The sequence below is a fragment of the Dongia sp. genome (assembly GCF_041918875.1).
GTDB lineage: Bacteria > Pseudomonadota > Alphaproteobacteria > Dongiales > Dongiaceae > Dongia.
Genome location: NZ_JAYRUV010000002.1, coordinates 227,908 through 283,799 on the forward strand (window position 1 = coordinate 227,908; position 55,892 = coordinate 283,799).

General features: G+C 61.7%; 54 protein-coding genes, 1 tRNA gene, 1 pseudogene and 1 riboswitch (2 of these 57 only partly in view). Of the genes and pseudogenes, 37 read left to right on the plus strand and 19 right to left on the minus strand.

Annotation, left to right across the window (positions count from 1 at the left end; genetic code table 11):
* The 6 genes from ACE3TY_RS02925 to ACE3TY_RS02950 all read left to right on the plus strand — a co-directional run.
* On the plus strand, positions 1–1,226 hold the 3' portion of the coding sequence (locus ACE3TY_RS02925) for a hypothetical protein (protein WP_374650724.1). It extends 187 nt beyond the left edge of the window; 1,226 of the gene's 1,413 nt are visible here — the last part of the coding sequence; its start codon lies beyond the left edge, outside the window; it ends in the stop codon at positions 1,224–1,226.
* A 108-nt stretch (positions 1,227–1,334) separates the two neighbouring features.
* Entirely contained in the window at positions 1,335–1,469 is a 135-nt protein-coding gene (locus ACE3TY_RS02930) for a hypothetical protein (protein ID WP_374650726.1), read from the plus strand.
* A 302-nt stretch (positions 1,470–1,771) separates the two neighbouring features.
* The gene (gene gor, locus ACE3TY_RS02935; RefSeq protein ID WP_374650728.1) at positions 1,772–3,121 is read left to right on the plus strand and encodes a glutathione-disulfide reductase; all 1,350 of its coding nucleotides are present in this window, start codon (positions 1,772–1,774) and stop codon (positions 3,119–3,121) included.
* Positions 3,122–3,194: 73 nt separating this feature from the next.
* The gene (locus tag ACE3TY_RS02940; RefSeq protein WP_374650730.1) at positions 3,195–3,644 is read left to right on the plus strand and encodes a hypothetical protein; all 450 of its coding nucleotides are present in this window, start codon (positions 3,195–3,197) and stop codon (positions 3,642–3,644) included.
* A gap of 146 nt (positions 3,645–3,790) precedes the next feature.
* Positions 3,791–5,170 (plus strand): class II 3-deoxy-7-phosphoheptulonate synthase, encoded by a 1,380-nt coding sequence (locus tag ACE3TY_RS02945; RefSeq protein WP_374650732.1) that lies wholly within the window; start codon positions 3,791–3,793, stop codon positions 5,168–5,170.
* A gap of 10 nt (positions 5,171–5,180) precedes the next feature.
* The gene (locus tag ACE3TY_RS02950) at positions 5,181–6,320 is read left to right on the plus strand and encodes a nicotinate phosphoribosyltransferase (RefSeq protein ID WP_374650977.1); all 1,140 of its coding nucleotides are present in this window, start codon (positions 5,181–5,183) and stop codon (positions 6,318–6,320) included.
* Positions 6,321–6,323: 3 nt separating this feature from the next.
* On the opposite strand, the gene ACE3TY_RS02955 is transcribed toward ACE3TY_RS02950, so the two are convergent.
* A complete protein-coding gene (locus tag ACE3TY_RS02955; RefSeq protein WP_374650733.1) occupies positions 6,324–6,623 on the minus strand; it encodes a hypothetical protein in 300 nt (99 codons plus the stop codon).
* A gap of 129 nt (positions 6,624–6,752) precedes the next feature.
* On the opposite strand from ACE3TY_RS02955, the gene ACE3TY_RS02960 reads away from it, so the two are divergent.
* The 4 genes from ACE3TY_RS02960 to ACE3TY_RS02975 all read left to right on the plus strand — a co-directional run bounded on the left by ACE3TY_RS02960 (position 6,753) and on the right by ACE3TY_RS02975 (position 11,882).
* Complete coding sequence (locus ACE3TY_RS02960; RefSeq protein WP_374650734.1) at positions 6,753–8,411, plus strand: NAD+ synthase; 1,659 nt, start codon at positions 6,753–6,755, stop codon at positions 8,409–8,411.
* A 46-nt stretch (positions 8,412–8,457) separates the two neighbouring features.
* A complete protein-coding gene (locus tag ACE3TY_RS02965) occupies positions 8,458–9,780 on the plus strand; it encodes a glutamate--tRNA ligase (protein WP_374650736.1) in 1,323 nt (440 codons plus the stop codon).
* A gap of 23 nt (positions 9,781–9,803) precedes the next feature.
* Positions 9,804–11,186 carry a cysteine--tRNA ligase gene (gene cysS, locus ACE3TY_RS02970; protein WP_374650738.1) on the plus strand — a complete coding sequence of 461 codons (1,383 nt, stop codon included), beginning with the start codon at positions 9,804–9,806 and terminating at the stop codon, positions 11,184–11,186.
* Positions 11,187–11,333: 147 nt separating this feature from the next.
* Complete coding sequence (locus ACE3TY_RS02975) at positions 11,334–11,882, plus strand: PAS domain-containing protein (RefSeq protein WP_374650740.1); 549 nt, start codon at positions 11,334–11,336, stop codon at positions 11,880–11,882.
* Here the strand turns inward: ACE3TY_RS02975 and ACE3TY_RS02980 are convergent.
* Positions 11,815–12,447, minus strand: coding sequence for a LysE family translocator (locus tag ACE3TY_RS02980; RefSeq protein ID WP_374650742.1), 633 nt, complete (start codon positions 12,445–12,447; stop codon positions 11,815–11,817). The two genes, ACE3TY_RS02975 and ACE3TY_RS02980, sit on opposite strands and share 68 nt — an antisense overlap.
* A gap of 118 nt (positions 12,448–12,565) precedes the next feature.
* Between ACE3TY_RS02980 and cimA the strand changes: the two genes are divergently transcribed.
* The 5 genes from cimA (at position 12,566) to rpsD (ending at position 17,100) form a co-directional block, all read left to right on the plus strand.
* Positions 12,566–14,158 (plus strand): citramalate synthase, encoded by a 1,593-nt coding sequence (gene cimA, locus ACE3TY_RS02985; protein ID WP_374650744.1) that lies wholly within the window; start codon positions 12,566–12,568, stop codon positions 14,156–14,158.
* A 4-nt stretch (positions 14,159–14,162) separates the two neighbouring features.
* On the plus strand, positions 14,163–14,903 hold the full coding sequence (locus tag ACE3TY_RS02990) for an RNA methyltransferase (protein WP_374650745.1): 741 nt from the start codon (positions 14,163–14,165) through the stop codon (positions 14,901–14,903).
* Between the two features lie 45 nt (positions 14,904–14,948).
* Complete coding sequence (locus ACE3TY_RS02995) at positions 14,949–15,218, plus strand: MoaD/ThiS family protein (protein ID WP_374650747.1); 270 nt, start codon at positions 14,949–14,951, stop codon at positions 15,216–15,218.
* 11 nt (positions 15,219–15,229) lie between these two features.
* A complete protein-coding gene (locus ACE3TY_RS03000; protein ID WP_374650749.1) occupies positions 15,230–16,297 on the plus strand; it encodes a WD40/YVTN/BNR-like repeat-containing protein in 1,068 nt (355 codons plus the stop codon).
* 188 nt (positions 16,298–16,485) lie between these two features.
* Complete coding sequence (gene rpsD / locus ACE3TY_RS03005) at positions 16,486–17,100, plus strand: 30S ribosomal protein S4 (protein WP_374312556.1); 615 nt, start codon at positions 16,486–16,488, stop codon at positions 17,098–17,100.
* Positions 17,101–17,271: 171 nt separating this feature from the next.
* On the opposite strand, the gene metC is transcribed toward rpsD, so the two are convergent.
* Positions 17,272–18,438: a cystathionine beta-lyase gene (metC, locus tag ACE3TY_RS03010; RefSeq protein ID WP_374650751.1), complete on the minus strand. Its 1,167-nt coding sequence runs from the start codon at positions 18,436–18,438 to the stop codon at positions 17,272–17,274.
* A gap of 225 nt (positions 18,439–18,663) precedes the next feature.
* Here metC and ACE3TY_RS03015 point away from each other — a divergent pair, with 225 nt between their 5' ends.
* The 4 genes from ACE3TY_RS03015 to ACE3TY_RS03030 all read left to right on the plus strand — a co-directional run bounded on the left by ACE3TY_RS03015 (position 18,664) and on the right by ACE3TY_RS03030 (position 22,982).
* A complete protein-coding gene (locus tag ACE3TY_RS03015) occupies positions 18,664–19,701 on the plus strand; it encodes an amino acid ABC transporter substrate-binding protein (RefSeq protein ID WP_374650753.1) in 1,038 nt (345 codons plus the stop codon).
* A gap of 89 nt (positions 19,702–19,790) precedes the next feature.
* Positions 19,791–21,002, plus strand: a complete 1,212-nt coding sequence (locus ACE3TY_RS03020) for an amino acid ABC transporter permease (RefSeq protein ID WP_374650755.1) — start codon at positions 19,791–19,793, stop codon at positions 21,000–21,002.
* A 7-nt stretch (positions 21,003–21,009) separates the two neighbouring features.
* Positions 21,010–22,182, plus strand: coding sequence for an amino acid ABC transporter permease (locus ACE3TY_RS03025; protein ID WP_374650757.1), 1,173 nt, complete (start codon positions 21,010–21,012; stop codon positions 22,180–22,182).
* Positions 22,183–22,253: 71 nt separating this feature from the next.
* Complete coding sequence (locus tag ACE3TY_RS03030) at positions 22,254–22,982, plus strand: amino acid ABC transporter ATP-binding protein (RefSeq protein WP_374650979.1); 729 nt, start codon at positions 22,254–22,256, stop codon at positions 22,980–22,982.
* A 679-nt stretch (positions 22,983–23,661) separates the two neighbouring features.
* Here the strand turns inward: ACE3TY_RS03030 and cobT are convergent.
* Complete coding sequence (cobT, locus tag ACE3TY_RS03035) at positions 23,662–24,732, minus strand: nicotinate-nucleotide--dimethylbenzimidazole phosphoribosyltransferase (RefSeq protein ID WP_374650759.1); 1,071 nt, start codon at positions 24,730–24,732, stop codon at positions 23,662–23,664.
* A gap of 78 nt (positions 24,733–24,810) precedes the next feature.
* Positions 24,811–25,015: riboswitch (cobalamin riboswitch) on the minus strand.
* Between the two features lie 102 nt (positions 25,016–25,117).
* Between cobT and ACE3TY_RS03040 the strand changes: the two genes are divergently transcribed.
* Both ACE3TY_RS03040 and ACE3TY_RS03045 read left to right on the plus strand, forming a co-directional pair.
* The gene (locus tag ACE3TY_RS03040) at positions 25,118–25,597 is read left to right on the plus strand and encodes a MarR family winged helix-turn-helix transcriptional regulator (RefSeq protein ID WP_374650760.1); all 480 of its coding nucleotides are present in this window, start codon (positions 25,118–25,120) and stop codon (positions 25,595–25,597) included.
* 117 nt (positions 25,598–25,714) lie between these two features.
* Entirely contained in the window at positions 25,715–25,855 is a 141-nt protein-coding gene (locus ACE3TY_RS03045; protein ID WP_374650762.1) for a hypothetical protein, read from the plus strand.
* A 19-nt stretch (positions 25,856–25,874) separates the two neighbouring features.
* On the opposite strand, the gene ACE3TY_RS03050 is transcribed toward ACE3TY_RS03045, so the two are convergent.
* From ACE3TY_RS03050 to ACE3TY_RS03080, 7 genes and pseudogenes are all read right to left on the minus strand, one after another.
* A complete protein-coding gene (locus ACE3TY_RS03050; RefSeq protein WP_374650980.1) occupies positions 25,875–26,426 on the minus strand; it encodes a phospholipid-binding protein MlaC in 552 nt (183 codons plus the stop codon).
* Between the two features lie 242 nt (positions 26,427–26,668).
* Positions 26,669–27,376, minus strand: a pseudogene (locus ACE3TY_RS03055) (VacJ family lipoprotein); the annotation flags it as partial.
* A 393-nt stretch (positions 27,377–27,769) separates the two neighbouring features.
* The gene (locus ACE3TY_RS03060; protein ID WP_374650763.1) at positions 27,770–28,798 is read right to left on the minus strand and encodes a peptide ABC transporter ATP-binding protein; all 1,029 of its coding nucleotides are present in this window, start codon (positions 28,796–28,798) and stop codon (positions 27,770–27,772) included.
* A complete protein-coding gene (locus ACE3TY_RS03065) occupies positions 28,798–29,817 on the minus strand; it encodes an ABC transporter ATP-binding protein (protein ID WP_374650765.1) in 1,020 nt (339 codons plus the stop codon). The genes ACE3TY_RS03060 and ACE3TY_RS03065 overlap by 1 nt, the downstream gene beginning before the upstream one ends.
* Before the next feature lie 13 nt (positions 29,818–29,830).
* Positions 29,831–30,739 carry an ABC transporter permease subunit gene (locus ACE3TY_RS03070; protein ID WP_374650767.1) on the minus strand — a complete coding sequence of 303 codons (909 nt, stop codon included), beginning with the start codon at positions 30,737–30,739 and terminating at the stop codon, positions 29,831–29,833.
* Positions 30,740–30,749: 10 nt separating this feature from the next.
* Positions 30,750–31,760 carry an ABC transporter permease subunit gene (locus ACE3TY_RS03075; RefSeq protein ID WP_374650769.1) on the minus strand — a complete coding sequence of 337 codons (1,011 nt, stop codon included), beginning with the start codon at positions 31,758–31,760 and terminating at the stop codon, positions 30,750–30,752.
* Positions 31,761–31,833: 73 nt separating this feature from the next.
* Positions 31,834–33,429 carry an ABC transporter substrate-binding protein gene (locus tag ACE3TY_RS03080; protein ID WP_374650771.1) on the minus strand — a complete coding sequence of 532 codons (1,596 nt, stop codon included), beginning with the start codon at positions 33,427–33,429 and terminating at the stop codon, positions 31,834–31,836.
* Between the two features lie 283 nt (positions 33,430–33,712).
* Here ACE3TY_RS03080 and ACE3TY_RS03085 point away from each other — a divergent pair, with 283 nt between their 5' ends.
* Entirely contained in the window at positions 33,713–34,219 is a 507-nt protein-coding gene (locus ACE3TY_RS03085; protein ID WP_374650772.1) for a thioesterase family protein, read from the plus strand.
* Positions 34,220–34,226: 7 nt separating this feature from the next.
* Here the strand turns inward: ACE3TY_RS03085 and ACE3TY_RS03090 are convergent, their stop codons facing one another.
* Positions 34,227–34,649, minus strand: coding sequence for a peptidoglycan-binding domain-containing protein (locus ACE3TY_RS03090; protein WP_374650773.1), 423 nt, complete (start codon positions 34,647–34,649; stop codon positions 34,227–34,229).
* A gap of 269 nt (positions 34,650–34,918) precedes the next feature.
* Here ACE3TY_RS03090 and ACE3TY_RS03095 point away from each other — a divergent pair.
* Positions 34,919–34,993, plus strand: a tRNA-Gln gene (locus ACE3TY_RS03095).
* Positions 34,994–35,184: 191 nt separating this feature from the next.
* Here ACE3TY_RS03095 and ACE3TY_RS03100 read toward each other — a convergent pair.
* The 5 genes from ACE3TY_RS03100 to ACE3TY_RS03120 all read right to left on the minus strand — a co-directional run bounded on the left by ACE3TY_RS03100 (position 35,185) and on the right by ACE3TY_RS03120 (position 40,891).
* The gene (locus ACE3TY_RS03100) at positions 35,185–36,228 is read right to left on the minus strand and encodes a GlxA family transcriptional regulator (RefSeq protein ID WP_374650775.1); all 1,044 of its coding nucleotides are present in this window, start codon (positions 36,226–36,228) and stop codon (positions 35,185–35,187) included.
* A gap of 197 nt (positions 36,229–36,425) precedes the next feature.
* Positions 36,426–37,772: an NAD(P)/FAD-dependent oxidoreductase gene (locus ACE3TY_RS03105; RefSeq protein ID WP_374650776.1), complete on the minus strand. Its 1,347-nt coding sequence runs from the start codon at positions 37,770–37,772 to the stop codon at positions 36,426–36,428.
* Complete coding sequence (locus ACE3TY_RS03110) at positions 37,769–39,268, minus strand: aldehyde dehydrogenase (protein WP_374650778.1); 1,500 nt, start codon at positions 39,266–39,268, stop codon at positions 37,769–37,771. Before ACE3TY_RS03110 ends, ACE3TY_RS03105 begins: the two co-directional genes overlap by 4 nt.
* Position 39,269: 1 nt before the next feature.
* Positions 39,270–40,175 carry a dihydrodipicolinate synthase family protein gene (locus ACE3TY_RS03115; RefSeq protein ID WP_374650780.1) on the minus strand — a complete coding sequence of 302 codons (906 nt, stop codon included), beginning with the start codon at positions 40,173–40,175 and terminating at the stop codon, positions 39,270–39,272.
* Positions 40,176–40,183: 8 nt separating this feature from the next.
* Positions 40,184–40,891, minus strand: a complete 708-nt coding sequence (locus ACE3TY_RS03120; RefSeq protein ID WP_374650782.1) for a GntR family transcriptional regulator — start codon at positions 40,889–40,891, stop codon at positions 40,184–40,186.
* Positions 40,892–41,257: 366 nt separating this feature from the next.
* Here ACE3TY_RS03120 and ACE3TY_RS03125 point away from each other — a divergent pair, with 366 nt between their 5' ends.
* The 5 genes from ACE3TY_RS03125 to ACE3TY_RS03145 all read left to right on the plus strand — a co-directional run bounded on the left by ACE3TY_RS03125 (position 41,258) and on the right by ACE3TY_RS03145 (position 46,134).
* Complete coding sequence (locus ACE3TY_RS03125) at positions 41,258–42,277, plus strand: glycine betaine ABC transporter substrate-binding protein (protein WP_374650784.1); 1,020 nt, start codon at positions 41,258–41,260, stop codon at positions 42,275–42,277.
* 225 nt (positions 42,278–42,502) lie between these two features.
* Positions 42,503–43,390: an ABC transporter permease gene (locus tag ACE3TY_RS03130; RefSeq protein ID WP_374650786.1), complete on the plus strand. Its 888-nt coding sequence runs from the start codon at positions 42,503–42,505 to the stop codon at positions 43,388–43,390.
* Positions 43,383–44,426 carry a glycine betaine/L-proline ABC transporter ATP-binding protein gene (locus ACE3TY_RS03135; protein ID WP_374650788.1) on the plus strand — a complete coding sequence of 348 codons (1,044 nt, stop codon included), beginning with the start codon at positions 43,383–43,385 and terminating at the stop codon, positions 44,424–44,426. The genes ACE3TY_RS03130 and ACE3TY_RS03135 overlap by 8 nt, the downstream gene beginning before the upstream one ends.
* A 166-nt stretch (positions 44,427–44,592) precedes the next feature.
* Positions 44,593–45,357: an SDR family NAD(P)-dependent oxidoreductase gene (locus ACE3TY_RS03140; protein ID WP_374650790.1), complete on the plus strand. Its 765-nt coding sequence runs from the start codon at positions 44,593–44,595 to the stop codon at positions 45,355–45,357.
* Between the two features lie 12 nt (positions 45,358–45,369).
* Positions 45,370–46,134: an SDR family NAD(P)-dependent oxidoreductase gene (locus ACE3TY_RS03145; RefSeq protein WP_374650792.1), complete on the plus strand. Its 765-nt coding sequence runs from the start codon at positions 45,370–45,372 to the stop codon at positions 46,132–46,134.
* A gap of 55 nt (positions 46,135–46,189) precedes the next feature.
* On the opposite strand, the gene ACE3TY_RS03150 is transcribed toward ACE3TY_RS03145, so the two are convergent.
* Positions 46,190–47,104 (minus strand): LysR substrate-binding domain-containing protein, encoded by a 915-nt coding sequence (locus ACE3TY_RS03150; protein ID WP_374650794.1) that lies wholly within the window; start codon positions 47,102–47,104, stop codon positions 46,190–46,192.
* Positions 47,105–47,298: 194 nt separating this feature from the next.
* Here ACE3TY_RS03150 and ACE3TY_RS03155 point away from each other — a divergent pair, with 194 nt between their 5' ends.
* Together ACE3TY_RS03155 and ACE3TY_RS03160 are read left to right on the plus strand one after the other, a co-directional pair.
* Positions 47,299–48,840, plus strand: coding sequence for a trimethylamine methyltransferase family protein (locus ACE3TY_RS03155; RefSeq protein WP_374650982.1), 1,542 nt, complete (start codon positions 47,299–47,301; stop codon positions 48,838–48,840).
* A gap of 146 nt (positions 48,841–48,986) precedes the next feature.
* Entirely contained in the window at positions 48,987–49,214 is a 228-nt protein-coding gene (locus ACE3TY_RS03160) for a hypothetical protein (RefSeq protein ID WP_374650796.1), read from the plus strand.
* Positions 49,215–49,582: 368 nt separating this feature from the next.
* On the opposite strand, the gene ACE3TY_RS03165 is transcribed toward ACE3TY_RS03160, so the two are convergent.
* Positions 49,583–50,245: a 4'-phosphopantetheinyl transferase superfamily protein gene (locus ACE3TY_RS03165; protein ID WP_374650798.1), complete on the minus strand. Its 663-nt coding sequence runs from the start codon at positions 50,243–50,245 to the stop codon at positions 49,583–49,585.
* A gap of 227 nt (positions 50,246–50,472) precedes the next feature.
* Between ACE3TY_RS03165 and ACE3TY_RS03170 the strand changes: the two genes are divergently transcribed.
* The 7 genes in view from ACE3TY_RS03170 to ACE3TY_RS03200 are tightly spaced (at most 6 nt apart) and all read left to right on the plus strand, a layout consistent with a single transcriptional unit that may run on beyond the window.
* Entirely contained in the window at positions 50,473–51,090 is a 618-nt protein-coding gene (locus tag ACE3TY_RS03170) for a beta-ketoacyl synthase chain length factor (protein WP_374650799.1), read from the plus strand.
* Positions 51,056–51,856: a lysophospholipid acyltransferase family protein gene (locus ACE3TY_RS03175; protein WP_374650801.1), complete on the plus strand. Its 801-nt coding sequence runs from the start codon at positions 51,056–51,058 to the stop codon at positions 51,854–51,856. Before ACE3TY_RS03170 ends, ACE3TY_RS03175 begins: the two co-directional genes overlap by 35 nt.
* A gap of 6 nt (positions 51,857–51,862) precedes the next feature.
* Positions 51,863–52,147, plus strand: a complete 285-nt coding sequence (locus tag ACE3TY_RS03180; protein WP_374650803.1) for a phosphopantetheine-binding protein — start codon at positions 51,863–51,865, stop codon at positions 52,145–52,147.
* Entirely contained in the window at positions 52,134–52,382 is a 249-nt protein-coding gene (locus ACE3TY_RS03185; RefSeq protein ID WP_374650804.1) for an acyl carrier protein, read from the plus strand. Before ACE3TY_RS03180 ends, ACE3TY_RS03185 begins: the two co-directional genes overlap by 14 nt.
* Complete coding sequence (locus ACE3TY_RS03190) at positions 52,345–52,956, plus strand: hypothetical protein (RefSeq protein ID WP_374650806.1); 612 nt, start codon at positions 52,345–52,347, stop codon at positions 52,954–52,956. The genes ACE3TY_RS03185 and ACE3TY_RS03190 overlap by 38 nt, the downstream gene beginning before the upstream one ends.
* Positions 52,854–54,662 (plus strand): AMP-binding protein, encoded by a 1,809-nt coding sequence (locus tag ACE3TY_RS03195; protein ID WP_374650808.1) that lies wholly within the window; start codon positions 52,854–52,856, stop codon positions 54,660–54,662. The genes ACE3TY_RS03190 and ACE3TY_RS03195 overlap by 103 nt, the downstream gene beginning before the upstream one ends.
* A protein-coding gene (locus ACE3TY_RS03200) for a glycosyltransferase (protein WP_374650984.1) crosses the window boundary here: on the plus strand, positions 54,662–55,892 show its 5' portion. The gene runs 446 nt beyond the window's last position; the window shows 1,231 of its 1,677 coding nt (coding positions 1–1,231); its start codon is at positions 54,662–54,664; its stop codon lies beyond the right edge, outside the window. The genes ACE3TY_RS03195 and ACE3TY_RS03200 overlap by 1 nt, the downstream gene beginning before the upstream one ends.

Sequence of the window (55,892 nt, forward strand, 5' to 3'; positions counted from 1 at the left end):
GCCGCGCCGCCGACTCGTTGGCCGAAGAGGTCGCCAGCGGCACCTGGGAAATGCAGCGCATGTCGGGCCTGTCGGCCTGGTCGATGACCTGGGGCAAGCTCGTCGGCGGGTGCAGCTTTGTCTGGTATTGCGGTTTCCTGTCGCTGATCGCTTATGTCTTCGTCGGCTGGAAGCTGGGCTTTCCGCCTGGCCAGGCCGGGGGCTTCTGGCTCGGCATCTATCTGGTGTTGATCGGCGCCAGCCTCGCGCACGCGGTGGCATTGGGCGTGGCGCTCATCCGGCTGCGCAAGACGGTGCAATATCGCCGCCTCACCATCACCCTGGCGCAAACCTGCGGCTTCGTGGTTTTTCTGGCGGTGAGCGGTGGCGGGACGTTTCCGGTCCTCGATGAATCCGGGTTCAGTCCCGGTGTCGCCTATGTCTATGACAGCGCCTATTCATGGCCGCTGGTGCGCGCGGTGCTGGGGACCGTGTTCGTGCTTTGGGCCGTCGTCGCCGTATTCCGCCTGATGCGCAGCGAATTACAATATCGCGGCTGGCCCTGGTTCTGGTCGCTGTTCCTGTGCTTCTGTGCGGTCCTTGCCGCCGGGGTCGCTCCCTGGCCGGGCGGCGGCGCGGTGGGTGCGGCACTGCCAGTCTTCGCCGTCGTTGCGATCCTCACCTATCTCGCAGCCCTGGCCGACCGCCGCGATCCCATCCGCTACCGTTCCGGGCTGCTGGCGCTGCGCGGGGGCGATATCAGCCGGGCCGTGGCGGAAATCCCCTGGTGGCTTGTCAGCCTTGCCGGGGTCCTTGCCGCCTTGGCATTTGCGCTGACCGCCGTCTCGGATATGTCCTTCGACGAATGGCCGCCAAGTCTTTCGGCGCTGTTGCTGCGGCTTCGCCTGCTGACTTTCGAGCATCTTGCGGAAACGCTGGTGCTGATCGTGCTGTTCATGTTGCGGGATCTGGCTTTCCTGATGTGGCTGAGCTTCGGCACCTGGCGCAGCCGGTCGGATGTCACATGGCTCGTCTATCTGGCGCTGATCTACTGGCCGGTGGGCATCATCATGGTGTTCGCCGGTTACAGCGACTACATCACGCTGGTTCTGCCGGTGGCGAGTGACGATATCGTTTGGAGCTTTGCGCCAATTCTGGTCCAACTGGCCGTCCTTGGCGTTATGCTGCGTCAGCGCTGGCGCCTGGCGACGCGGAGCGAGGCCGCGCGAAGCCGGATAACGGCATAGGCCGGCCGCCGGCTGGGCTTCACAAAGGGCCATGGACACTTACACTTTATCCCTGTCATACTCCTGTCCAATAAGAAGTCGGTAAAATGCACGGGGTGAGGCGAAATCGTGTCGCGACCTTTGGCGCGTGAGAAAAATCCTGCCAATATTGAGTTGATCGAGAAAATGGAGAAGGCCGCCTACCGGTTGGACAACCAGGATGCCTTCAAGAAAGAGTGGGACCGCATCTCCAAGGATGCGTAAGACCCACGCGGCGCCCGGCTGCCCTGGGACGGCGGCGGCCGGGCGCCCAAATTTCGCGGCGATGGACAAGGCAGGCAATGAGTTCGACTGAACTGAAAGCGGTCGGAAAGCATCATTGCCGTCGATGCCATCGATCTTGCCGTACGGGATGGGCCGCCGTGGCACTGCTGGGGCCGTCCGGCTGCGCCAAGACAACGACCCCGCGTGCACTGTTTCGCCACCAGATATACGGTGAACGGCAATTGACCTGACCGGGCCAGGTGGTGCAAAGCTGCCACCGCAATGAGCGCGGAGCAGCCTGAATGTCCCAATTCGATTACGATCTCTTTGTCATCGGCGCCGGCTCGGGCGGCGTGCGTGCGGCGCGCGTGGCGGCCGGCCATGGAGCGCGGGTGGCCATCGCCGAGGAAAGCCGGGTCGGGGGAACCTGCGTGATCCGCGGCTGCGTGCCGAAGAAGCTGCTCTCCTATGCCGCCCATTTTCATGAGGATTTCGAGGATTCGCGCAATTACGGCTGGACGGTCGGCGAGGCGCGCTTCGATTGGTCGACCTTGATCGCCAACAAGGACAAGGAAATCGATCGCCTCAACAGCATCTACAAGAAGCTGCTCAGCGGCTCCAAGGTGGACCTCCTGGAAAGCCGCGCCGCGCTGACCGACCCGCATACGGTCGAGGTGGCCGGCAAGCGCGTGACCGCCAAACAGATCCTGGTGGCTGTCGGCGGCTGGCCTGAACAGCCGCAGATCCCCGGCATCGAACATGCGATCACTTCGAACGAGGCGTTTCACCTGCCGGCCTTGCCGAAGGAGGTTGCCATCGTCGGTGGCGGCTACATCGCCGTGGAATTCGCTGGCATCTTCAACGGTCTCGGCGCCAAGGTGACGCAGCTCTATCGCGGCGAGCAGATCCTGCGCGGCTTCGATGACGATGTGCGCAATTTCCTGGCCGTCGAAATGGGCAAGAAGGGGATCGCCATTCGCACGAAGACAGAGGTGGCGCGGATTGAAAAGAGCGGCGCCAGGCTGACCTTGCATCTGAACGATGGTTCGCGGATGACATGCGATGCCGTCATGTATGCGACCGGGCGGCGTCCGAAATCGGACGGTATCGGCCTTGCCGAGATTGGTGTCGCCGTGAAGCCGGACGGCGCCATCATCGTCGATGCGGGTTCCCGGACCAGCGTGCCTAACATCCATGCCATCGGCGATTGCACCAATCGGGTCAATCTGACACCTGTCGCTATCCGCGAAGGCCACGCCTATGCCGACACGGTGTTCGGCAACAAGCCCTGGCAGGTCGATCACCGCACGATCGCCTCGGCGGTTTTTAGCCATCCGCCGGCCGGCGTCGTCGGTCTTTCCGAAGCTGAAGCACGGAAGGATGGCCACGAACTCGACATCTACAAGGCCGACTTCAAGCCCTTGAAGCACACCATCTCGGGCCGCGATGAACGCACGCTGATGAAGCTTGTGGTCGAGCGCACCTCACAGTTGGTGCTGGGCGCCCATATGGTCGGGATGGACGCGCCGGAAATCATCCAGGCCATCGCCATCGCCGTGAAGATGGGCGCCACCAAGGCGCAGTTCGACGCTGCCGTGGCTGTGCATCCAACAGCTGCGGAAGAGTTTGTGACCATGCGCACACCGGCCTGAGCGACCGCCGGTGGAACTTCATTGCATCCCATGGCATTGAACCGTCTCGACCTCAGTTATCCGGAGAGAAGCAATGCGCAAGGAAATCCGCCTGTCACTCGCGATCGCCGCATCGACCCTGGTCATGGGTTCCGAGCCGGCTTCGGCCCGCGATACGCGCTATGAGTTGAAGATGGCCGACGTGCAGGCCGATCCGCTCTATGCCGAACACGTCCCGGCGGGCGTGAAGTTCTATTTTGCCGATCAGGCGGCACCCGCCGGGCAGAATCTTGGCGAGTTCGTCACCAACCGCAAAACCAATTCCTTCGGCAAACAGGACGAGGAAGCCTGCACCTGGGCCATGATCTCGGCCATGAAGGAACTCGGCGAACGGGCTATCGCCGAGGGCGGCAATGCCGTCATCAACATCGTCAGCTACTACAAGAAGAAACCGTTCGCCAGCGACACGCTCTATGAATGCCATGCTGGCGCCATCGTTGCCGGCGTCGCCCTGAAGGGTGAAGTAGTAAAGGTCGGCCAGTAGTGGCGGCCTATATTATTATTGTTTTACAAAATGTTAGCGTGCATATCGCCATAGTTTGCATGAAGGGGGCATAAATCATATATACAATGCCCCTGTTACCCATAGCGGGACGATCCCGTAGGGGCGCGCGTAAGTCGAGGCAGAAGATGAGCACGAAATGGTCGCCGGAGAGCTGGCGGGAAAAGCCGATCTCCCAGGTTCCGCAATATCCCGATGCCGCCAAGCTGGCGGCGGTCGAGGATCGCCTTCGGACCTATCCGCCGCTCGTTTTTGCCGGTGAGGCGCGCCGCCTGACCGAGGCGCTGGGCCAGGTGGCGGAAGGCAAGGCCTTCCTGCTGCAGGGCGGCGATTGCGCCGAGAGCTTCGCCGAATTCTCGGCCAACAATATCCGCGACACATTCCGCGTGCTGCTGCAGATGGCGGTGGTGCTGACCTATGGCGCGGCCATGCCGATCGTGAAGATCGGCCGCATGGCCGGCCAGTTCGCCAAGCCTCGTTCGGCGCCGACCGAGGTGATCGACGGGGTCGAGCTGCCGAGCTATCGCGGCGACAACATCAACGGCATCGAATTCACGCCGGCCGCGCGCGTGCCGGATCCGGAGCGTCTGCTGCAGGCCTACAACCAGTCGGCGGCGACGCTCAACCTGCTGCGCGCCTTCGCCCAAGGCGGGTTTGCCGACCTTCACAAGGTGCATCGCTGGAACCTCGATTTCGTCGCCGACAGCCCCCTGGGCCATCGCTACAAGGAGCTGGCCGACCGCCTTTCCGAGACGCTCGAATTCATGGCGGCCTGCGGCCTCACGTCCGAGACGGTGCCGCAGATCCGTGAAACCGAGTTCTTCACCAGCCACGAGGCCCTGCTACTCAATTTCGAGCAGACGCTGACGCGAACCGACAGCTTGACCGGCAAATGGTACGGTTGTTCGGCGCATATGCTGTGGATCGGCGACCGCACCCGGCAGCCGGACGGCGCCCATGTCGAATTCATGCGTGGCATCCAGAATCCGATCGGCCTCAAATGTGGTCCGACCATGGATCCGGACGAGCTGTTGCGCCTGATCGACATCCTCAACCCGCAGAACATCCCCGGCCGCCTGACCCTCATCGCCCGCATGGCGCATGACAAGGTCGAAGGCAAGCTGCCGCCTTTGGTCCGTGCCGTGAAGCGCCATGGCGGCAAGGTGGTGTGGTCCTGCGATCCGATGCATGGCAACACGATCAAATCGTCGAACGGCTACAAGACGCGCCCCTTCGACCGCATCCTGGGCGAAGTGCGCGGGTTCTTCGACGTGCATCGGGCCGAAGGCACCCATGCCGGCGGCGTCCATTTCGAGATGACCGGCCAGGATGTCACCGAATGCATCGGTGGCGCCAAGGCCGTGACCGAGGAGGCGCTGGCTGACCGCTACCATACCCATTGCGATCCGCGTCTCAACGCCACCCAGGCGTTGGAACTTGCCTTCCTCATTGCCGAGCAACTGAAAGCGGAGCGCGCCGGTGGACAACGCATCGCCGAAGCCTCGTAACGACAACAAGATCGCGGAAGCCGGGCCTGTAGCAGGGCCGGCTTCGGATCAGATTGCCGCTTGGTCCGACCAGTATTTCCTGAAAACCAAGGCCACCGTCGCGCAGTTCGGCGATGTGCGCGTGACCTATGCGATCTTCATGCGCCGCCCGGTGATTTCGGCGCCGCGCCTAGCGCTCGATTGGCTGCGCCGTGTCGCCGCCGAACGTGGGACGGAATTCCAGATCGATCTGCAGTATGACGAGGGCAGGTGGGTCGGTGCCGGCGAGCCGATCATGTATGTGACCGGCTCCTTTGTGCATCTGGCCGATCTTGAGACCTTGCTCTTGATGAAGCTGGGGCCGGCCTGCGTCGCCGCCTTCAATGCCTTCACCATGTGCGCCGATCTCCCGAATGTCTCGTTCCTCGCCATGGATGCGCGTCATTGCGCCGGGCTCGAAATGGCCGAGATGATGGCCTATGCCGCCTCGGTCGGCTCCGCGCGCGCAAGCCGCAAGGTCAAGGCGGTCGGCTTCATCGGCAATGCGACACAGGCGACGGCGCATTATTTCGGCCGCGAAAAGGCGATGGGCACGATGCCGCATGCCCTCATCGGCTATGCCGGTTCGACCCTGCGGGCCGCCGAGATGTTTCACGAAACCTTCCCGGATGAGCCGATGACGGTGCTGGTCGATTATTTCGGCCGCGAAGTCACCGACGCACTGACGGTCGCGCGCCGTTTTGCCGCCATGGCCTCGCAAGGGCAGCTCTCGGTCCGCATCGACACGCCGGGCAGCCGCTTCATCGAAGGGCTCGACCCGCCGGCCTCCTATGCGGTGCTGGATCGCCATGTACCCAGGGTCATTCGCGGCTATCGCTCGGAAAGCGAGCTGCGCCACCTCGTCGGTGCCGGTGTTTCGGCGGCGGCGATCTGGCACTTGCGCGATGCGTTGAACCGCGAAGGATTTCAAAAGGTCAGGATCGTGGCGTCCTCAGGCTTCGATCCGGCGAAGTGCAAGGTGATGGCGGAGGCACAGGCGCCGATCGACGTGGTGGGCACTGGCTCCTTCCTGCCGCAGCGCTGGACGGAAACCTACGCCACGGCGGACATCGTCGAATATAACGGCGTGAAGCGCGTGAAAGTCGGCCGCGAGTTCCTGTTCCGGAAGTGAGGCCTACTTCGGCACCGTGTTGAACGGCACTTCGGACCAGACGTAACCGTTCTGATTGGTGCCTTTGATCACGCCGAACTCCAGGATCCAGGTCTTGCCCGTCTTGGTGTCGAGCAGCATGTTGACCTTGCTGCGGCCCTTGGTGAGGTCTCGGTCCGGCTGGTCCAGGACCATCAGGATGTAGCGATTGCCAGCCGGCTCGATGACCGGGGTCGGCGTCAGAATCTCGGCGCTTTGGGCAAAGGCCGGGACGGCCGCGGCCGCAAAGCCCAGCGCAGCCAGTGTCGTCAATGATTTGCGCATCCGATACGTCCTTTCTGACTTCACCCGCTCGCAGCCTAGCATAAGCAAAAACCGGGCCCAAAAGGGCTCGCATATCCGCTTTGTGCGCTGCGCAATTGACTTCATCCGGACGACGGTTAAGTTCCCATCATGACTGACAAAATCAAAATCGCCCTGGCCCAGATCAACCCCAAGCTTGGCGACGTGGCCGGCAATGTGGCGCGGATCAATGCTGCCCGTGCGGCGGCCGCTACCGGTGGCGCGGATCTGGTGCTGGCGCCGGAACTGGTTGTTTCCGGCTATCCGCCAGAAGATCTGGTCCTTAAACCGGCCTTCCAGGATGCTTGCCGAAAGGGCGTCGAGCAATTGGCCAGGGAAACGGCCGATGGCGGCCCTGCGGTCATCGTTGGTGCCCCTTGGATGGAAGAGGGAAAGCTGCATAACGCGGCCTTCCTGTTGGGCGAGGGCAAGATCCTCGCCAAGCGATTCAAATACGACCTGCCAAATTATGGCGTGTTCGACGAAAAGCGCGTCTTCGTGCCGGGTCCTTTGCCGGAGCCGGTCGAGTTCAATGGCCTCAAGCTCGGTTTGATGATCTGCGAGGACCTTTGGTTTGCCACCACCAGCGGGCATCTGAAGAAGAAGGGGGCCGAATTGCTGCTCGTCCCCAATGGCAGCCCCTACGACCACGACAAGCCCAATCAGCGTTTCGAGATCGCCGGCGCGCGCCAGGACGAGACAGACCTGCCCATCGTCTATCTGAACCAGATGGGTGGACAGGACGAGCTGGTTTTCGATGGCGATTCCTTCGTCATGGATCGCGGCAAGGCGATCAAGGCGCGCCTGCCGGCGTTCGAGGAAAAGATCGCCATCACCCAATGGCAGCGCGGCAATGAAGGCTGGATGTGCCTGCCGGGCGACGTGGCGCAACCGCTGGCGCCGCTGGAATCGATCTACCGCGCCATGGTGCTGGGCCTCAGCGATTATGTGCGGAAGAACGGCTTTCCCGGTGTGCTGCTGGGTCTTTCCGGCGGCATCGATTCCGCACTTTCGGCAGCGGTCGCCGTCGACGCCCTGGGGCCGGACAAGGTGCATGCGGTGATGATGCCGTCGCCCTACACCAGCCACGACAGCCTGGAAGATGCAGCCGCCTGCGCGAAGCTCCTCGGCATTTCCTACGACATCGTCTCTATCGAGCCGGCCATGAAGGCGTTCGAAGCCATGCTCGCCGGCGTCTTCGCGGGCCGGCAGCAGGACACGACCGAGGAGAATATTCAGAGCCGCGCCCGTGGCGTGACCCTCATGGCCATGTCCAACAAGCTCGGCCACATGCTGCTCACGACCGGAAACAAGTCGGAAATGTCGGTCGGCTATGCGACCCTCTACGGCGATATGTGCGGCGGTTATTCGGTCCTCAAGGACATCTACAAGATGACCGTTTTCGCCCTCTGCCGGTGGCGGAACGCCCATATGCCGGCCGGTCTGGCGGGGCCCGGCGGTCTGGTGATGCCAGAGCGGGTCATCACCAAGCCGCCCTCGGCCGAGTTGAAGCCCGACCAGACCGACCAGGACACTTTGCCGCCCTATGACGTGCTGGACGGAATCCTCACCTGCCTGGTCGAGGAGGAGATGGCCGTGGACCAGATCGTCGCCAAGGGTTATGACAGGGCCACGGTTCTCCGGGTCTGGCGCATGCTGGATCTGGCCGAATACAAGCGCCGCCAGGCCCCTCCAGGGGTGAAGATTTCGCGGCGTGCCTTCGGCAAGGACCGGCGTTATCCGATCACCAATGGCTTTCGGCCCCAATAGGGTCGGGTCCGGGGATAGGCAAAACTGATGGAAATCGAGTGTTGTGATGTCGGTTCGCGTTCGCTTCGCACCCAGCCCCACGGGCCGGCTGCATGTCGGCAATATCTATATCGCCCTGAATAACTGGCTGTTCGCGCGCCAGCGCAATGGCAGCTTCCTGCTACGCCTCGACGACACCGATATCGAACGCTCCACCGCCGAATTCGCCGCCGGGATCGAAGCCGATCTGACCTGGCTGGGGCTCACCTGGGATATCTTTGCGCGCCAGACGGACCGCATTGCGGCCTATGACGCGGCGGCCGCCAGGCTGAAGGCCAGCGGGCATCTCTATCCCTGCTATGAGAGCGCCGAGGAACTGGCGCTGAAGCGCAAGATCCACCGTGTCTATGACCGGGCCGCTCTGAAACTCACCGCTGACGATCGCGCCAAACTGGAAGCCGGTGGCAAGCGTCCGCATTGGCGCTTCAAGCTGGTGCATCGCCGTGTCGACTGGACGGATCTGGTGCGCGGGCCGGAACATATCGACGCCGCCAGTCAGTCGGACCCCGTGCTGATCCGTGAAGATGGCAGCTATCTCTACACCTTGCCGTCGGTGGTCGACGATATCGATCTTCAGGTGACGCATGTCATTCGCGGCAACGATCACGTCACCAATACGGGTACGCAGATCCAGATATTTGAAGCCTTGGGCGCCACCGCGCCCGGCTTTGCCCATTTGCCGTTGCTGGTCGATGCGGCCGGCGAGGGGCTATCAAAGCGCCTGGGCTCGCTTTCGATTTCCGATTTGCGCACACAGGGGTTGGAGCCAATGGCGCTCAACACCTACCTCGCCCATATCGGCACAGGTGTGCCGCTTGCCGTCGTGCCGCATCTGGAAGATTTGGTGAAGTCGCACGATCTGGGCAAATTCGGCAAATCCAGCCCGCGCTTCGACCCGGCGGAACTGCTGCACCTCAACGCCCGGCTGCTCCATCTGCTGCCGTTTGCTGAAGCAAAGGCGCATCTTGCCGGCGTCGGCCTTGGCGATGTGGACGCAGCTCTCTGGGATGTGGCGCGCGCGAACGTGGAAAAGATCGAGGAGATTGGAGAATGGCATCGCATCTGCCGCGGCAGCATCGCGCCCCTTATCGTCGATCCGGCCTTCGCGGCCAGCGCGGCCGATGTTTTGCCGCCCGCACCCTGGGATGAGGGTAGCTGGAAACAATGGACCGAAGCAGTGAAGGCGGCCACGGACCGCAAAGGCAAAGATCTGTTCATGCCCTTGCGCCAGGCTCTTACGGGGCTGGATCACGGCCCGGAAATGCGCCTGCTGCTGCCGCTGATCGGTCGCGACAAGACCCTGCGCCGCTTGCGAGGCGAAACCGCCTGAGCGCGCCAATCGGGAAGAAATAGATGACGATCCATCTCTACAACACTCTCCGCCGCGAAAAGCAGATCTTCGAGCCGATCGATACCGCCAACGTGCGCATGTATGTCTGCGGCCCGACCGTCTACGATTACGCTCATATCGGCAATGCGCGCCCGGTCGTGGCCTTCGACGTGCTCTATCGCCTGCTGCGCCATGTCTATGGCGCCGATCATGTCACCTATGTCCGCAACATCACGGATATCGACGACAAGATCATGGCCGCCGCCGCCGCGACTGGCGAGAGCATCGAAAGCACAACCAATCGGACCGCCGGCTGGTATCATGACGACATGGCGGCCCTGGGCGCCCTGACGCCCAGCCGCGAGCCGCGCGCGACCGAATTCGTGCCGCAGATGGTGGCACTCATCGAACAGCTCATCGCCAAGGGCCATGCCTATGCGGCGGAAGGCCATGTGCTCTTCAATGTGCCTTCCATGGCCGATTACGGTGGCCTGTCCGGGCGCAGCCTCGATGATATGATCGCCGGTGCCCGGGTCGAGGTGGCGCCGTACAAGAAGCACCCGGCCGACTTCGTGCTTTGGAAGCCGTCAGAGGCGAACCAGCCCGGCTGGCCCAGCCCCTGGGGTCGCGGCCGCCCCGGCTGGCATATCGAATGCTCGGCCATGTCCGGCGAGTTGCTGGGCGAGGTTTTTGACATTCATGCCGGCGGCATCGATCTCATCTTTCCGCACCACGAGAACGAGATCGCGCAGAGCCGTTGCGCTCATGGCACCGAAGTGATGGCGAAGTTCTGGCTGCACAACGGGTTTGTGCAGGTGAACGGACAGAAGATGTCAAAGTCGCTCGGCAACTTCTTCACCGTGCATCAGTTGCTGGGCGAAGGCTACCGCGGCGAGGCGATCCGCCTGGCACTCCTGTCGGCGCATTATCGCCAGCCGATCGACATAACGCGCGATGGCATTCTCGAAGCCAAGACGCAACTCGACCGCTTCTACAGTGCCTTGGCGAAGGTCGCCGACATCGAGGTGGAGCCGCAAGCGCCGGAGCTGATCCTGGCGGCGCTGGCCGACGATCTGAATACACCGCTTGCCGTCAGCGAGATGCATGAACTGGTGACGGAACTCAACAAGGCGACGACGCCCGCCAGGAAAGCCACTGCGAAAGCTGCCGTATTGGGAGCAGCCCAGCTCCTCGGAATCTTGTGGCAGGATCCAGTCGCCTGGCTGCAGCAGGACGATGGCGGCGAGGGGCGGAGTGCCGACGCGATCGAGGATCTGATCGCCGCTCGTATCGCGGCGCGCAAATCCAAGAACTTCGCTGAGGCCGACCGTATCCGCGATATGCTGGCTGCCGAGGGAATTCTCCTCGAGGACAGCCCCACCGGAACCAGTTGGAAGCGAAGCTGACACTATTGGGCAGCGTGGCGGATCCAATTCGTTAAGATCCGCCGCTATTTCCCTGGCGCGCTTGCATAAGCACCACTATCGGCGGATGATGTTGACGGGGACGACGTATGCCGGGCGTAAACGCGGCGGAAAACAGGCGAGGCTGGTATGACGTATCAGCGCCTGATGTCGTCGGATTTTCTGAAAGTATGCTCCATTCGCACGGCGGCTCTCTACCGCTATTGGGAAGCGAAGAAGGGCGGTCGCGCATTGCCGAGACGCGCCGACATTGATCCCGCCGATATGAAACCCTGGCTGTCGGGACTGGTCCTGGTTGACGTCACCGACCTCCCCGAGCGACGGATCACCTACCGTGTCGTTGGCACCTCCGTCTGCGCCCATCGCGGCTTCGACCCCACCGGCCGGCCGGTTCAGGAAGGCCTCTATGGCAATGTGCGCAACGAGGTGCTGGAGAATTACCGCATCGCCATCGACGAGAAGACGATCGTATTCGATTACGATCCGACCCCTTCGCGCTCCGGCTTTGCGCGAGAGATCGGCACCTTGTTCCTGCCGCTGTCCAGCGACGGCGTGCGTGTCGACAAGATCCTGATCTATCAGGATATCGAACCGACAATGACCGCGGAGTTCAACGCCGTTCTGCCAGGGCCAGGCGAATGGCAAGGCCAACGAAAACGAGCGCCGATAACCGGTTGAGCCAGCGTCCGATCCCCGCGGATCCGCGCAGGAGGCCCGCCGCGGCGGCCGTCGACAGAGTGACGATGCAATTAACGACCGTGCCGCTGATGTTGAAGAGGGTGCCGAGGAACAGGATCTGCAGCCAGACCGGCCCCGCCTGCGGCTCGACGAATTGCGGCAGGAAAGCCAGGATGAACAGCGCCACCTTGGGATTGAGGATGTTGGTGACCATGCCCTCCGCGAACAGGCGCCACAGCGGCACGGGCGCGAGGTGCTGGGGTGCCGTGGCCCGCACCGCGCCAGCCACCAGCGCCTTCCAGGCCAGATAGAGCAGGTAGGCGGCGCCGGCCGCCTTCACGGTGATAAAGGCCGCCTCCGAATGCGCGAGGATCGCGGAGACGCCGAAAGCTGCGAGCATTGTGTGCACCACGCTGCCGCCGGCGATGCCGAAGCTCGCCGCGATCCCGGCTGCCCGGCCCTGGGTCGCCGTCCGGGCGATGACGTAGGTCATGTCGGCGCCCGGCGTCAGGTTGAGGGCGAGGGCGGCCACGAAGAAGGGCCATAAATTGGCTAGATCCGGCATTTCGGCCTCAATTCAAAGTGTTGGTAATATTGTGTCGTCCCCTCTGCTTGACGGGCAGACTCCCATATGCTGAATACCCGGTCAATCGGGGCAAGGGGTTGGAAAAGCCAACAAAATCATGGCGGATGACAAGCGCGTATATCTTTTTGACAGCACGCTGCGCGATGGCGCGCAGACCCAAGGCGTCGATTTCAGCGTCAATGACAAGCTGGCAATCGCGCAAGCGCTGGATCGCATTGGTGTCGATTATGTCGAAGGTGGCTGGCCGGGTGCCAACCCGACCGACGATGCTTTCTTCGGTGCGCCGCCCAGTTTCAGGCATGCGAAATTCGTTGCCTTCGGCATGACCCGCCGACCCGGCCGCTCGGCCGCCAACGATCCCGGCCTCAACGCGCTTCTCAACGCCAAGACCGCTGCCGTCTGCATGGTGGGGAAGAGCTGGGATTTCCATGTCGACGTGGCGCTCGGCATCGGCCGCAGCGAGAATGTCGACATGATCGCTGAAAGCGTCGAGCATGCCGGCCGGCAATGCGCCGAAATCATGTTCGACGCCGAGCATTTCTTCGACGGCTACAAGGCCAATCCGCGATACGCACTCGACTGCGCCCTGGCCGCTCATAAGGCCGGTGCGCGCTGGGTGGTGCTTTGCGACACCAATGGCGGCACCCTGCCGCACGAGATCGAGCGCATCGTCGGCGAGGTGAGTGCCAGGATTCCCGGCAGCCATCTCGGCATCCATTGCCATAACGACACCGAGAACGCGGTTGCCAACTCGCTGGCCGCAATCCGTGCCGGCGCGCGCCAGGTGCAGGGAACGCTGAACGGGCTTGGCGAGCGTTGCGGCAATGCCAATCTCGTTTCGCTCATTCCCTCCCTGATGCTGAAGACCGATTTCAAGGTAGGACTGGACGCGCAGGATCTGACGCAGCTTACGCATCTGTCGCGCCTGCTCGATGAGCGCCTCAACCGAGCGCCGGCGCGCAGCGCCGCCTATGTGGGCGAAAGCGCCTTTGCGCACAAAGGCGGCCTGCATGTCTCGGCCGTCGAGAAGGATCCGCGTACCTACGAGCATATCGAACCGTCGCTGGTCGGCAACCGCCGCCACATCGTCGTTTCCGATCAGTCCGGCCGCGCCAACATCCTGGCGCGTTTCCGCGAGATCGGCCTCGATGTCGATGCCGATGACGGCAAGGTGGGGGCCCTGGTGGAGACGGTGAAGCTCCGCGAGTACGAGGGCTACGCCTATGACGGCGCCGAGGCCTCGTTCGAGTTGCTGGCGCGGCGCGCCCTGGGATCGGTGCCGACCTTCTTCCGCTTGGCGCGCTTTCGCGTCATGGATGAACGGCGCTGGAACGTGCGCGGCGATCTGGTGACGGAATCCGAGGCGACCGTGACGCTCGAGATCGAGGGCGAGCAACTGATGACGGTGGCCAGCGGCAACGGCCCTGTTAACGCGCTGGACAGTGCCTTGCGCAAGGCGCTGCTGCCGGCCTATCCGGCATTGGCCGACATGCGCCTCGTCGATTTCAAGGTGCGCATCCTGACGCCGCAGGCCGGCACCGAGGCGATCACGCGCGTGATGATCGAGAGTGCCGACGATAAGGGCGAGCGCTGGAACACGGTCGGTGTGTCGCCCAACATCATCGATGCCTCCTTCGAGGCCTTGAACGATGCCATCACCTGGAAGCTGCTGAAGTCCTGCGGCCACTGAACCGATGAGCGCGAACAAGCCGGCCATCATCCTGGTCTCTGCGCAGATGGGCGAGAATATCGGTGCGGCCGCGCGCGCCATGCTCAATTGCGGCCTCACCGATCTGCGCCTGGTGGGCCCCCGCGACGGCTGGCCCAATGTGAAGGCCGATCGCGCCGCCGTCGGTGCCTTCGAGATGATGGAGCCTGTCCGCGTCTTCGAGACGACGCAGGAGGCGCTGGCCGACCTCACCTATGTCTACGCGACCTCCGCCCGCGACAGGAAGATGGTGAAGCCTGTGGTGACGGCGCGTTTTGCCGCGGCCGAGGCACGCGAGAAGATCGCCACGGGAGGCAGGATCGGCTTCATGTTCGGTGCCGAGCGCATGGGTCTCGTCAACGACGATGTCGCTTTGGCGGACGCACTCCTGACCGTGCCGCTCAATCCTGAATTCACCAGCCTCAATCTCGCCCAGGCGGTTCTGCTGGTGGGCTACGAATGGTTCCAGGCCGGCGACAACACACCGCCCTCCCAGGTCGATTTGAACGGTACGGAACTGGCGACCAAGGACCAGGTCTACGCCTTCTTTGAGCATTTCGAGCGTGAACTCGATGCCTGCGGATTTCTGCGCAACGAGGCGGCCCGCCCCAATATGGTGCGGAATCTCCGAAACATGTGGTCGCGCGCGCAACTGACCGAGCAGGAAGTGCGGACCCTGCACGGTGTTGTCAAAGAGTTGACAACTTTGCGCGTCCCTAGAAAATAGTACGCCTTGGTTCCTCGATTTCCGCGTGGCGCGAGCGAGGCCGAATTGGCGAAGATCTCCTTCACGGCGCACCTGCGCAAAGTGGCACCGGCCGGCGCGACCGAGGTCACGGCGGAGACGCTCGGCGATGCGCTCGACGGGATCTTCGCGCGTTCGCCGCGTCTGCGTTCCTATGTGGTTGACGAACAGAACCGTCTGCGCCGTCATGTCGTGATCTTCATCAACGGCGCGAAGCTGCCGCCGGCAAACTGGGCAGCCCAGCGTCTCGCGGCGGATGACGATGTCTATGTGATGCAAGCCCTCTCGGGCGGATAGAGGAGGCGGCGATGGCGCGTAAACTGGCGATCGGATCGCGCAAGGGGCTCATTCTCTATGTGGCCGATGGCGATGGCTGGCGTTATGAAGGCGTCCATTTCCGCGGCACGCCGGTCAGCATGATCATGCAGGACCGGCGCGACGGCTGCCTTTACGCAGCACTCGATTACGGGCATTTCGGGCCCAAGCTGCAGCGTTCGGACGATGACGGTGCGCATTGGCAGGAGGTGGCGCCGCCGGCCTTTCCGAAATCCGACGCGCCGGATGCGCCGGCGGTTCTCAACATCTGGGCGCTCGAAGCCGCCGGGCCAGACATGCCGGGCACCATCTGGGCCGGCACGGTGCCCGCCGGCATGTTCCGCTCGGACGACAAAGGCGCCACTTGGACACTGAATGAGCCATTCATGGCGCTGCCGGAACGCTCGCAATGGGGCGGTGCCGGCAATGACACGCCGGCGCTGAATTCCATTTGCATTCATCCGAACGACAGCCGCCAGATGGCGCTGGCGATCTCGACCGGTGGCGTGTGGCAGACGGCGGATTGCGGTAAGTCCTGGACGAACACGTCGAAGGGTTTGTGGGCGGCCTACATGCCGCCGGACCAGAAGGACAATCCGAACGTCCAGGATGTGCATCGGATGCGCCGGGCGCCCTCGGATCCGGAGCGGCTCTACATCCAGCATCACAATGCCGTCTTCACCTCGACCGATGGCGGGAAGAGCTGGCGGGAGATTTCCAAGGCTTTCGGCTTTGCCGTCGCCATCCACCCCGGTAACCCGCTGACCGCCTGGTTCGTGCCGGCCGAGAAGGACGAGTACCGCCTGCCCAAGGACGAGACCTTCTGCGTCGCCAAGACCGAGGATGGGGGCAGAAGCTTTCGCCACATCACCCACGGCCTCCCGGCCAAGCCGGTGTTCGACCTCGTTCTGCGGCATGCCCTCGACGTCGATGGCAGTGGAAACCGCCTGGCATTCGGCTCGACCACCGGCAATCTGTGGATAAGTTCGGATGGCGGCGAGGGCTGGCACCTGCTCTCTGGCCACCTGCCGCCGGTCTATTGCGTCCGGATACTCGAATAAATTAAGTTATATCAATTGGTTGCATGGCGGTCGCATTGTCTTATCCTTGCTTGACTGCCAGGATTTAGCCGCTATATTCCGCCCGCTCCCGCGCCGGACTGCCTCAAGGCATGCCCAGCCGCCGGTTTTCGAACCGGGCCGGACAGCCGGGACATGAACAACGTCGTGAAAAAACGAGAAGGTAACCTATGTCGAAGCGTATTGAAGCCAAGCACAAGATCGACCGCCGTTTGGGCGTCAACCTCTGGGGCCGCCCCAAGAGCCCGATCAATGACCGCGAATATGGTCCGGGCCAGCACGGCCAGCGCCGCAAGAAGCCGACCGATTACGGTATCCAGTTGATGGCCAAGCAGCGCCTGAAGGGCTATTACGGCTCGATCGGCGAGCGCCAGTTCCGCAAGCTCTATCAGGAAGCCGTGCGCCGCCGTGGCGACACCTCCGAGAACTTGATCGGCCTCCTTGAGCGCCGCCTCGAGACGGTCGTCTATCGCGCCAAGTTCGTGCCCACCGTTTTCGCCGCCCGCCAGTTCGTCAACCATGGCCATGTCCTGGTCAACGGCAAGCGCGTCAACATCGGCTCCTACAAGCTTTCCGATGGCGACGTCGTCGAAGTGCGTGAGCGCGCCAAGCAGATGACTCTCGTCGTCGGCGCCGCGCAGTCGCAGGAGCGCGACACGCCGGATTATCTCGAAGTCGATCACAAGAAGATGACCGCGAAGTTCGTGCGCGTCCCGGCTCTGGGCGACGTGCCGTACCCGGTCAGCATGGAACCGCATCTCGTGGTCGAATACTACTCGCGCTAAGTCTCGCGCGACATTCTCCGGAATGCGAAAGGGCCGGTCCAGTGGACCGGCCCTTTTCCGTTGGTGATTTGTCCTGTTGACAGTGGATGCCCGGGTCTTCGCCCGGCCATGACGCTCTCAAAAAGAACCTCTTCATGCCCGGGCTTGACCCGGGCATCCACTCTAACTGCCTCAGTTCCCCCGCAGCCTGTCCAACCCGCGCGCCAGATCCTCGATAAGATCCTGCGGATCCTCAAGGCCGGCATGAATGCGCACGGTCGGGCCGGCGGTCCATTTTGTCGCCGTGCGCGCGGTGCCGAGCGCCGATGGCACCATCAGGCTTTCATAACCGCCCCAGGAAAAGCCCAGGCCGAACAGTTCCATGCCGTCGATCATGGCATTGACGCGCTCTTCCGCCGCCGGCTTCAGCACCACGCCGAAAAGCCCGCTGGACCCCAGGAAATCACGCTTCCACAGCGCATGGCCGGGATGATCGGGCAAAGCGGGATGCAGCACGCGCTCGACTTCCAGCCGGTCCTTGAGCCACTTCGCCAGAGCAATGCCGCCTTCCTGATGCTGTGCCAATCGCGCCGACAAGGTGCGGATACCACGCAGCGCCAGATAGCAATCGTCGCCGCCCACGGCGAAGCCCATGCCGTGCACCTGCGTCTTCACCTGTTTGTAGAATTCCTCGCGCATGGTGATGATGCCCATCATCACGTCGGAATGGCCGACCAGATATTTCGTCGCGGCATGCACGACCAGGTCGACGCCATGGCGGTAGGGCTTGAAATAAAGCGGGCTCGCCCAGGTGTTGTCCATGATGACGATGCAGCCCTTGGCATGCGCCGCGGCAGCGATCGCCGGCACGTCCTGAATCTCGAACGTGTGCGAGCCCGGGCTCTCCAGATAGACGATCTTGGTGTTGGGTTGAATGAGGTCGGTGATGCCGGCACCGATCAGCGGATCGTAATAGCTCGTCTCGACGCCGAACTTCTTCAGCTGCGTGTCGCAGAAGAAGCGCGTCGGCTCATAGACGGTATCGACCATCAGGACATGATCGCCGGTGCCGACGAAGCTCATCAGTGCGCCGGCGATGGCACCCATGCCGGAGGGAACGGCGACCGCCTTGTCGGCCTCCTCGAGGGCCGCCACCGTCTCCTCCAGGGCGAAGGTCGTCGGCGTGCCGTAGCGGCCGTAATAGACATTGTTGAACTTGTCGCGACCCCGGGCCCGCATGTCGGCGACATTGTCGAAGAGCACGGTGGACGCATGGTAAACGGGAGGGTTAACGATGCCCTTATTGGCCCGCGGGTTGTTGCCTGCATGTGTAATAAGGGTGCGGTCGCGGCGTTTCATAACTGGTTCCCACTTGTTTAGTTGCTTCACCTTTATCACCGCCCGGCACGGGTTCCTAGATGCACCGCAGCGGGTCCAAGGGGCCGGGCCAGAAAGCTTGTGAGGGAAAAGTGCATGTGTTACAGAAAATTCAAGCTTGTTTTGCCTCTGGGAACTGCACCCGTAAATCGGGGCAATGGCGGGACGGGTGAAAGGGAATAAAAACTCCAGGGAAGGACCACAAAAATGAAGCATCTGAAATACGCCGTCGCGAGTGTCGCTTTGCTGGCCGGCATGGCCACGGCCGCTCAAGCCGGTACGCTCGACGATGTCAAAGCGCGCGGCAAGCTGCTGTGCGGCGTGACGACGGGCCTCGCTGGCTTCGGCGCGCCGAACGATAAGGGCGAATGGGCCGGCCTCGATATCGATCTCTGCAAAGGCGTTGCCGCGGCCGTGTTTGGCGATGCGAGCAAGGTCGAGTTCAAGCCGCTTTCGGCCGAACAGCGCTTTACCGCCCTGCAATCGGGCGAAGTCGACATGCTGGCCCGCAACTCCACCTGGACGCTCTCGCGCGACACCCAGCTGGCGCTCGATTTTGTGCAGGTTAACTATTATGACGGCCAGGGCTTCATGGTGCACAAGGATCTCGGCGTGAAGAGCGCGCTCGAGCTCAAGGGCGCCACGGTCTGCGTGCAGGAAGGCACCACGACCGAAAAGAACATGGGCGATTTCGACAAAGCCAACGGCCTTGGCTTCCAGCCAGTGAAGTTCAAGGAAAACGACCAGGCGCGTGCCGCCTATGACGAAGGCCGCTGCGACGCCTACACGACCGACGCTTCCGGCCTTGCCGGCGAGCGCACGGCTCTCAAGGATCCGGCCAACAATATCATCCTGCCGGAAATCATCTCCAAGGAGCCGCTGGGTCCGGTCGTCCGCCATGGCGACAACCAATGGGGCGACATCGTCCGCTGGACGCATAACGCCACCCTGGTGGCCGAAGAAAAGGGCATCACCCAGGCCAATGTGGACGAAGTGAAGGCGGCCAACGCCCCGGACAATGCCGCGGCCGATGCCGAAGTGCAGCGCCTGCTCGGCGTCACCGACAAGATGGGCGAGGGCCTGGGCCTTGGCAACGACTGGGGCTACAACATTATTAAGGCGGTCGGTAACTACGGCGAAATCTTCGATCGTAACATTGGTCCGAAGACGCCGATCGGCCTGGAGCGCGGCTTGAACGCGCTGTGGAACAAAGGCGGCCTGCAATATTCGCCGCCGGTTCGTTAAGCCAGTAAATCGCTGATATTCTACGCCCGGCCCTTAAAAGCCGGGCGTAGATGTCTTATTTGCACGCAACCCGCTGGGGAGGCGTTGACATGGCGTCAGCAAAAACGGTGGCAGCCGCGGGTGCCGCTGCGAGTACCGTTTCACAAAGCAAACCGGCATTTTGGCGCGACGAACGCGTGCGCGGGATTATCGCGCAGGTCGCGGTCATCGTTCTGCTCGTCGCTGGTTTTGCCTTCCTGATCTACAATTTCCTTGAGAAGCAGTCGAAAGCGGCCGGACCCGCCATCAGTTTCGACTTCCTCACCAACATCGCCGGTTTCCAACTCAGTTTCTCGATCATAGACGTCACGCTGGATTCACAGATCGGCCACATGATCCTGGCCGGTATGATCAATACTTTGCTGGCGGCGGCCATCGCAGGGTTCTTCGCTACAATTCTGGGTCTGGTGGTCGGTGTCGCCAGGCTATCCAAGAACTGGCTCGTTTCTCGCATCGCTGCGACCTATATCGAGATCATCCGCAACATCCCGCTTCTTCTGCAGCTCGTCTTCTGGTTCAGCGCCATGATCGCGCTGCTGCCCGCGGTGAAGGAGAGCGTCAACTTTGCGGACGTCATATTCCTCAACAAGAAGGGCCTGTTCCTGCCCAAGCCGGTTTTCGAAGGCAGCATCATCGTCTTCATCCTGGCCATTCTGCTCGCAATCGGCTTGGCTCTGGGTGTCGCGCGTTGGGCGACCAAGCGGCAATTGGAGACCGGCCAGCAGTTTCCGGTGATCATCGTCAATACGGCCTTGGTCATCTTGCTGCCGCTCCTCACTTATATCGCAGTCGACCCCATTGCCTGGGAAATACCGCAGCAAGGCGGTTTCAACTTCAGGGGCGGCCTTACGGTCCAACCGGAAATGACGGCGCTGATCATTGGTCTTTCTATCAGCACTTCGGCCTATATTGCCGAGATCGTTCGCGCTGGCATCATGGCCGTCAGTCATGGGCAGACCGAGGCGTCATTGGCGCTGGGCCTCAAATCAAGTTGGACCTTGCGGCTCGTCATTCTGCCGCAGGCCCTGCGCGTCATCATTCCGCCACTGATCAGCCAATACCTGAATGTCGTGAAGAATTCGACGCTGGCGGGGTTCATCGGTTATGCCGATCTCTTCGCCGTCATCGGCACATCGCAGAACCAGACCGGTCGCGCGATCGAATGCATCATTATCCTGATGGGCTTCTACCTCGCCGTCAGCCTGATCATCTCGTCGATCATGAACATCTACAACAAGCGCGCCGCGCTGGTGGAAAGGTGAGGGCGCCATGACGGATATGACCGACACGCCAGTCGTTCCCGGTAACCGCCCCAACCTGCCGCCGCCGGTAACCGAATCCGGCATCATCGGCTGGCTTCGGCACAATCTATTTGCCAGTTGGTGGGATACGCTGCTCACCCTGGCGGCCATCGTGCTGCTCTATTTGATTATCCCCTCCATCCTGAATTGGGCCTTCTTCGATGCGGACTGGAACTATCTCCCATCCGTGATTGCCGGCGAGAAGGCGCCGCAATTTGCCGACTGCACCACTGGCGGCGCCTGCTGGATCTTCGTCAAGGCACGTTTCAGCCAGTTTATTTACGGTTTCTATCCGGATACGCCGATTGCCGACTGGCTGCCGATCAGCAATCGCTGGCGGGTCGACCTGACCTTCGTGATGCTGGTGGTGTCGGTCTATGGCCTCCTTGCCGACAAGGTGACGAACAAAAAGCCTTTCGCCTGGTTCTTCTTCGCCATCTTCCCCTTCCTGGCCTTCTTTCTGCTGCATGGCGGCCTGGGGTTTGAGACGGTGCCGACCTCGAAGTGGGGCGGCTTGATGCTGACCTTGATCATCGCCGGTATCGGCATCCTGTTCTCACTGCCGATCGGCATCATGCTTGCCCTTGGCCGACGCTCGCAATTGCCGGTCGTGCACCTGCTCAGCGTCATCTTCATCGAGTTCGCGCGCGGCGTGCCGCTGGTGACGATCCTCTTCATGTCGAACATCATGCTGCCGCTGTTCCTGCCGCCCAGCTTCGAGCCGGACATCCTGCTGCGTATCCTGGTGGGTGTGACGCTCTTTGCCTCCGCCTATATGGCCGAAGTGATCCGGGGCGGTCTCCAGGCGCTGCCCAAAGGGCAGTATGAGGGCGCCATGGCCATGGGCCTGGGCTACTGGTCGATGATGCGCCTCATTATCATGCCGCAGGCTCTGCGTATCGCCATTCCAGGCATCGTCAACAACTTCATCAGCCTGACCCAGGACACAACTCTGGTGGCGATCGTCGGCCTCTACGACTTCCTCGGCATCGTCCGGGCCGGTTCGCGCGATTCGAACTGGATTGGTACCGAGATCGAAGGCTACGTTTTCTGCGCGGCAGTTTACTGGATCTTCTGCTTCTCCATGTCGCGCTACTCGATGCGGCTTGAACGCAAACTCCACACCGGTCACCGGCGCTAGGAACAGGGGGCATTCGCATGAGCACTCAGGCACAAACCGCTTCCAATCAAATGATCGTCACGGACGAGGTCATGATCGGCCTCACCGGTGTCAACAAATGGTATGGCCAGTTTCATGTCCTCAAGGACATCGACCTCACCGTGCTAAAGGGCGAGCGCATCGTCATCTGTGGGCCTTCCGGTTCCGGCAAGTCGACGCTTATCCGCTGCATCAACCGCCTCGAGGAACATCAGCGCGGCCGCATCGTCGTGGACGGCATCGAACTCACCCACGATCTCAAGAATATCGAGAAAGTGCGGCGCGAAGTGGGCATGGTGTTCCAGCACTTCAACCTGTTCCCGCACTTGACGGTGCTGGAGAACCTGACCCTGGCCCCAATCTGGGTGAAAAAGGTGCCGAAGAAGGAAGCGGAAGAGGTGGCCATGCACTACCTCAAGCGCGTCAAGATTCCAGAACAGGCGGGAAAGTTCCCGGGCCAGCTCTCGGGCGGCCAGCAGCAGCGCGTGGCGATTGCCCGCTCGCTTTGCATGAATCCCAAGGTCATGCTGTTCGACGAGCCCACGTCGGCCCTCGATCCGGAGATGATCAAGGAGGTGCTCGACGTGATGATCGAGCTGGCGCGTTCAGGCATGACCATGATCTGCGTCACCCACGAAATGGGCTTTGCCCGCACCGTGGCCAACCGCGTCATCTTCATGGACAAGGGCGAGATCATCGAGCAGAACGAGCCCGAGGAATTCTTCAACAATCCGAAGTCGGAACGTACCAAGCTGTTCCTGAGCCAGATCCTGCATCACTAAGCGCGCGCCCCCCTCCCAACTACTACGCACAAATATTCCCTATTTGTTCTTGACAAGATGATAGGAATTAGATACTATTAGAGTTGCATGCACATCACCTCTGGCTCCCCAGCCGGAGCCGCTCGGTTGTCATCGGCGCAAGCTCCCGTGGAGCGCAGGCCGACCCCATCGCTCCTTGATTCGGAGCAACCCCGGGCCGGGGGTCAAACCGGCCTCCCGGATCGGATGGATGAGCGATCCCCCGCGAGTCCCGGGTCACAGGACGCTCCCCTTGGGCCGCAGCGGTTGGCGGCCCCCGCCGGACTCGACGCGGTGACCGGGTTCCCCTTCGGTGCTGCAGGCAGCAGCACCCGTCACGGCCGAAACGAACGGCCGGCATGATCTGCTCGAGCGGTTCCGGATGGGGAGAAGAGAAAGAAATCGGATAGGAGAGAATTTTTCAGTCGCAGCCCCCCTCCCGGCCTCCCTCCTGAAGGTGGGAGGAGGAGAAGAGAGAAAAGCCCTCCCACCTTCAGGGGGGGAGGGTTGGGAGGGGGGCCGCCAAGTGACGGGTGTGGGCCGACCGCCAAGTGACGGGCTCCCTCCGACTTGCCCCGCTCAACCTCGTTTCTCGGGCCCGTCGGCGAATGCCGACATGCGTTGGCCGGGTGAGAGGGGAGGTGGAACCGTGGTGCCGGGCTCAGGCGCCGTCCACGCCGGCTTCGGCGAAGGTTGCCATGCCGTTGTGGCAGGCGACGGCGCTTTTCGCGATCGTGGCGGCAAGGACGCCGCCGGTGCCTTCGCCCAGACGCAGGTTGAGGTCGAGCAGCGGCTTGCGGTCGAGTTCCCGCAGCAGCCGCTGATGGCCCCGTTCGAGCGAGGCGTGGCCCACCATGCAATGCGCCAGGCTGTCGGGATCGACATCATGCAGGGCCGCCGCCGCCGCGCAGCAGATGAAGCCGTCGAGCATCACCGGAATGCGCAGCAGGCGCGCGGCGACGATGGCGCCCGCCATCGCGGCGATCTCCCGGCCGCCCAGGATGCGCAGGACATCGAGCCCGTCGTGAAGAGCGGGGCCATGACGTTCGGCGGCACGCGCGATCAGCGCCGCCTTGCGCTCGACCACGGCGCTCGAAACGCCCGAGCCGCGGCCGCACCAATCGGCCGGATCGCCGCCCCAGAGGCCATGGCAGATCGCCGACGCGGCCGTGGTGTTGCCGATCCCCATCTCGCCGGGGCACAGAAGGCTCGCCGACGGATCGACGGCGGCGGCGCCGGCATTGAATGCCGCCACGCATTCCTCCTCGTCCATCGCGGCACTTTCGGCGAAGTTCCGCACCGGCCGGTCGAGATCGAGCGGCACGACCGTCACCTTGGCCGAAAGTGCGGCGCTCAGCTGGTTGATGGCGGCACCCCCGCGCCGGAAATTCTCCACCATCTGGGCGGTGACGCTGATGGGAAAGGCCGAGACGCCTTCCGCCGCGATCCCGTGATTGCCGGCAAAGACGCAGGTCTGCGGGCGGTCCATCCGGGGCGGATGCTGCCCCTGCCAGCGGCACAGCCAGAGGACAATCTCCTCCAGCCGGCCGAGGCTGCCCGCCGGTTTCGTCAGCTGGCTGTCGCGCGCGGCGGCCAGCGCCTCCGCCTGCAGGTCGGGGCCGGGCAGCCGCTTGAGCAGGTCGCGCAGTTCGTCCAGTGAACGAATTGCCGGCAGGGGTTGAATGGCGGGTGCGGTCTTGTCGCCGGAGCGGCGATCGTTGTTCGATAGCATGCTTGTCCTCCACGAGACATAGCGGGGAGCGTGGCGCGCTTCAAGAAGCCGCCATGCCCTTTGCCATCGGGCAGCGTTCCCAGTTTCGGGCACCTCAACTCGTCTTCTGGCTTCCGGATCATTCGAGCGCAAGAACCTTCCCATCCGGCGGCGCCGGACAGTGGCGGATGAAATCCAGCTTGCGCTCGCATCCGGTTACAGCGGCGGGACCGCCACGGAGTCTAACCGTGTTCCGTTAGTTGAGCGCGCGCACGATAGCCGCATCGCCGGTACCGGACAAGTGGGCGATGGGCGGCGGCCGGCCCGGCCGCCCTGCGTGGCATCGTCGCAGGGGGCGCTCCCGATTCCGCTTGACGGTAATATGTTGATATCAACATGATGCGGCATGTCCAAAGCAGCGCCCGATGACGCCGTTCCCTATGCGACCACGCTTCATGTCCGCGACACGTGCCTGTGCCTCTTCGTGCAGCGGGCGGCGCGCGCGCTGGCGCGGCGCTTCGACCTGGCGCTGAAGCCACTGGAACTCACCAACGGGCAGTTCTCGCTGCTGATGTCGCTCAACCGCCCGCCGGCGGCGGCACCCAGCATTGGGGCGGTGGCGCAGCTCCTCGCCATGGATCGCACCACGCTGACCGCCGCCTTGAAACCGCTGGAGCGGCGCGGGCTCATCGCCATCCACCCGGACCCGGCCGACAAGCGCAGCCGCCTGCTGGCACTCACCAAGGCAGGCAGGCGCCTCCTCGCGCAGGCGCTGCCCATCTGGCAGATGCATCACCGCGCGCTGGAAGACTCGCTGCCCGGGGCGGCGCCGGCGCGGTTGCGGCGGGATCTGTCGATGCTTTCGGATAGTGAAGATACACGATAGTATATTGATTGTGGAAATGTATTGAGATATCCACAGGTCTCGGCCAATTGTCACTAGCCGCGACCGGGTTCCGCCCGCAGCATGGTCCCAACAGCAACTATCGAGGGATCATCTAAAATGCAAACTATCGCGATTGCCCTGGTCGGCCTTGCCGCGGTGAAGGGCGCCATGCTGATGGGAACGCTGTGGTACATCGCCTCGACGGGCCGGCGCCCGGCCTGGGTCGAGAAGCTGGTCGGCGAGGGAAAGAGGGCGTGAAGCGCGCGGCCCTCCCCCGCTAGATCGAGGCGACCTTCTTCTTCAGTATGTCGATGAGCGCCTGGACCTTGCCGCCGTTCGAGCTGATGACGGAGGCGAATTCCTGGCGATGGGTCTCGGCGAGACTGAGACCTTCGACGCGCACGTCGGTGATCTTGTTGCCGGCAGCGGTATTCACGTCCCAATCGACGCGCGGCTCGCCCTCGGCGCCCTTGACGATGGTGAAGACGGTCGAAATCTCGCCCGCCTCGCGCACCTTCTGCACGGCGAGCTGCTGGCCGGAATATTCGGCGAAGCGCTTGCCGTAGACGGCGCTCATATATTCGGTGAAGACCGCGACATAGGCCTGCTGCTCTTCCGGCGTCGCCCGCTTCCAATAGAGGCCCAGCGTGTGCTTGGCGAGCTTGGGCATGTCGAAATATTCGCGCAGGATCGGCAGCAGCCTGGCGGCACGCTCCTTGTCGGTCGAGGCCGCGGAAAGTTCGGTGATCGCCTTCTGCGACAGCGAGGCGATGAAGCTTTCCAGCGCCGCCTGATCGGCCCGCGCGAGGGAAGCGAACGGAGCGGATATGGAAACGGCGGCGGCAAATGCCGCCCCCCCCCAGACGTTTCAACGCGGCAGCCAGGAACACAGGAGGCCGCCCAGAGCTGGTCGCCGCCGGTCGGAACCTGGGTGGCGGCGGAGGGAGCGGTCGGTTGCAGCAGCACGCTGGGCAACTCGGCGCCGTCTTCCGGGATCATCTCTTCGCTGGTGACCTTGCTGACTGCCGCTTCCGGATCCTCGCCATTCTTGATGGCGTCGTTGCGGTGCTGGCGATAGAGGCTGCGGATGGTCGCGTAGAAGTCGACCGAACCCTTCTGCAGCTCGGCGATCGTCTCGAGGTTGCGGGCGCGCGTATCGATGCCCTCGACCATGAAGCGGGTCGTGTTGATCCAGGAGACGTTATAGACATAGCCGACCCAGGTGAGCGGATCGAGCACGTAATCGACCAGCTTGCCGCCGGCATCGCGCGGGTTCGACGGCCCAAGCAGCGGGAGGTGCAGATAGATGCCCTCGCCCGAACCCCAGACAGCCAGGGTCTGGCCGAAATCCTCGTCGTGATAGTTGAGGCCGAACCAGCTCGCGGCATCGAGGATGCCGCCGATGCCCAGCGTGGTGTTGATGGCAAAGCGTGCCGCGGTCGTACCGGCGCGCCCGCCTTCACCCTGGAACAGATCGTTGGCGAAAATCACCGGCGCATGCAGGTTGCGGAGGAAGTTGCGGATGCCATCCTTGGCCGGATCGGGAAGCGCGATGTTGTAGTAGCCGGCGAACGGCTTCACCAACAGTTCGTCCAGGCCATGGTTCACTTCGAAGAAGTAGCGGTTCATCGGCTCCAACGGATCGTTGGCTTCGTTGAACGCCTGAACGGCGGCCTCGTCGCTGGGATCCGGCGGCGTGGCGCAACCCGTGGCCAGCAGTCCGAGCGCCACGGACGTGACGGCCAGTGTCGATTTCGTGAAATTCGTGACCTTGAACATAGAACCCCTAACCCTTTCCGGTAGCCCGGCTTCGAAAAGTTGATCTGCTCTTCTAGCGAACCGTTGCACCGTCCCCCGAAATTGCGGCCTCCATTGTCCCCGGCCGCGGCATCTTGAACGTGCTGGTCCCAAGTCACCGCCCTAACCAAGCGCCTAAATTATGACAGTGCAGCAGCGCCACATGGTCATAGTCGCATTGTCACGGCGAAAACTTAACCGACCGTTATCCAGAGATTTCTGGATTCGGGTCGGCCAACCCGTGGGCTTTGATAACACACGGCTTTTGTGAGTGAAAGACGAGTCCGAGGGGCGTTTTACGTATGCGCAGGAGGGTTGTGACAAAAATGCCGCATTCCGCCGGCGCTTAGGGTTCCTTTTCCTAATATTGCTGCCTCAGGCCAGGCTTTCCGCATGATGGCAGGCAACCATGCGCCCGTGAACCGGCCGCATCTCGGGCCGTTCACTGGTGCACAAGTCGGTCGCATAGGGGCAACGTTTGTGGAACGCGCAGCCCGAGGGCGGATTGAGGGGGGAGGGCAGTTCGCCCTTCACGGTCAGGCGCCGCGAGCGGGCCTTGGGGTCGACCGACGGAGTCGCCGCCAGCAGGGCCACCGTATAGGGGTGACGGGGGCCGGCGAAGATGACCTCCTTGGGCCCTTGTTCCACCGGACGGCCCAGATACATCACCATCACTTCGTCGGCGATGTGGCGCACGACGGAAAGGTCGTGCGAGATGAAGAGATAGGCGAGGTTGAGTTCCTCCTGCAGGTCCATCAGCAGATTGAGAACCTGGGCGCGGATCGAGACGTCGAGTGCCGAGACCGGCTCGTCGGCCACCACGATGCGGGGGCTCAGCATCAGCGCGCGGGCAATGGCGATGCGCTGGCGCTGGCCGCCGGAGAACATGTGCGGATAGCGGCTATATTGTTCTGGGCGGAGGCCCACCTTGGCCATCATGGCGCGGGCGGCCTCGCTCCTCGCCGCGGCATCGAGGCCGGTGTTGATCTCGAGCGGCTCCTCCAATATCTGGCCGACCTGCTTCCTGGGGTTCAAGGAGCCGTAGGGATCCTGGAACACCATCTGCACCTTGGGGCGCATGGCCTTGATCGTCGCCGGGTCGGCGCTCGCCACATCGACGCCGTCGATGGCGAGGCTGCCGGAAGTCGGCTGCTCGATCAGCGTCACCAGGCGCGCCAGGGTCGACTTGCCGCAGCCGCTTTCACCCACCACCGCCAGCGTGCGGCCGGCGGCGAGCGTGAAGCTGGCGCCATTGACGGCGCGCAGCTCGGCATGCGCTTTCCAGAGGCCGCCGCCGACGCGGTAATGACGATGCAGGTCCCTGGCTTCGAGCACCAGCGGATTGGCTGCCGTCATGTCGCGCCGGTCGGTCACGGCCGGGGCCGTCGCGGTCTGGGTGGACATCACGCAACCTCCCGCGACGATGAGGGCCGGTTGGTCGGGACCCCACCCTCAAGCGGATAGTGGCAGCGCACGCGGCCGCCCGTGGCGGTGAGGGAGGTGTGGCCGACGAAGGCCGGCTGCTCGGCTCGGCAGCGCGCATCGGCATAGGCGCAGCGCGGATTGAAGACGCAGCCGGTCGGCCGATCGACGATACCGGGCACGACGCCGGGAATGGTGGAGAGGCGATGCTTGCCGACGCTGCGTTCAGGCAAGGCTTCGAGCAAGGCCGCCGTATAAGGATGGTGCGGGTTGGCGAAGAGGTCGGCGGCTTTCTGTTCCTCGACCTGCTGGCTGGCATACATGACCAGCACGCGTTCGGCGGTTTCGGCGACGACGCCCATATCGTGCGTGATGAGCACCAGCGCCATGCCGCGCTCGCGCTGCAGGTTGACCAGCAGATCGAGGATCTGCGCCTGGATGGTGACGTCGAGCGCCGTCGTCGGTTCGTCGGCGATGAGGAGGCGCGGGTTGCAGGCGATCGCCATGGCGATCATGACGCGCTGGCACATGCCGCCCGACAACTGGTGCGGAAAGCTGTCGAGGCGCGTCGAGGCCGCCGGGATGCCGACCTGCTCCAGCAACTGCACGGTGCGGTCGCGGCGCTCGCGGCGGGAGCCGCCTTCATGCACCTGCAGCGTCTCCATGATCTGGTAGCCGACGGTGAAGCAGGGGTTGAGGCTGGTCATCGGTTCCTGGAAGATCATCGCCACATCCTTGCCGACGATCTTGCGGCGCTGGGCGGGCTTCAGGCTCAAGAGGTCGATACCGTCGAAGGCGAGGCGGTCGGCGGTCACCTTGCCTGGCCAGGGGATGAGGCCCATCACGGCCAGCATGGTGACGCTTTTCCCGGAGCCGGATTCGCCGACGACGCCCAGCAGTTCGCCCTTGTCGAGGTCGAGGTCGATGCCATCGACCGCGCGGAACGGACCGCTATGCGTCTGGAACTGGACCGAGAGATTGCGGATTTCGAGAAGTGCCATGATGCCGCGCCCTTTAGCGCTTCAGCTTCGGATCGAGCGCGTCGCGCAATCCGTCGCCCATGAGATTGAATGCCAGCACCGTCACCAGGATGGCGACGCCGGGGAAGGTCACGACCCAGGGGGCGCGCTGCAGGAATTTCAAGCTGTCGGCAAGCATCGTGCCCCATTCCGGTGTCGGTGCCTGGGCACCCAGCCCCAGGAAGCCCAAAGCCGCCGCGTCGAGGATGGCGGTCGAGAAGCTCAAGGTCGCCTGCACGATCAAGGGCGCCATGCAATTGGGCAGCACGGTGTCGATCATCAGCCGGCGGGTCGAGGCGCCGGCGACGCGTGAGGCGGTAACGTAATCCTTGGAGAGTTCGGTGAGCACCGCGGCGCGCGCAAGGCGCGCATAGTGCGGAACGTAGGTGATGGCGATGGCGATCATTGCCTTGGCGATATCCGGCTTGCCGAGGATGGCCACGATGACGATCGAGAGCAGCAGGCTGGGGATCGACAGGATGATGTCCATGAAGCGCATGATCGCGATATCGACGACACCCTTGAAGAAGCCGGACAGCAGGCCGAAGAAGATGCCCAAGGCCAGCGAGATCGTCACCACGATGCAGCCGATGATGAGCGAGAGCCTGGCGCCGTGAATGATGCGCGAAAGCACATCGCGCCCCACATCGTCGGTGCCGAGCGGGAAGGCCCAGGTGCTGCCCTCGGCCCAGGCCGGCGGCTGCAGGAAGTTCTCGCGGAACTGTTCGACCGGGCTGTGCGGAGCCACGAAGTCGGCGAAGATCGCCGTGAGAATCAATAGGACGATGACGATGAGGCCGGCCATGGCGCCCTTGTTGGCGCGCATGGACAGCCAGATTTCGCGGCGCGGCGAGACGACCTTGGTGGCGGCCGGGGTGGTGGCGGTGGCAGGTGCGGCGGTCATAATCGGGCCTTCAACGCTTGTGCCGGATGCGGGGGTTGAGCAGGCCATAGAGCAGGTCGACGCCCAGATTGATCGCCATGACGAGGCTGGCGATCAGCAGCACGCCACCCTGCAAGGCCGGATAGTCGCGCCGGTTTATGCTTTCCACCAGCCATTTGCCGATGCCTGGCCAGGAGAAGGTGGTTTCGGTGAGGACGGCGCCCGCCATCAGCACGCCGACCTGCAGGCCGATGACGGTGACGACGGGAATGAGCGCGTTGCGCAGGGCATGCACACCGACGACGCGCCAGGTCGAAAGTCCCTTGGCGCGCGCGGTGCGGATATAGTCCTCGCTCAGGACTTCCAGCATGGCCGAGCGCGTCATGCGCGCGATCACGGCCAGCGGAATGGTGCCGAGCACGATGGTGGGCAGGATGAGATGCGAGAGAGCGGAGCCGAGGGCGCCTTCCTCGTCGCTCATGATGGCGTCGTAGATCATGAAGCCGGAGGTGCCTTCGAAAAAGAAGTCGTTGCCGATGCGGCCCGAAACCGGCGTCCAGCCGAGGCCCACCGAGAAGGTGAGGATGAGGAGCAGGCCCCACCAGAAGATCGGCATGGAATAGCCGGTGAGCGAGAGGCCCATGATGGTGTGATCGAAGATAGATCCGCGCTTGACCGCGGCGATAACGCCGGCAGGCAGGCCAACGCTGAGCGCCAGCAGCATGGCGAAGAAGGACAGTTCCAGCGTGGCCGGGAACAGGGCCAGGAATTCGTCCAGCACGGGACGCTGGGTGATGATCGAGGTGCCAAGATCGCCTTGGAGAACACCGCCCACATAGTCGAAGAACTGGACGTAAAGCGGCCGGTCGAGACCCATGTCGTGCAGTAGCTGTGCGTGGCGTTCGGGAGAAATGCCGCGTTCGCCGACGCGCACTTCGACCGGATCGCCGGGCACCAGGCGGATGAGAATGAAGGCCAGGAAAACGATCCCGAGAAAAGTCGGGATGACAAGGCTGGCGCGGGTCAGGAGAAAGCGGACCATGGGCTGACTATATCACAAAAAAAACGAGCGGCGGGGAGGTTGACGCTCCCCGCCGCTCTTCGGTTACGGACCGTTATTCTTCGATGTCGACGCCTTCGAAGATGTGGGTGCCGAGCGGGTGGATCTTGTAACCCTTCACCTTCTTGCTCATCGGCATATGGACGACCGAATGCGCGATCGGAACCCAGGGTGCCTCATTGTGGAAGATCACCTGCGCCTGCTTGTAAAGTTCGGTGCGCTTGGCGACATCGGCGGTCGCGGCCGCTTCGTCGATCAGCTTGGTGAAGTCTTCGTTGCACCATTTGGCGATATTCTGGCCGCCTTCACGCGCCGAGCCGCAGGACAGCAGCACGCCCATGAAGTTGTCGGGATCGCCATTGTCGCCGGTCCAGCCCAGCATGCCGGTCAGATGCTCGCCGGCCTGCAGGCGCTTGCGATATTCGCCCCATTCATAGGTCTTGAGCTCGGCGGTGACGCCGATCTTGGCGAGATCCGCCTGCATCAGTTCCGCCACCTTCTTCGCGTCCGGATTGTAGGGACGCTGCACCGGCATGTACCAGAGGTCGATGGTGAGATCCTTCACGCCGGCTTCGGCGAGCAGGGCCTTGGCCTGTTCCGGGTCGTAGGTGAAGGCCGGAACTTCGTCGTTATAGGACCAGATGGTCGGCGGGATCGGGTTCTTGGCCGGCTGGCCGGCACCCTGATAGACCGCCTTCACGATCGCGTCCTTATCGAAGGCCATGTTGAAGGCTTGGCGGACCTTCACATTGTCGAACGGCGCCTTCTTCACGTTGAGGGCGAGATAGCCGACATTGAGGCCTTCCTGCTCCTGCACCTGCAGGTTCGGATCGGCCTTGAGCTTCTCGACATCGGCCGGGCCCGGATAGGGGGCCACGTCGCATTCGCCGGCGATGAGCTTGGCGGTGCGAACGGCCTGGTCCGGGGTGATGGCGAAGATCAGCTTGTCGATCGGCTGCTTGCCGCGGAAGTAGTTCGCGTTCGCCTTATAAAGAATGCGCGCGTCCTTCTCATAGGCCTGCAGGATGAACGGGCCGGTGCCGATCGGCTCCTGATCGACGCGCTCCGGCGTCCCGGCCTTCAGCATCTGGTCCATGTATTCGGCCGAGTGGATCGAGGCGAAGTCCATCGCGAGGTTGGCGATGAAGGGCGCATTCGGCTTGGTCAGCGTGAACTTCACGGTGAGGTCGTCGACTTTCTCGATCGCGCTCAGCAGGTCCGGCATGCCCATGTCGTTGAAATAGTCATATGCGCCGCCCGAGACCTTGGCGTAGGCGTCGTCCGCCTTCCACATGCGGTTGAAGGTGGTGAGGACATCGTCGGCATTGAAATCGCGCGTCGGCGCGAAATCCTTGCGGGCATGGAACTTGACGCCTTCCTGCAGGTGGAAGGTGTAGGTGAGACCGTCGTCCGAGACTTCCCAGGACTTGGCGAGGCCCGGCTTCACATTGGTCGTGCCGGGTTCGAACTCGACCAGCTTGTTGAAGATCGGGTAGGCGGTGTCGAAGCTGGTGCCGGTGGTGTTGATCTGCGGATTGAAGTTCTCCGGGCTGCCTTCCGAGCAATAGACCAGGGTCTTCGCTTCGGCGGCGGCGGCGAAGCCAACCGCGAGCGCTGCGGCCGCGACGGCCCCAAGCAGACGATGTTTCATCTTGGATTCTCCCAAAAATAAAGCGAGTTGCAGGACAGCCCGCGGTTGAGTGCCCCAGTTATTCGTTAATTGGGGGGCTGCCTTGAGGAAAACCGTAAGCTTGAAGAAAGGGCCAAGTCAACGCCGCCTTTGACCGTCCGGTTACAATTCCGGCGAGCGTCCGGCGCGGCCGCGCGGATCGCAGGGCAATGCAAGCCAATCGACGGCAGCGAAACCCCATTCGCGGCAGGGAAAAGTTAACGCCGGCTTGACCGCGGCGGCCGCGCGAGGGCATCGTCGCGCCATGAAAATCACCGACGATTCTCCGATTCCCGCACCGTTCGTCAGCCTCGGCCAGAAGGTCATCCCCGCCTGGATCGACGGCAACGATCATATGAATGTGGGTTTCTATCTGCGCGCCTTCGATGAAGGTTTCGATACGACCTATGAGGCGCTGGGGCTGGGCTACGGACTCATCAAGGAGCGCGGCTTCTCGACCATGACGGTCGACACGCACGTCTCCTATCACCGCGAGCTGCTGCTGGATGCGCCGCTGAGGATCACCTGCCAGCTGGTCGATTGCGACCGCAAGCGGGCCCATTGGATTCAGGCGATGTACCATGCGGATGAAGGCTATCTGGCGGCGACCGCCGAATGGCTCATCCTCTTCATCGACATGACCAGGCGCAAAGTGGCCAGCATGCCCGACGATATCTTCGCGCGGATGGAGCGGGTGAAGGCGGCGCATGCCGCGCTAGCGCTGCCGGTTCCGCTGGGGCGCACGATTTCGATCGGCAACCGGCGGGCTTGAAGCCCTCCTATTGGGACTTGCCGGCGACGGCGCGCAGTTCGTCGAGAAGTTCGGGCGTCGCCGCCCCATCTTCGGGGAGGCCGGCCACCTGCTGATAGGCGCGGATCGCTTCCGCCGTGGCATCGTCCATGACACCGTCCTGGGGGCCCGGCGTGAAGCCGAGTTCGGCCAACAGCCGCTCGATTTCCTGGACCTGGGGGCTCGCTTCCGGCCTGGGGGCGCCGACATCGTGCCAGATATAGAGCGTGATGCCGATGGCGAGCGCCAGCACGCCGGCCACCACCCCGAAACTGACCATCAGGTGGCGCGTCTCGCCCTGGGGAGCCTCGCGGTTGCGCCCGCGGGAGGCGGAAGCGCCGATCCGGTCTGCGGCGCTTGTCCGAACGCCGAGCTTGGGCACGCCGAGCTTGGGACTGCGCACCTCATCCATGAGCCAACTCTCCCGCCAGATACTGCCCCGCCGCTGCCCAGGCAGCGCACGGTGCGGCGGAGCATAGGTGCGATGTCCGCGCGGGGCAAGATTCGGCACTGCCGCAAACTGTGCCAAAATGTGTGTCGGGAGCATTTTTTTCGGCGGATTTCCGCCCCTTTCAGCCTCGACCCGTGCCGGCCAAGACCCGCCTTGCTCTTGGCCGGTGCTTTCCCTATGTTACCGCCGCCGCGCGACCCGGGCCCCTAAAGCTCCAGTCGCCGTCGGATTGGGGCGTAGCCAAGCGGTAAGGCAGCGGTTTTTGGTACCGCCATTCCCAGGTTCGATCCCTGGCGCCCCAGCCAGCACTCTTAGCGCGTGTGTGTGTCTGGAAAATACAATCAAGGATGTAGTGAATTTCCTGCGGATCAGCAGGGAAGCGATCGGCTTGCCTATCGGAGAGAGTCGAAATTCAGGCCGTAGGCGGGAGCTGTTTTCAATCTCGTTGTGCAGAGCGCCCATCCAAAGGCACGGGGTCGGTTCGACAATGACAGTTCTACGCCGTCAGGATCGTATTCAACGCGCCGCTGACAAAACGCTGAACGGTAGCGCCATCTACCGCCCGTCTCGGGCTCGACCGATCCCTGCGCGGTGTTCTGCCGAAATAAGCGCGATAGCGTTGCGAAAAATGCGAAGGACTGGCAAATCCGCACTCGCGGGCGATCTCCCTGATCGGCTTGTCTGTGAGGCGCAAGAGAGCGCGAGAGCGCTGAAGGTTGATGCTCTGCAATAACTTCGCCGGAGAACAATTGATCTCCTGATGGCAGAGCCTTTCCAGTTGACGCCGGGAGATATTCATCCTCTTGGCGAGGTCGTCGACCTCCGAAATCTGAGTCTCGCCGGCGATGCTGACGAACTGGGCAATGCGGGAATTCAATGACTTCGGTAACGCGTCCGCATGGGTCCGCTGCGCAACCATGGGTTCGCGAAACTCATCGTAGACCATGTAATCCGCTACTTTCCGCGCCAATTCCAATCCGGCGCTGCGGGCAATGACGTGGAGCATGAAATCCAACGTCGCCATTCCTCCGGCGCAGGTCATAATCGGCTGGCCGAGTTCCATCAAGGTGCCGCGAATGTTGACGTTCGGAAACCGTTCTCCAAATGCATCGCGTTGATGCCACGGAACCGCAACGTCGAGCCGGTCGAGAAGTCCATGCCTTGCAAGCCTGAACACCGCATTGCCGATGGCGCAAATTCCGACGCCGCCGCGCCGCATCCGCTCAAGCCAAGCGGGGAAATTCAAGGTCTCGCCCGATAGTGGGCTTTGAGCGACATCGTCCTCGCAAATGATGATGAGGTCCGTCCTGTCGGATTTGACCGCATCAAATGGCGACGTAAATATGTAGCTGGCGCCACTCGATATCCCTTCCCTGGTTCGATCCGAGGCAAATGACAATTTGTACGCCTCATATCCGATAAGGTAGTTCGCGACCCGAGCGGTCTCCGCAATGGCGGATAGGCCGCTGAGATGAAAACCCTCGAACAGAGCTACGCATATTGAGACCGGGCAGCCGATTGATGGTCGTCGAAGGTCCATGGAACAGTCCTGTAGCTAGACGGGATCAGACTCACTCTCGCCATGCCAAGGAAGCAAGAAGGTGAGGAACGGGACACTTGTGGGGGGCGTCGCATGGATAAAATTGGAATCGTTGTACAGCCTGCCACCGAGCCGGCCCGGCAGCCTTCGGCACCGCGGCTTCACACCGGTGGGAAGGGGCCGGGCGGATCGGCGGTTCACTCGCGGCTCGCCCGCAACTCCGCCCAGCGGAGGTAGAGGTTGGCACCGATGGTGGAGATCGGCGGTGGCGGCAGCTTCGTGGGTGCGTCCTCGCATGTGAAATGGCGCGTCAAATCGCTTGTCACGCCGCAGGCCAGTTCAGCAGCGCCCATACCGGTCAAGGTGCCGCGCACCGTGCCCAGGCCGTTTTGCACGCAACCCGAATAGAGGTTCTTGTCAAGTTCCCGCATCACCGCAACGCCATTGCGGCTGAGGCACAGATGGCCCGCCCAGGAAAACTCCATCGGAACGCCGCGAAGCGCGGGGAAACGCGCGTCAAATGCCTTGCGATGAACCCTTCGGGCGCGGTCCAGATCCGCTTGCGTCGCCTCCATGCCGGGCCGGAAGCTGGCGCAGCTGCGCGTGACGACGCGATTGCCACCGAGCGCGCTGTCGATGCGCCGTATTGTCGTTCCCATCGGATCAGATGGCGTGATGCCCCAGCGTGGTTCGCCGCCAAGTTTTGCCAAGTTGTCGTCACGCAAATCAATCGTCATGGACGCGAAAAGAAAAACGTGCATGAGCCGCCGCGCTGCAAAGCCAAAGCTTTCGAGGTGACCATTGTTGGCGAGGATCACCTTCCCGGCCTTGATGCCGTGACGCGCCGTTCTCACGTTCCAGCCGGAACCTTCGCCGTCGATTGCGATCGCCGCAGCATGTTCGAATATGCTCACGCCATCCCGGCGCAATCCGCGAACGAGTCCGCGGATGTAGCCCGCCGGCTGGATCATGACCGTGCCAGGCGTGTAGAGGCCGGATAGATAGTACCTGCTGCCGGTCAACTCCTGCATGGCTTTTTCGTCAAGATACTCGCTCGGCTCACCCATCTCCGAAAGGTGTTTGGCGTAGTCGCGGTTCAATCCGTCAGCCTGAAGTCCGGCCGCTCCGTTCACTTTTCCAACCGGATCGAAATAGTTCCGGTCGATGTCATAGTCCTCGACGTTCGCCTTCGCGAAGTCGATCGCCTGCCGGTTCAATGCGATCTGCTTGCGATTCTTGTTGATCCCGTCACCCTCATAACCTTGTCCGCCGATTTCATGGGGCTGGTCGATCATGAAGCCTGAATTTCTGGCGCAGGCGCCTTCAGCAATGCGGCCTGCTTCGAGCACGACTATCTTTGCGCCCGGCGCGAGCTTCAGGAGGTGCCGCGCCGCCGAAAGCCCGGCAAAGCCCGCGCCGACAATGACGAAGTCCGCCTTGGCTTCCGAATCCAGCTCAATCGGATCGTCCTGCCCTGGCAAAATCGCGTTCCACGCCGCAGGCCCGCGATGCACGGGCGTACGGCGTGCTGTGTAATTGCTCATGCCACGGCCTGATCCCTGTCGTCGGCGAGATCAACCCAGATCGTCTTTATCTCGGTGTATTGGTCGTGCGCGTGAATGCCATTATCCCGGCCCCCGAAACCGGAGGATTTGAAGCCGCCAAACGGTGTGGTTATATCGCCCTCACCAAAGCTGTTGACGGTCACGGTTCCGGCGCGAATGGCACGCGCGCCGCGCAGCGCCTTCTTCACATTGCTGGTAAAAATCGAGGCGGCAAGGCCATATTCGGTATCATTGGCGAGCGAGATCGCTTCTTCGAAGCTCTCGACGGTAAGAACGGAAAGGACTGGGCCAAAAATTTCCTCGCGGACTTGTGGTGCCTGCCGATCACCGATGTCCAGAATAGTCGGTTCAACAAATCCCTTGCTCGCCTTGCCGCCCATCAGCACTTTTGCTCCCTTGCCAAGATAGGCGCAGACCTTCTCAAAGTGAGCGGGCGACACAAGCACGCCCACGCGATTTACCGGATCGAGCGGATCACCCATCGGCCATTCGCGGGCGTGCGCCATGATGCGCTTCAGAAGTTCATCCTTGACGCCTCTCTGGACGATTAGGCGCGAAGCGGCGGAGCAGTTCTCTCCCATGTTCCAGAAAGCGCCGTTGACGATATGCGCGGCAACCCGGTCGAGGTTTTCAGCGTCATCGAGAACGACGGCAGGATTCTTGCCGCCCATTTCAAGGGTCACTTCCTTGAGATTCGATTCGGCCGAATAGCGGAGGAAGCGCCGCCCGGTTTCGGTCGACCCGGTGAAGGAGACCATGTCAACGTCCATATGGCGGCCCAGCGGCTCACCTACGTCCGGACCAGACCCCGGCACCACATTGAAGACGCCGGCGGGAATCCCGGCTTCCAGCGCAAGCTCCGCAACGCGCAAAGCCGTAAGTGACGTCTCCTCAGCCGGCTTGACGATCACCGAGCAACCCGATGCAAGGGCCGGCCCGATCTTCCATGCCAGCATGAGCAGGGGAAAATTCCACGGCAGCACCAGGCCTACTACCCCCACAGGCTCGCGCACGATCATCGCGATGTGATTGTCGGAAGGCGGGGATACCTGATCGTAAATTTTGTCGATCAGCTCAGCATGCCAGGTCAGGCAGTTAATAGTTTCAGGAACGTCCACGGTTTCGCAGTCGAAAATGGTTTTGCCGCTGTCGAGACTTTCCATCACGGCGAGTTCGCGGGCGTTGCGCTTGATGAGCTTGACAAGCCGGATCAGCGAGGCCTTGCGATCACGAGGATGCAAGCTCGACCAGCGGCCATCATCAAAGGCCGCGCGGGCCTTGCCGACAGCAAAGTCTACGTCGGCTGCATCGCATGCCGCGATCTTGGCAAGAACTTTTCCAGTGGCGGGATTGAATGTGTCGAAGGTGCGTCCGGACCTCGCCGGGCGGAACGCGCCGTCGATGAAGGCCTGGGTGGGAAGCGAAATGCCCTTCGCCATCGCCTTGTATTCTTCGGTGGTAAGCAGTCCGGTCATCTCACTTCTCCGCGGCGATTTCGGCGATGGTTCGCTTCAGTACCCGCACCACCTGTTCCAACTGTCTCTTATCGTCCTTGTTGAGTGGCTTCAGTGGCGGCCGCGGCGGGCCGGCCTTGAGGCCGTTCATCTCGCACCCGTGCTTGATGCACTGAACGAATTTTCCGCCTTGCTCGAGCACACGCATGAGCGGCAGCATTGCCGACATGATGCGGCGGCCTTTTTCGAAATTGCCTTCGATGGCGCAAGCTTCATAGAGCGCGGCGTGTTCCCGCGGCAGGAAGTTGGAACCGCCGCAGACCCAGCTCCGCGCGCCCCAGGCGAAGAACTCCAGCGCCTGATCGTCCATTCCGCAAGACATCTGGATATGCGGATAGTCGCGCGCCAGAAGATGAACGCGATTGATGTCGCCCGAGCTCTCCTTGATCGCGCAAAAATTCCGCGAGCGTCCGACGCGGTCGAGGAATTCCTCGCCCATGTTAATGCACATGCGGCCAGGATAATTGTAGAGCATAATCGGAAGGTCGGCAGCGCGGTCAATAGCGAGAGCATTTAGCGCGTTTTCCTGCTCCGTGGGCACAGAATAGGGTGGCGATCCCACGAGAATGGCATCCGCGCCGATCTTTGCGGCGGTCTCCGCCATGACCAGCGAATCGGGGAGGCGGATGGCGCCCGTGCCAATGACGAGCGCGGTTCGGTTGCCGACCACTTGTTTGGCAAGATTCGCCAACTCGACACGCTCTTCCACGGTTTGCGCGTAATACTCGCCCGTGGACCCACCATTGATGATGCCTTGAACGCCGGACGTAACGAGGAATTCCACCATGGCGCAGAATGCGTCCCGGTCGATAGAACCATCTTCCATGTGCGGAGTAATGACGGGCGCATAAATGCCTTCGAACTTCATGCTGTTACCTATTGTTTGACGGCAGGTGGCGTGCCGAGCGGAATCTGCATGCTTTCCGGTGTGACGAATTTCTCGATCTGAGCGCGAGACAATTCCCAATGAGCGACCGCAAGATCAGCGGCTCCATCGGCGTCGCCGGCCGCAATCAGCTCGATGAACTGGTCATGCTGGTCGGCAGCGGTCGTCTGCAGCTTAGTGAAGTGGGTCTGACGGGGATTGTAGAAGGTCATGCCGATCCGCGTATGATCGATCAGCAGCCGGCGCAGACTCGGCAACAGATACTCATTGTCGGCCACCTCGCCGATGGCGGCGTGGAAACGCTCGTTCAGGAGCGCGCGCTGGGCGACATCACCGCTGCGGATCGCCACGCGGAAGCTTCGCTGGATCTGCTTCAGCCGCTCTATCTGAGAAGGCAAAGCATGTTGCGCGGCCAGGCGGGCCACAGCGGCATAAATCATCGGCGCGGCGATGAAGAAGTTGCGCAGGGTTTTGTGGCTCATGGGGGCAACCTGTGCGCCGCGATTCTCATGGAGCACGACGTAGCCTTCACCTGCGAGCTGGCGCAGCGCCTCACGCACCGGGGGACGTGAGATGCCGTAGGTTTCGCCGAGCTCGGTTTCATCGAGGTACGATCCGGGATCCAGTTCATGGGTAAGGATCCTGCGGCGCAGGTCATCGATGCAGATGGTTTTCTTGCCGGTTGGGACAGCGTCCATTGGCGGCCTCCTTTCAGCGGCCACAGGTTATTGCAGCTCGCGGTTTTATGTAGACAATATGTATTATATGGCGAGTGTCAAGAGATCAGCTCGGGCGTTCAAGGCGCGTACGTACCGATGGCCTTGAGCCTTGGTCTTAAAATACGGCACTTCTGGTCAGTCCGTCAATGAATGGTTTAGGTTTTGTTCCCGGATCGGTCGATACACAACCATAATACAATATGAAGACAATTCTCTTGACGCACAAAATACTCCGTGCTTTTTTCGCAAAGCGCAGGGGATGCCCCGGCGCTACAGCCCGATCGCTGGCGATGGGGTTTTCGCAGACCGGGGTTTTGCCGAACGCTGGGAATTCGGCGCCGGTTTTTGAAGCAAGAACGCGTCAAGGGAGAGATTCACGTGAAACACTATCTGTTCTCTGCAATTGCCGTCGGCGTTCTGATGAGCGGCGGCGTTGCGCATGCAGCCTGCGGCGACATCACTCTATCGGTATTCAGCTGGCAGTCAGCGGAAGCGATGGCCAATGTCGACGCCTATATTCTCAAGAATGGCTATGGCTGCAACGCAACCACTGTCGCCGGCGATACAGTCCCGACGATCACCGCCATGGTGGAAAAAGGCCAGCCGGACGTTGCTCCGGAAGCGACACCAAGCCTCTTGGGCGACGTTTATACCAATGGCGCGGCCGAAGGCCGCATCGGCCAGATCGGGACCGCGATCAGCGATGGCCAAGTCTCCGGGTGGTACATCCCGCAGTACATTGCCGATGCCCATCCCGATATTAAGACCGTTGAAGACGCCATGAAGCATCCGGAACTCTTCCCGTCGCCGGAAGATCCGTCGAAGGGTGCCGTCATTCAAGGCCCTCAGGGCTGGGGTGATACGGTTGTGACCGCTCAGCTCTTCAAGGGGCTGAACAATCCGAACTTCGTCATGATTCCGACCGGTTCCGCTGCCGCTCTCGACGGCGCCATCTCCAAGGCTTACGAACAGAAGCAGGGCATCATTGCTCAATACTGGTCTCCGACCTCCCTGCTCGTGAAGTATCCGATGGTGCGTCTCGCGATGGCCCATGACGCCGAGGAATGGAAGCGCTGCACGACAATACAGGACTGCCCGGATCCGAAGCCCAACTATTGGAAGGAGGCCGAGATGGTGACGCTCGCAAGCACCGGCTTCACCAAGCGTGACGACGTCGGCCCGGCGCTGGAATATTTCAAGAATCGCAGCTGGACTCAGGCCGAAGTCAGCAAGGTGATGGCATGGATGAGCGACAACCAGGCAAACGGCGAAGATGGCGCCAAGTGGTTCATCAAGAACATGCCCGAAGTCTGGACCAAATGGGTCGCGGCCGATATCGCCGACAAGATCAAGGCGGCCGAGTAAGCTTGTTCGAATGACTAAGCTGTTCGAATGATGGGGGGAGGCTTCGAGAGGACTCGAAGCCTCCCCGATATTCGAGGTTGGTGTACCCACATGACGGACTTGCCACGCTCCCAGGCCTACCACGCTCCCTGGCTGGCGGTCTGCCTTCATGTTGGTCCATCCCGCCCGCGAAACCTTGAGTCCTATGCGTGGCTTGACGGCAAGCTATGAAGGGGAAGCTGCGATATGGAATGGCTGTTCAAGTTCCCTCAACTGAACTCCGACTTGCTCCTCACTTTCAAACGGGCAATTGATGGTTCGCTGCGATCTCTGACGCGCGTTTATGGACAATCCATCGAAGACGTCTTCTATCCGCTCCAGCGCGTTCTGATCTTCTTCGAAAATGCCATCTCAAACGCGCCCTGGCCGCTGGTTGTGCTCGCACTTTCCGCTATCGCATGGCTTGCGGCACGCCGCTGGACGATTGTCGGCGCCGTCGTCGGCACTTTGATTGCTATTGGCCTCTTGGGTTTATGGCAAGATGCGATGAAGACCATCTCGCTCGTCTTCGTGGCAACGATTTTCTCGATCTCTATCGGCATCCCTTTCGGCATTCTCATGAATCGTTTCAAGCAGGTCGGCGGCGTCCTGCAAACGATCCTTGACATCATGCAGACAATGCCACCGTTCGTGTATCTCATTCCCGTGGTGATGCTACTTGGCATCGGCCGCGTTCCCGGTTTCATTGCCGTCGTAATCTACGCTATCCCGCCGATTATCCGCCTTACCGATCTCGGCATTCGCCTGGTCGACAAGGAGGTACTGGAAGCGGCCGATGCGTATGGCTGCTCTCCCTGGCAGAAGTTGCTGAAAGTTCAGATGCCTCTCGCCATGCCCACTATTATGGCAGGCATCAACCAGACGATCATGATGGCACTCGGGATGGTGGTCATCGCCTCCATGATCGGGGTGCAGGGCTTGGGGCTCAATGTGCTTCAGGCCATTGCCAACCAGTACTTCACGCAAGGGATCTTCAACGGGTTTGCGATCGTCGGCATTGCGATCATTTTCGATCGTATCAGCCAAGCCTACGGCCATCGCCTGCAGAAACATCGGGGAAGAGCACATGAGTAGCGGCGACTCGTCGATAGAAATCCGCGATCTTTACAAGATCTTCGGACAATCTCCAAAGCAGTGTCTAGACGCCGTCAGGAATGGTCTATCCAAGGCTGAACTCGCCAAGGACCATGGGCTCATACTCGGCTTGAACAATATCAACATCTCCATGCCGGCAGGGAAAATCCAGGTGGTGATGGGGCTGTCCGGCTCAGGGAAATCGACGCTCATTCGTCACATCAATCGACTGATCGAACCTACAGCGGGCTCAATCAACATTGACGGACGCAACATTCTCGAAATGACGGAAATCGAGTTGCGCGAGTTTCGGCGCAAACGAACTGCCATGGTGTTTCAGCGATTCGGCCTGCTGCCACATCGGACCGTCATGGATAACGTTATGTTCGGTCTGGAAATTCGTGGTGTCGACAAGCCCCAGAGCCGTGACATCGCCATGCGCTGGATTGAGCGTGTCGGCCTTCTTGGCTTCGAACTGCGCTATCCGCACGAACTATCGGGCGGCATGCAGCAGCGCGTCGGTCTGGCGCGCGCGCTCAGCAACGATGCATCGATCCTGCTGATGGATGAAGCCTATTCCGCACTCGATCCTTTGATCAGGACCGACATGCAGACGATGCTGCTGGATCTGCAGAAGGAGCTAAGAAAGACAATCGTCTTTATTACTCACGATCTCGACGAGGCCCTGCGCCTGGGCGACAAAATCGTTATCCTGCGCGATGGCTCGATCGTCCAGCAGGGCGACAGCCAGGATATCATCCTGCGCCCCGCGGACGAATACATTCAACGGTTTGTGAAAGACGTCAATCGCGGCCGGTTCATCAAGATCGACGCCGTCATGGACCATACCCAGCGGACAGACAGCCGATCACTGCCAAAGCTGAGGTCGGGCACCACGCTTGAAGTCGCGGCGGGAGAGTTGACGAACTCCTCCTACGACGCCGCTTTTGTCGTAGATGAACATGGCCAGCCTCTGGGTCTGGCTTCACTCCGGCAGATCACGGCAGCTCTGTCTTCCACTGCTGAAGGCGTATGAAGCTTGACGCACCCGCACGTTCCAAGTGCGTCGCCTCACGAGGTGGGAGCGCGGGCCGGCGACGACTTAAGCGGTCACTCGGTACATTGTTGTCTCATTCTCGGCACAGCGAGACGGCATGGCGGAACTGCACTCCACGAAGGGGCTGCCATACAGGGAGGAATAGATGAGTTTAGAGAGGAAGACGGCCGTCGTTACGGGTGCGGCCGGTGGTATCGGCAAGGCAATTACCAGGCGCCTCATCGGCAATGGCTACTGCGTGGTGGCCGGTGATGCCGATGCGGACGGGCTGAGGAATCTGGAATCCGAATTCAACGGCGCCGAACGGAGAATTGTCGCAAAGGCCGGCGATTTGCGGACGAAGGAGTATTGCGAGGGATTGATCGGTTATGCAGTCCAGGAGACCGGTCGCTTGGATCTACTCGTCAACAATGCCGGGATCATTACCCGTGGCAGTATCCTGGAGACGACGGACGAAGACTGGTTTCGCACCCTGGATATCAATCTCACGGCAATTTTTTACACTTGCCGACACGCCATTGCGCTTATGAAGGATCGTGGCGGCGGCGCGATCGTCAACGTTTCTTCCTGCTGGGGCCTCTATCCCGGCCCAAACCACCCGGCTTATTGCACCAGCAAGGGAGCGGTGGCGATGCTTACGAAATGCCTGGGCCGCGATCATGCGGGCGATGGCATCCGGGTGAATGCCGTCTGCCCGAATGAAGTCAATACGCCCATGCTGAGGACAGGCTTCGCTCGTCGTGGACTTGATCCGGACACCGCAATTACCGAACTCAACCGCACGGTCCCCTTAGGTCGCATCGCCGAGCCGATGGATATCGCGGATGTCATTGAATTTCTTGCCTCCGACGCAGCCCGGTATATCGCCGGCACGACCATCGAGGTCAGCGGCGCCAAGGCCGTATACTGAAGGGAGAATACCGTGAGCCAACGACTTGCTGGCAAAGTGGCCGTTGTAACTGGTGGCGGCCGCGGCATCGGCCTGGGGATAACCCAGAGGTTTCTAGAGGAAGGCGCCCGGGTGGCGATCGTCCAGCGAAATGCGCCAGACGGCAGCTTGCTCAACGAGCAAGCGGTTTTTGTACAAGCGGATCTGTCGTCCTCCGCCGACTGTGCCAAGGCTGTTGACACGACTTACTCTCATTTCGGAAGCCTCGACATTCTCGTCAACAATGCCGGCATCATGTTCGAGAAGACCATCGAGGAAATGTCGGAGGCCGATTGGGACCAAATGATGGCCATCAATCTCAAGGCTCCGTTTCTGCTGACCAAGCGGGCCATGCCTTTTCTTCGCCACCGTCACCGCGGGAGCATCATCAATATCGGATCGATCGAAGGCATCGGCTCCAACCCCGGACATCCGGCTTACTCCGCATCCAAGGCCGGCATTCACGGGTTCACAGCCGCCGTGGCCGTTGATCATGGTCGCGATGGCGTGAGGTGCAATGCCATCGCGCCTGGCTGGATCAATTCGGACCTCAGTGAGGAGTATATCAATAGCTTGCCTGACAGTGCGCGGATGCGGCGCGAACTGCTGGCGATGCATCCAGTCGGGCGTCTTGGTGAGCCGCGCGACGTTGGCAATCTTGCCGTCTGGCTCGCCTCCGACGAAAGCAGCTTCGTGACTGGGCAAGTTTACGTGATTGACGGCGGCCGCACGAAGAAGCTGCCGCTGCCCGTTTCTTGACAAGGTATCGCGTCCTTGTCGTGGCTTTGGCGGGCGCGCCAGGATCGTCGAGGACCTAAATCGCTTTGCGCTCCTGGTCGGCCATCTCGCGTAGCCAATCTCTGAGGATCACGGCTGCTGGCGAAAGGCTTCGTTTGCTGTTCCAGGTCAGGTAGTAGCCGCCTGGGGCCGGCATCTCCAGGTCAGTCAGCCGGACGAGTTTGCCGTCCCGCAGCAATTGCCGCACCAGGCGGTGCCATCCGACCGCAACGCCCTGGTCGGCTTGGGCGCATTGCAAGGCAACGCTGAACTTGCCAAAACGACGACCCTTGATGGGGCCGTGCGGGATGTTCGCCCGACGAAGCACTTCGTCCCAGTCGGACCAATCCGGATCTACCCAGTCAACGTGGAGCAGCGGCAGATCCGGAAGGCTCTCCGCCGCGGCACTGCGGTATTTGTTCGCAAAGCCTGGGCCGCAAACCGGATATATCGTCTCCTCAAAAAGTAACTCCGCCGTCTCGTCTGCCCAGGCACCGAGCCCATAACGGACACGCAACTCCACTTCCGCGCGCCTGTATTCACGCGGATTGTCGGAAATCAAATGATCCACAGTCATTTCCGGGAAGCGCACCCAGAAATCTCCCATTCGAGGGATGAGCCACATCGTCGCGAATGCGTCGCTGCAGGCGATCGTGACGTTTCTTGACCGATCGCTGCGCTTGATACTGCGTACAACTTCGGCGACCCGCGAGAAGCTGTTTGAAAGTACCCCATAGAGGTCTTCCCCGGCACTTGTCAGCGAAACGCCAGCGCCCATGCGCACAAAAAGAGGGATGCCGAGTTCCTCCTCGATTACCTTGATCTGCTTGCTCACGGCGCCAGGCGTGACATTCAGCTCGGCTGCCGCGGCCTTGAAGGATGAGTGACGGGCAGATGCCTCGAAGACGGCGAGAGCGGTTAGAGATGGTAGTTCATAGTAGCGGCGAACCATGGCTATCAGCTTTTCCGGACTATCGCGAGGGCGCGGCTGGCAGTTTAGTCAACAGGCGCATGAAACCTTTTCGCTAGGTATATCAATATCTCTGGACCTAGTCTTCTGGCAATGCACTTGCGACCTTCCAAGCCGCCCCTTGGCTTCCTGTCGGCGTGCAATATGTCCACTCAACGGAGGCCATCGTGACAATCATGGAAACTGCGTCCAGAAGAGGTGGCCGCGAAGCCCGGCGATCGCAGCGCATGGCTCCCAAGGTTGACATGCTGCCGACCTTGAAGTCCGGGCTCCCGGCCGTCGAGCCGATGAGTCCGGAGCAGGTGGAACGCATCCACCAAGCCTCCATGGGCATTCTGGAAGAGGTCGGCGTCGTCTTTCGAGATCCGATCGCCCTGGCCGATTGGAAGCGAGCTGGCGCCGATGTGCGGGACGAGAGGGTCCACCTGGATCGCGGCCTTGTCATGAGCCTGATTGGTTCCATTCCATCTCAAATCACCTATCACGCGCGGAATGCGGAAAAGAACGTTGAGTTGGGTGGCCGCAACGCCATCTTCGTGCCGATGACCGGCGCCCCTTACATGCGCGATCTCGAGGATGAGCGAAGGGCGCCAACCATCGCGGATCTGGGCACTTTCCATAAGCTCGCGCATATGATGCCGGCTCTGCATTCATCGGCGCATCATATCGTCGAGCCGATGGACATCGTGGTTGCGCACCGGCACATGCATATCACCTACTCTTCCATGAGGCACTCCGACAAGATCTTCATGGGGATGACGACATCGCCCAAGAATGCGGAGGATGTTCTTGACATGTGTGCCATTCTCTTCGGCGCCGACTTCCTCGAAACCCACGCGGTCACGACCGGCAATTGCAACGGAAACTCACCTCTCGTGTGGGATCAGGTCATGCTCGGTGCGATGCGCGCCTTCTGCCGGCGGAACCAGCCTGTTCTGTGCTCTCCTTTCGTGCTTGGCGGCGCCAACACGCCCGCCTCGACCGCCGCAGCCGTTGCCCAGCTCAACGCCGAAGCGTTGTCGGCACTGGCCTACACGCAGGTCGTTCGCAAAGGCTGCCCAGCCATTTACGGCCATTATCTCTCGACCGTGTCAATGCAGTCAGGCGCCCCCATGGCCGGGACACCAGAGATATCACTGATGAACTTCATGATTGGCCAGATGGCGCGACACTACAACGTGCCTTGGCGCACGTCGAACCTGCTCGGTGGCTCCAAAGTATTCGACGCGCAGGCCGGATACGAAAGCGCCATGACGATGATGGCGGTCCTGCTCTCGGGTGCAAACTATATTTGGCATTCCGCCGGCTGGAACGAGGCTGGCATGCACTGCTCGATCGCCAAATTCCTTGTCGATTCGGAAGTCTGTGCCATGGGATATCGCATGGCCGAGGGCATCAAATGGGACGATTTCGACGAAGCGCTGCAGGCCGTGCGCGATGTTGGCCCCGGTGGTCATTACCTCGGTCACCCGCACACGCAGGCGAATTTTCAGAACGCCTTCTTCATCCCGAAACTGTTCGACAACAATTCGATCGAACAGTGGAAGGCCGACGGGTCCAAAGATATCAAAGATCGAGCTCTTAAGCAGGCTAAGAAACTTCTATCGGAATATGAGGAACCAAAACTCGATCCGGCCAAGGACGAAGAGCTGCGAGCCTTCATCGACCGGCGCTCCCGCGAGATACCGGCAGTCGACGCGTTGAACGATGAATTTTGATTCGTGAGAACTGGCGCAAAGCCGCTTCGTCACCGACTGCCAACACAGCCACGCTCTGTGCGGGCATGTGACGGTTCGCGCCAGGCAGCGATGCGTCGGGCGGCGGATGCCTGCCTTTCCAGCTATTGCACGCACGTGTCGTGCGCATGCCAATCAACCGCATGGTGCTCATCATCGCCCACTGGCTCTCGGCGGTGCGCAACTGCCACCGGATCTTGACCATCGAGAAGGAGCGGCTGGTCGAGGATGGCAGCCACGAGCAGCTGCTGCGCGGCAATGGCCGCTACGCCCAGCTCTACCGCTATCAGGCAGCGGCTGCGCAGGCGGCGACGCCGGTGGCGCAGCCGCAGGGAGGGCAGCATGCGGCGCAGTAAAGATTTATTGTCATGGCCCGCGCAGGCGGGCCATCCACGAGTTTGCCGGCAACAACGCGTCACCGCGATAGGAACTCGGGGATCCTCCGCCTTCGCGGAGGATGACAAATTGGGTATGGCGGCAACGCCGAATGCGGGAGGAAAATTAGAACCCTCTCCCCCCGGCTGACATTCGTCGGCTGGGGGGAGAGGGAATACGCGGGCCTGACAGGTGGTCGCGATGTCCGCTGACAACGTGATCGCTCTTCCCACTTCCCGTGTACGCATCAGACTGCTTCCGATGTCCAGTTGCTCTGCCGACGAAAAGCTTTCTAGGCCTGACTATGAACTGCGCTCATTTCGTTGCAGCGAAAAGGAGAAATGATCCGTCAGATATTGAATTTGTCGGCCCCTCGCGAGGGGGTGGGGTTGGCGATTCCCAGCGGCAGCGCGATCCAGTCGATTGCCGCCTTCATTCGTGCAGCCGGTTTGACGGCCAAGGACAGATACCGGTCCGGTGGGACGTGTTTGTGCAGGAAATGCCAATCACCCTGTGACCAATGGCCCTGTTCCGGCCCGTCGGCTACCTGATCACACCGGTTCGCGGCTTGAGACAGGCCGGCGCCTGTTGTTTTGGCCATCGCCTCGCGCAAGGTCCAGATTCGGTAGAATCCGGCTGGGCCACGTTCCGCCCATTCCCGCCGCTCCGCCGGCCCAAACGCGGCTTCGGCGATACCGGCCAGGTTTCGGCCCGGTTTCGCCACCTCCAAATCGATCCCGATAGGACCCAAGGTGGTGGCCGCGCAAGCAACAAGCCCGCCGCTATGGGACAGAGAGACGAACATATCTGTTGCCGCGCCGGCAATTGTCACGGCGACCGGCTGTCCTGAGGGCCGTTTGGTAATGGCAAAATAGTGCGGCGGCCGACCGGTAGCCCGGCTGAGCGCTGCCAGCAGGAGGGAATGCCCGGCTGCGGAAGGGCGTTGGCGGGCATCAATTTCAGCCACGGCATAATAAACTGCAGCGGGCGGCATATCTTTCTTGATCGGCACGTAAGGGCCCGATAACAACTTATCGACGATCTGGTATCGTTAACGATTGACCGCTGTCAGACGGCTTGCCGCGATTCATGATTGATCTGGGGACACTTCGTCAATTGGAACGGTGCGATATATCACTTCGGGTAAAGGACTGGTTCGCCTGGGCTCCCGGGAGGGAAACGCGGTCGGATTGGCTCGATTGGGCGGGCGGCAGCCAGGTCGAGGCAGATGGTTCGCCGATGCCGATACTGCCTATGATGCTGCGCCGCCGCGTCTCGCCGATCGGGCAGAAGGCGCTGGGTGCCGCCCAGGCATGTGCGGACATTGAACAGGCACGCTACATCATCGCCTCGCGCCACGGCGAATTCGATCGAACCGTCAAGATTCTGACGGCCCTGGCGGAGAAGGAACAGCCATCGCCAGCCGAATTCAGTATGTCGGTGCATCACGGCTTGGCGGGCCTGCTGTCGATCCACACCGGGAACCGGCAAGGTCATACCGCCGTCGCCGCGTCGCTCGACAGTTTCGGCTATGGTCTGATCGAGGCGGCGGCATGCTTGGTCGAGGTGCCGGACAGGCCGGTATTGCTGATCTATTTCGACGCGCCGTTGCCGGAGAGCTATGCCGATTTCCGTCCATCCGCCGAAGCGGACCTGCCGCTGGCAATGGCGTTAACGCTTTGCCCTGGCGCGCTGAGTGCTGGCGATGCCGCCGCGATTTCGGTGTCATGTGCCCCGGCCGGTGAGGCCGGCGAAGGCGAAAATTTGCCGCTCGGCTTTCTCCGTTTCCTGCTGGGCAAGTCGCGGGAAGATTCGGCGCTGGGTGGGCGGATGGTCTGGCGGTGGTGTCGTGCCTAATATTATCAACTATGGATGGCGGCTCGCCGGCACGGGCCTAGCGTTCGCCTGTTTCTTCGGCGGCGGCTTGATATTGGCGGTCACAGTGTTTCCACTGATTGCATCGATTCAGCGGAACCGGGCCCGTCGTGTGCGCGCAACCCAGATCGTCATCCATCGCAGTTTCAAGTTCTTCGTGGCGATGCTGGAAATGCTCGGCATCATCAAGCTGGACGTGACGGGGGTCGAGGTGCTGCGCGATGGCGGCGGACGGTTGGTCATCGCCAACCACCCGACTCTCCTCGACGTCGTTATCCTGATGTCCCTGATCCCGCGCGCGCAATGTATCGTCAAGGCGGAGCTCTGGCGAAACCGTTGCCTCGGCGGTGTCGTGCGCTGGGCCGGCTATATCCGCAACGATCTCGAGCCAGAAGCGCTGCTCGGCGCCTGCAGACAGGCGATGGCGGAAGGCAGGGACCTGATCATCTTCCCTGAAGGCACCCGGTCGCGCCCCGGCGAGGAACTGCAGTTCCGCCGTGGATTTGCCAATATCGCGTTATTGGCGGAGGCGGAAATCCAGCTTGTCACCATCGATTGCCGGCCGATCATGCTGAGCAAGGGGGATCCCTGGTGGAAGATCCCGCCCAGACGCTCGCATTTCCGGGTGACGGCTGGCGAGCGTCTGGACGCGGCCAACCCACTTGAGTATCAATACCGCTCGCTGGCGGCCCGCCAACTGGTGCGCCGGCTGCAGGCCTATTTCACCGAACAGTTGGAATTGGGATAGTGGTGCATGGACGATTTGGAACGCGAAATAAAGACACTGATCATTGATACGCTGAAGCTTGAGGACGTGCAGCCGGAGGACATTGATAGCCAGGAGGCGCTGTTCGGCAGCGGCCTCGGTCTTGATTCGATCGATGCACTCGAGCTTGGTGTCGCCCTGCGCCGCCGCTATGACCTCAAGATCGAAACTATTACCGACGAGATCAAGGCGCATTTTGCCAATGTGCGCAGTCTAGCGGCCTTCGTGCGCGTCCAGGGCCAGAGCGGGAGCGGTGCCAATGCTGTCGCGTGACGATGTCGAGAGCAAACTGCGCGGCTATCTTGAGGATATGTTCGAGATTCCGGCAGCGAAGATCACGCCGCAAGCGCGTCTATACGAAGACCTCGATCTTGATTCGATTGACGCCGTCGACCTCGTCGTCAAACTGCAAGAATTGACTGGCCGCAAACTCAAGGTCGAAGAGTTCAAATCGGTGCGGACCGTCGGCGATGTCATTGATCGCGTGCATGCCGTCCTTGCCGAATAATGGTGCCGCCTCGTCGGCTGACAGATGGCGCGCGGCGATCTTCGCCTTAGTCGCGGTAGTTTATCCGGCTGCCGTCTATTGGCTCCATGTGCAGGTATCATTCGCCGTCTTCGCGATTGCCGCCATCCTTCTTCTTATCTTGCGGTCTCTTCTGGTCGTCGATGGCGTGACGCGCTTGCTGCGCCTGCCGCTATTGTGTGCGGCATTGGTGCTGGCGGTTCTTGCTGTCATTGACTCTGCCGTGGCCGCTAAGATCTATCCAGCACTGCTCAGCCTTTTGATCGCCACCCTGTTCGGGAATTCGCTGCGTCATCCGCCCAGCCTGGTCGAACGCATCGCACGCTTGCGTGAACCCGTCTTGCCACCGGTCGGCATCGTCTACTGCCGCCGCGTTACCTGGATCTGGACCCTGTGGCTGCTGGCGAATGCCATGATCGCCGGTTTGCTGGCATTGGCGCAGGATCTGGCCTTGTGGGCATTGTGGACCGGGTTGATCTCCTATCTCTGCAGTGCCGTCTTGTTCGCGGGAGAAAGGCTCCTTCGCCCCATGCTCATGCGTCGGGCAGCCCGGTGAACGCCATGCGCGACGTCTCGCGGCTGCTCGACGACAAGGGAAATCCGGAAGAAATCGTCGCCATAGCCGTCGATGGTCCTGTCGATCTCGCCCAGTTCCGCCGCGATGTTGCGGCGAATGCCGAGGCACTTGCGGCGCAAGGCTGCGCCCGCGGCCTGCTTGTAACCGAAGATACCTACTGGTGCGCCGTCGGCATGCTGGCCCTGTTCCAGGCTGGTGCAGAGGTCGTCCTGCCGCAAAATGTTACTTTTGGCGCCTGCGGTGCGATCCGCCGGCATTGGGACCTGCTGGTGTATGACCGTCTACCGCCGGGCCACAATCCGGGCTTCGCCTTGCGTAAGGGAACTGGCTCGGTGCCGGTCCGTCCATCCTTGGATGCCAAACGCTGCCGCCTGACGCTTTTCACTTCCGGCTCGACCGGGACGGCCAAACGTGTTGAGAAGACTTTTGCGACAATGCTGCGTGAAGCGTTGGCCATCGAGACGTTGCTCGGGAAGACTGTACCGCCGCGCGGCCATGTCCTTGGGACGGTTACGCATCAGCATCTTTTCGGCCTCAGCTACAAACTGATTTGGCCCTTATGTAGCGGTCGACCGTTCGGGGGCAGGGTGCACGTTTTATGGGAAAGCCTGCTTGCCGAAGATCTGGGCGGCGCCGCAATCATCACCGGCCCGGCGCATCTGGCGCGTCTCAATGGGTTGGGCGTGCATGCCGGCCGGAGGCCCCCTTCCTGCATCCTGTCGGCCGGTGCGGCGCTTCCAGATACTGCCGCCGTCGTCGCCCAAGCTTCATTGGGCGCACGTATCTGCGAAATCTATGGCAGCACGGAAACCGGGACGATTGCGGCACGTTGGCGCGATCGTCCCAATCCGCCCTGGCAGGCGGCGCCTGGTGTGACATTGGCGACGGCAGCGGATGGGACGCTGACGGTGACATCCCCTTTCCTGCCGGATGACGAGCCACACGCGACCAGCGACGCTGTCGAAATGGCGGAAGGGAGCGGCTTTTATCTCAAGGGACGCACGGATCGCATCGTCAAGATCGAAGGCAAGAGGGTCAGTCTGCCCGAAGTGGAAGCGGCCCTGGCATCCTTTCATCAAGTTGCCGCCGCAGCGCTTGTCACCTTGCCGGGCGAGCCGGCGACACTTGGGGCTGTCATCGTACCGAGCGAATCCGGTACCGCCGACCTGGCGAAACTTGGCGCGTTTCGCTTTGGACGCCTGTTGCGTCAGGCGCTGGCGACGCGGCATGATGCAGCCGCGATGCCGCGCCGGTGGCGCTTTATCGATGTACTGCCGGCCGATGCCATGGGCAAGATTCGGCGGGAGGATCTGCTGGCTATCTTCGCCTCGCCCCAGTCCTGTCGAACGCCCGAGCTGCGCGCCATACGCCGGCGCGGGGACACGGTCGAGCTCGATCTCTTTAATCGGCCCGATATGATTCAATTGGATGGCCACTTTCCCGGGTTGCCGATCGTGCCGGGCGTCGCTCAGATAGATTGGGCCGTGAAGCTGGCGGCCAGGCATCTGAGCCTGCCGATTGCGGCCGCGACGGACTATCAGGTCAAGTTCCAACGACTGACCTTGCCCAATACGCTGGTGACGCTGAAGCTCACGCACGATGCGGACAGGGGGCGCTTAAGTTTCTCGTATCAGAGCGGCGACGAAATTCTGACTGCCGGCATCATTCGGCTGGCGGCCGCATGATGGCAGCGCCACGTATCTGCGCTATCGTCCCAAGCCACAACCATGCCCGGGCTATGCCTGAGATCATCCGGGCATTGCGGGCGCAGCAACTCGCAATCTTCATTGTAGACGATGGCAGCAACGAAGCTGTTCGCCATGAACTCGCTTCGCTGAACGACCCGCCGAACGAGGTAATAGTTGTGCGCCTGGAGCCGAACCAGGGAAAGGGCGGCGCAGTGCTGCACGGTTTCCAGTTGGCGATGGCAGCAGGCTTCACGCATGCGTTGCAAATCGATGCCGACGGCCAGCACGATGTCGCCGCCATTCCGCGCCTGATAGCGCTGGCGGTCGAACAGCCGGATGCGCTGATCACCGGCGTGCCGATCTACGACCGCTCGGTCCCGCTGGGTCGTGCCATTGGCCGTTACGTCACCCATCTCTGGGTCTGGATCGAAACCTTGTCACTGCAGATCAGCGACAGTATGTGCGGCCTGCGGGTCTATCCGCTGGCACCGGTGGCCGCCCTTTGCGCCGATGGCGAGCGCATCGGGCTGCGCATGGATTTCGATACCGAAATCATGGTGCGTCTGTTCTGGCGCGGTGTGCCGGTGGTGGAAGAACCGGTTGCGGTCACATATCCCGCCGGCAACATCTCCAATTTCGATCTGCGGCACGACAATCTGCGCATTTCCGCGATGCACAGCCGTCTCTTCTTCGGCATGATGCGGCGCTTCCCGGCAATCCTGCGGTCCCGGCCGCACCATAGACGGCATTGGGCGAAGATCGCGGAACGAGGGGTTTATTGGGGACTCGAAGGTTGGGCATTGGCGGCGCGCTTGCTGGGGCGGCGTGGCTGCCTCGCCATTATGGCGCCGGTTGTGCTCTATTTCTATCTAACGGGATGGGAACAGCGCCGGGCGTCGCATGACTTCTTGCGCCGGGCCGCTGCACACGGCGCGCCGCTTTCCGCGAATCGTCTTTGGCTAAGCGGATTTATTCACTTCATGTCTTTCGCGGGCCGCGCTGTCGATACGTTCCTCGGCTGGACAGGCGGCATATCGGACAATGCCGTGCAACCGGGCATGATTGTCGACTTGGCTGAGGCCGAGCGGTCGGCTGCAGGTGCTCTCTTCATCGTTGCGCATCTTGGCAATGTCGACCTTGCCCGCGCGCTGCTCGACGAGCGCAGCCGACAGAGGCTGCTGGTCCTGGTCCACACGCGCCATGCCGAGAAATATAACCGCCTCCTGC

What these genes read in the sequence shown, in the direction of transcription:
- gor (WP_374650728.1), top strand. Translation starts at nt 1,772, where the DNA reads ATGTCCCAATTCGATTACGATCTCTTTGTCATCGGCGCCGGCTCGGGC.
- ACE3TY_RS02940 (WP_374650730.1), top strand. Translation starts at nt 3,195, where the DNA reads ATGCGCAAGGAAATCCGCCTGTCACTCGCGATCGCCGCATCGACCCTG.
- ACE3TY_RS02945 (WP_374650732.1), top strand. Translation starts at nt 3,791, where the DNA reads ATGAGCACGAAATGGTCGCCGGAGAGCTGGCGGGAAAAGCCGATCTCC.
- ACE3TY_RS02955 (WP_374650733.1), bottom strand. Translation starts at nt 6,623, where the DNA reads ATGCGCAAATCATTGACGACACTGGCTGCGCTGGGCTTTGCGGCCGCG.
- ACE3TY_RS02960 (WP_374650734.1), top strand. Translation starts at nt 6,753, where the DNA reads ATGACTGACAAAATCAAAATCGCCCTGGCCCAGATCAACCCCAAGCTT.
- ACE3TY_RS02965 (WP_374650736.1), top strand. Translation starts at nt 8,458, where the DNA reads ATGTCGGTTCGCGTTCGCTTCGCACCCAGCCCCACGGGCCGGCTGCAT.
- cysS (WP_374650738.1), top strand. Translation starts at nt 9,804, where the DNA reads ATGACGATCCATCTCTACAACACTCTCCGCCGCGAAAAGCAGATCTTC.
- ACE3TY_RS02975 (WP_374650740.1), top strand. Translation starts at nt 11,334, where the DNA reads ATGACGTATCAGCGCCTGATGTCGTCGGATTTTCTGAAAGTATGCTCC.
- ACE3TY_RS02980 (WP_374650742.1), bottom strand. Translation starts at nt 12,447, where the DNA reads ATGCCGGATCTAGCCAATTTATGGCCCTTCTTCGTGGCCGCCCTCGCC.
- cimA (WP_374650744.1), top strand. Translation starts at nt 12,566, where the DNA reads ATGGCGGATGACAAGCGCGTATATCTTTTTGACAGCACGCTGCGCGAT.
- ACE3TY_RS02990 (WP_374650745.1), top strand. Translation starts at nt 14,163, where the DNA reads ATGAGCGCGAACAAGCCGGCCATCATCCTGGTCTCTGCGCAGATGGGC.
- ACE3TY_RS03000 (WP_374650749.1), top strand. Translation starts at nt 15,230, where the DNA reads ATGGCGCGTAAACTGGCGATCGGATCGCGCAAGGGGCTCATTCTCTAT.
- rpsD (WP_374312556.1), top strand. Translation starts at nt 16,486, where the DNA reads ATGTCGAAGCGTATTGAAGCCAAGCACAAGATCGACCGCCGTTTGGGC.
- metC (WP_374650751.1), bottom strand. Translation starts at nt 18,438, where the DNA reads ATGAAACGCCGCGACCGCACCCTTATTACACATGCAGGCAACAACCCG.
- ACE3TY_RS03015 (WP_374650753.1), top strand. Translation starts at nt 18,664, where the DNA reads ATGAAGCATCTGAAATACGCCGTCGCGAGTGTCGCTTTGCTGGCCGGC.
- ACE3TY_RS03020 (WP_374650755.1), top strand. Translation starts at nt 19,791, where the DNA reads ATGGCGTCAGCAAAAACGGTGGCAGCCGCGGGTGCCGCTGCGAGTACC.
- ACE3TY_RS03025 (WP_374650757.1), top strand. Translation starts at nt 21,010, where the DNA reads ATGACGGATATGACCGACACGCCAGTCGTTCCCGGTAACCGCCCCAAC.
- ACE3TY_RS03030 (WP_374650979.1), top strand. Translation starts at nt 22,254, where the DNA reads ATGATCGGCCTCACCGGTGTCAACAAATGGTATGGCCAGTTTCATGTC.
- cobT (WP_374650759.1), bottom strand. Translation starts at nt 24,732, where the DNA reads ATGCTATCGAACAACGATCGCCGCTCCGGCGACAAGACCGCACCCGCC.
- ACE3TY_RS03040 (WP_374650760.1), top strand. Translation starts at nt 25,118, where the DNA reads ATGTCCAAAGCAGCGCCCGATGACGCCGTTCCCTATGCGACCACGCTT.
- ACE3TY_RS03045 (WP_374650762.1), top strand. Translation starts at nt 25,715, where the DNA reads ATGCAAACTATCGCGATTGCCCTGGTCGGCCTTGCCGCGGTGAAGGGC.
- ACE3TY_RS03060 (WP_374650763.1), bottom strand. Translation starts at nt 28,798, where the DNA reads ATGTCCACCCAGACCGCGACGGCCCCGGCCGTGACCGACCGGCGCGAC.
- ACE3TY_RS03065 (WP_374650765.1), bottom strand. Translation starts at nt 29,817, where the DNA reads ATGGCACTTCTCGAAATCCGCAATCTCTCGGTCCAGTTCCAGACGCAT.
- ACE3TY_RS03070 (WP_374650767.1), bottom strand. Translation starts at nt 30,739, where the DNA reads ATGACCGCCGCACCTGCCACCGCCACCACCCCGGCCGCCACCAAGGTC.
- ACE3TY_RS03075 (WP_374650769.1), bottom strand. Translation starts at nt 31,760, where the DNA reads ATGGTCCGCTTTCTCCTGACCCGCGCCAGCCTTGTCATCCCGACTTTT.
- ACE3TY_RS03080 (WP_374650771.1), bottom strand. Translation starts at nt 33,429, where the DNA reads ATGAAACATCGTCTGCTTGGGGCCGTCGCGGCCGCAGCGCTCGCGGTT.
- ACE3TY_RS03085 (WP_374650772.1), top strand. Translation starts at nt 33,713, where the DNA reads ATGAAAATCACCGACGATTCTCCGATTCCCGCACCGTTCGTCAGCCTC.
- ACE3TY_RS03090 (WP_374650773.1), bottom strand. Translation starts at nt 34,649, where the DNA reads ATGGATGAGGTGCGCAGTCCCAAGCTCGGCGTGCCCAAGCTCGGCGTT.
- ACE3TY_RS03100 (WP_374650775.1), bottom strand. Translation starts at nt 36,228, where the DNA reads ATGGACCTTCGACGACCATCAATCGGCTGCCCGGTCTCAATATGCGTA.
- ACE3TY_RS03105 (WP_374650776.1), bottom strand. Translation starts at nt 37,772, where the DNA reads ATGAGCAATTACACAGCACGCCGTACGCCCGTGCATCGCGGGCCTGCG.
- ACE3TY_RS03110 (WP_374650778.1), bottom strand. Translation starts at nt 39,268, where the DNA reads ATGACCGGACTGCTTACCACCGAAGAATACAAGGCGATGGCGAAGGGC.
- ACE3TY_RS03115 (WP_374650780.1), bottom strand. Translation starts at nt 40,175, where the DNA reads ATGAAGTTCGAAGGCATTTATGCGCCCGTCATTACTCCGCACATGGAA.
- ACE3TY_RS03120 (WP_374650782.1), bottom strand. Translation starts at nt 40,891, where the DNA reads ATGGACGCTGTCCCAACCGGCAAGAAAACCATCTGCATCGATGACCTG.
- ACE3TY_RS03130 (WP_374650786.1), top strand. Translation starts at nt 42,503, where the DNA reads ATGGAATGGCTGTTCAAGTTCCCTCAACTGAACTCCGACTTGCTCCTC.
- ACE3TY_RS03135 (WP_374650788.1), top strand. Translation starts at nt 43,383, where the DNA reads ATGAGTAGCGGCGACTCGTCGATAGAAATCCGCGATCTTTACAAGATC.
- ACE3TY_RS03140 (WP_374650790.1), top strand. Translation starts at nt 44,593, where the DNA reads ATGAGTTTAGAGAGGAAGACGGCCGTCGTTACGGGTGCGGCCGGTGGT.
- ACE3TY_RS03150 (WP_374650794.1), bottom strand. Translation starts at nt 47,104, where the DNA reads ATGGTTCGCCGCTACTATGAACTACCATCTCTAACCGCTCTCGCCGTC.
- ACE3TY_RS03155 (WP_374650982.1), top strand. Translation starts at nt 47,299, where the DNA reads ATGGAAACTGCGTCCAGAAGAGGTGGCCGCGAAGCCCGGCGATCGCAG.
- ACE3TY_RS03160 (WP_374650796.1), top strand. Translation starts at nt 48,987, where the DNA reads ATGCCAATCAACCGCATGGTGCTCATCATCGCCCACTGGCTCTCGGCG.
- ACE3TY_RS03170 (WP_374650799.1), top strand. Translation starts at nt 50,473, where the DNA reads ATGCCGATACTGCCTATGATGCTGCGCCGCCGCGTCTCGCCGATCGGG.
- ACE3TY_RS03180 (WP_374650803.1), top strand. Translation starts at nt 51,863, where the DNA reads ATGGACGATTTGGAACGCGAAATAAAGACACTGATCATTGATACGCTG.
- ACE3TY_RS03185 (WP_374650804.1), top strand. Translation starts at nt 52,134, where the DNA reads ATGCTGTCGCGTGACGATGTCGAGAGCAAACTGCGCGGCTATCTTGAG.
- ACE3TY_RS03190 (WP_374650806.1), top strand. Translation starts at nt 52,345, where the DNA reads ATGTCATTGATCGCGTGCATGCCGTCCTTGCCGAATAATGGTGCCGCC.